The sequence below is a fragment of the uncultured Bradyrhizobium sp. genome, assembly GCF_936943645.1.
Classification (GTDB): Bacteria; Pseudomonadota; Alphaproteobacteria; order Rhizobiales; family Xanthobacteraceae; genus Bradyrhizobium.
In genome coordinates this window covers 1-57,358 of the sequence record NZ_CAKZJO010000046.1, presented here as the reverse complement: position 1 = coordinate 57,358, position 57,358 = coordinate 1, and the positions used below count along the sequence as shown (strand labels likewise).

The following is a 57,358-nucleotide window of genomic DNA, read 5'->3' as shown; positions in this document are numbered from 1 at the left end:
TGGCGGCATTGTTGACGAGCACCGCGGCGTCGCCGAGCTTTCGCTGCACGTCTGCCATGGCGGCGCGCAGGGCGTCGATATCCAGGAGATCGCAGGGCACGAACAGCGGCGCCGTATTGGATGCGGCGACGACTTCCGCGGCCAGCGCGGCGCCGGCCGCCTGGTCGATATCGAGGAACGCGACGCGGGCGCGCTGGGCGGCGAAGGCGCGCACGAAGGCGGCACCGATGCCGCTGGCGCCGCCGGTGATCAGCACCACGCGGTCTGCGAGGCTCGAATAGGTCGTCGTGGTCATGCGATCAGTCGCTCCGTTTCGGGGTCGAACAGGCAAACGCGGCGGGTGTCGAGCGCGAAGGAGGCGGATGTGCCCGGCGCGGGACGGATATCGGGCGAGATCCGCGCCATTGCGGGTTCGCCCCCGAGGCGCAGCGACACCATGGTCTCGGCACCGGTCGGCTCGACCATGTCCACCGGCGCTTCGACGAGGACAGGCGCTTCTCCTGAAAACGCGCGGCTGCCCTCGGCAATGCATTCCGGCCGGATGCCGACCACGACGTCGCGTCCGACAAAGGGCGCCGCGCCGTCATAGTCTCTCAGGCGCAGGCGGATTTCGTCCGGCCGGCCTGCGCCGATCACGGCCACCAGCCCGTCCTTGTCGCTCTCGAGCCGGGCCCGCATCGTGTTCATCGGCGGCGAGCCCATGAAGCGGGCGACGAACAGATTGGCGGGATAACGGTACACGGTGTCGGGATCGGCGAATTGCTGCACGCGGCCCTGATGCATTACGGCGATTCGCGTCGCCATCGTCATGGCCTCGATCTGGTCGTGGGTGACATAGACGATGGTGGCGCCGATGCGCTGGTGCAGCCGCTTGATCTCCATCCGCATCTCGACGCGCAGCTTGGCGTCGAGATTGGAGAGCGGCTCGTCGAACAGGAAGAGCAGGGGATCGCGGACCAGCGCGCGCCCCATCGCGACACGCTGGCGTTGGCCGCCGGAGAGCTGCGACGGCTTGCGGGCGAGCAGGGGCTCGATCTGAAGCAGCTTTGCGACGTTTGCAACCGCGGCGTCCTGCTCCGCCTTGGGCACGTGCCGGCATTCCATGCCGAAAGTGATGTTCTGCCGCACCGTCATGGACGGATAGAGCGCGTAGGACTGGAACACCATGGCAATGTCGCGGTCCTTCGGCGCGACATTGTTGACGACGCGCCCGCCGATCTCGATCGTCCCGGCGCTCGGACGGTCGAGCCCGGCGACGATGTTGAGCAGGGTGGACTTGCCGCAGCCGGACGGTCCGACCAGCACGGTGAATTCGCCGCTCTCGATGTCGAGCGCGATGTCCTTCAGCACCTCCAGATTGGCGTAGCGCTTGGACAGGGCGCGGATGCTCAGGGCTGCCATGAGGTCTCCATCATTTCACGGCCCCGGCAGTCAGGCCGCGGACGAAGTATTTGCCGCCGAGGAGATAGATCAGCAGCGTGGGCAGCGCGGCGATGATCACCGCCGCGCTCTGCACGCCATGCTGCGGGATATCGGCGACGGCGGCGGAAAGGGCGATGAGAGCGGCCGTGACCGGTTGCTGCTGGCCGTTGGTGAACGTCACACCATAGAGGAACTCGTTCCAGATATGGGTGAACTGCCAGATCACGGTGACGATCAGGATCGGCCCGGACAGTGGCAGGATGATGCGCCAGAAGATGCGGAAGAATCCGGCGCCGTCGATCCGCGCGGCCCGGATCAATTCATGGGGAATGGCAACGTAGTAGTTCCGGCAGAACAGGGTCGTGAAGGACAGCCCCTGGATGGTGTGGATCAAGACGAGGCCCGCCAGCGTGTTGATGAGGCCGATGTCCCTGAGCACGATGGTCCAGGGCAAGAGGCGCATCTGCTGCGGCAGGAAAAGGCCGAGCGTAACGATGCCGTAGATCCAGGTGTCGCCGCGAAAGCGCCAGAGCGACACGGCGTATCCGGCGATCGCACCGAGCAGGGTCGAGAAGATGGTCGCGGGGATCGTGACCAGCGCGGAATTCAGCATGTAGGGCCGGATGCCGGCGCAGGTCTCGGCGACGCAGAAGCCGCTCCAGGCTGCGGCGTAATTGGCCCAGGCCAGATGCTGCGGCCAGCCGATCATCGACCCCTGTGCGATCTCCTCGTTGGTCCGCAGCGAGTTCAGAACGACGACGATCAGCGGCGCGAGCCAGGCTGCGGCGATCAGTGAGACGACGAGATAGATCCAGATCCGGCTCGGGGCGAAGGTACGGTCACGCATGAGCGGCCCGCCGTCGCTGGATATACCGCCAGGCCGCATACGGGAGCAGCACCGCGAGAAGAATGAGCAGCATCAGCACCGCCGCCGCGGCGCCCCGGCCGAGCAGGCTGCGCTGGAACATCAAGTCGTAGACGACAAGAGCCGGCAGCTGGGTCGCGATTCCCGGACCTCCATTGGTGAGCGCGCGGACGAGGTCAAAGGTCGAAATCGCGAACTGCAGCTGGATCACGACCACCGTGATGGTGATCGGCCACAGCGACGGCAGAATGATGCGTCGGTAGATTCGGACCGGCCCGGCGCCGTCGATCTGTGCGGCCTTGATGATGTCGGCGTCGACGGAGCGAAGGCCGGCGAGGAAAAGCGCCATGGCAAAGCCCGAGGATTGCCAGATCGCAGCGATGACGATGGTCCAGATCGCCATGTCTCGGTCGATCAGCCAGTCGAACCTGAACGTGGTCCAGCCGAGATCGTGGACCAGCTTCTGGATGCCGAGGCCGGGATTGAGCAGCCAGCTCCAGACCGTGCCGGTGACCACGAACGACACTGCGAGGGGATAGAGGAAGATCGATCGCAGCACGTTCTCGCCGCGGATGCGCTGATCGAGCAGGATCGCGAGGATGAGGCCGGTCGCCGCGCTCAACACCACGAAGGCGCAGCCGAACAGCAGCAGATTGTCGAAGGCGATCTGCCAGTTCCGCGACGCCGCGACCGCCGAATAGTTGCGCAAGCCCACCCAGCCCGTCACAGGAACCAGCGTCGACGGCGTGAACGAAATCCAGATCGTCCACAGCGAGAACGATACGAGGTGCGCGGCTGACAGCAGCAGCGGCACCCAGATCATCAGATATTCGGGCAGCCGGCGCACCCATTCAGGGAGCGACGGCGGGCCCGGTCTTAACGCGGCGGCTTTGCTCAACGTGCGCCCTCGATGGCCTCGGCAAGACGAGTGGCCGCTTGCTCCGGCTTGATCGATTTGTTCTTCACGTATTCCGTGATCACATCGATCATCGCGGCCGTCATGCCGTTTTCCTGCGCCATGTTGTGCGCCATGCTGAGCACGGCCTGGTTGCTGGCGATGGCGTCCTTCAGGGCTTTTGCGGTGGTGCGTTGACCCTCCGACCAGCCTTCGCCGGACAGGTCGACGTCGGTGCGCACGGGGATCGATCCCGTGATCTGCGAATACATGGTCTGGATCGCCGGATCCATGACGAGCTGGGCCATCAGCGTCTGGCCGGCCTGCAGGTCCGCCTCCTTGCGCTGCCAGAAGATGAAGGCGTCGGCATTGAGCAGGAACACCGGCTTGCCGTTGTCGCTCGGGCCCGGCGCAATGGTGAAGTCCTCGAACTTGAAGCCGGCATTGCGCAACACGCCCTGCGCCCAGCCGCCCATGATCATCATGCCCATGTCGCCGTCGACGAAGCGCTTCAGATTGGTCGAGAAGTGCTGGGCGCCGACATTGGGGTCCATCCAGTCGGCGATCTTGCGTACCTGCGCGAACGCGGCCTTGATCTCCGGACCCTCCAGCGCCTTCTTCTCGAGATTCATGATGGCGGCGCGATAGGCGAGCGGGCTGATGCTGGCGAGAGCAGCTTCGAATTTTTGCCCGTCGTCGGGGCGGGTGCCGCCGTTGGCGACGGGGAAGGGGACGCCGCCCGATTTCATCTTTTCTGCGAGGTCGTTGAAGTCAGCCCATGTGACCGGGATCTTGTCGGCCTTGGCCTTGTCCATCGCGCGTTTGGACAGGAACAGCATGTTGGTGCTGTAGATCTGCAGCGGCAGCGCGATCCATTTGCCGCCCGGCTTGTGCAGTTTCGCAAGGTCTGGCGCCACGACCTTCTCGTAGCCGGCGGCGGCGACGAGCGCATCGAGATCGACGGTCGGGGCAATCTTCGACCAGGCTGCAATCTCGGGACCCTTGAGCTGCGAGCAGGCCGGTGGATCGCCTGCCATGATCTGGGCGCGCAGCTTGTTCATCATCTCGGTGGTGAAACCGGGGACGGGCGAGTGCTGCCACACGCCGCCCTTCTCCTCGAACTTCTTGCCGAGTGCGGTGATGGCTGCGCCATCGCTGCCCGCGGACCATTGCGAGATGGCGGTGAGGCGCGGCTTGACGGCGCCTTGCGCGCGGGCAAAGGCCGGCAATGCGAGCGTGGCAACGGATCCAGCGAGCAGACGACGCCTTGTTGTTGTGATCGGCATGGCAGTTCCTCCCGGTGTGAAGTCTTTCGCGCATGTGAACGTTCGGGTTCAGCGCATGTCAGGCGGCCTCCGTCGAGGTGGCGGGCATGCCGCCACGGCTGGCGAGACAGAAGGCGGCGAAGGCGAGGGCTGCCTGCGGATCGTTGCCGGTCGACGGCGGCACGAAGGCGAGGGACACCTGCGCCAATTTGCGTCCGCCCAGCAGGCACGCGTCGATGCCCTCGATCACGGCGTTGCGATCGTCGTCGGCGAGCAGCGACGGCCAGCCACTGATCGCAACGCCGCTACACGGCTTCACGTTCAGTGTATTGCCGACCGCAAGGCCAAGGCGGAACAGGCGCCGGCGCAGCTCCTGGCGCACGCGCGAGGTGAGCGGGATCGTGTTCACCCAGTCGCTGCCGAGCCGGAGCAATTCGGTCTCGGCAACGCCGAGGAGCCCGGCCACGGCGGGAAGCGACGTGTAGGCCTCGACGCAGCCGTGGTGGCCGCAGCGGCAACGTGGCCCGTCGGGGCCGAACACCATGTGGCCGAGCTCGACCGGCTGGAGCGCGTCGGCCTCGGTTGGATCGTCCATCCAGGTGCCCGCAACGCCCTGGCTGACCAGGACGAACAGATGGGCGTCGTTGAACGGATAGTTTTCCGTGCGGGAGCGATGGAACGTGGCGTGCGCGACGACCGAATTGGTGAATTCGAGCGGCACGTCGGCGAACATCTCGACGAACATGCCATTGATGCGTCCGACGTCGCAAGGGATGATCGGATTGGCCGAGATGCTGAGACGGCCGAGGCCGGGAATGGAGACGCCGATCTGGGACAGCGTGATCCGGCGGCGCCGCGTCCAGTCGCGCAGCAATGTCATGGCTTCGCGAAACGCACGGCCGACGGTCTCGACGGTCTGTGTCTTCGGCAGCGGCACGCGCTCGGTGTAGCGCAGCTCCCCCGACAGGCTGCCGACGCCGACGCTGAGATGCTGTGCGGTCAGCTCAAACGCCGCGAGCGCAACCGAGCCATCGAGCGACACGAGGCCGGTCGGGCCGCCGACGTAAGGGGCAGGGCGCCGCACCTCCTCGATCAGGCCCTCGGATTTGAGGTCAAACAGGATGCGCGACAGGCTCGCTTCCGACAGCCGCACGGCCTTGGCCAGAGGCGGGCGAAACGAGCCGCCCGACTGAAGCAGATGAGTCAAAATGGCAGCGCGCGTCTGCCGCCGACTTCTCGGCTGCTCCGGCATTTCCATCCCTGTCGTCATTCTTACTTAGTGTAAGAATGCGCGCGGAGCGTTTCTGCTGTCAAGCGTTCGCCGGCGCAAAGCATGGACTTGTTGTTGTGCGCGGCAGCAACGTGGAACAGCACTGCCCAACAAAAACGGCGCCATCTTGCGATGGCGCCGTTCCGAAAGCCGTATCGGCTGAGATCTTACTTGCGATCCTTCATCTGCACGTAGTCGCGCTTGGTGACGCCGGTGTAGAGCTGGCGCGGACGGCCGATCTTCTGCTGCGGATCCTCGATCATCTCGCTCCACTGGCTGATCCAGCCGACGGTGCGGGCGACCGCGAACAGCACGGTGAACATCGAGACCGGGAAGCCCATCGCCTTCAGCGTGATGCCCGAATAGAAGTCGACGTTCGGGTACAGCTTGCGGTCGATGAAGTACTGGTCGCTGAGCGCGATCTTCTCGAGCTCGAGCGCCACCTTCAGCATCGGATCGTCGCCATGGCCGGTCTCCTTGAGCACGGCGTGACACATCTTCTGCATGATCTTGGCGCGCGGATCGTAGTTCTTGTAGACGCGATGACCGAAGCCCATGAGGCGGACTTCGGAGTTCTTGTCCTTCACCTTGGCGATGAACTCGGGGATCTTGTCCACGGTGCCGATCTCGGCGAGCATCGCGAGCGCGGCTTCGTTGGCGCCGCCATGCGCCGGGCCCCAGAGGCAGGCGATGCCGGCGGCGATGCAGGCGAACGGGTTGGCACCCGAGGAGCCGGCGATACGCACCGTCGAGGTCGAGGCGTTCTGCTCGTGGTCGGCGTGCAGGATGAAGATCTTGTCCAGCGCGTCAGCGAGCACCGGGTTGATCTTGTAGTCCTCGCACGGCACGGCGAAGCACATGTTGAGGAAGTTCTCGGCGAAGGAGAGCGAGTTCTTCGGATACACGAAGGGCTGGCCGACCGTGTACTTGTAGGCCATCGCCGCCAGCGTCGGGATCTTCGCGATCATGCGCATGGAAGCGATCATGCGCTGCTTGGGATCGTTGATGTCGGTCGAGTCGTGGTAGAACGCAGCGAGCGCGCCGACCGAAGCGACCATCACGGCCATCGGATGGGCGTCGCGGCGGAAGCCCTGGAAGAAGCGGGCCATCTGCTCGTGCACCATCGTGTGACGGGTCACGCGGTCGTCGAAATCCTTCTTCTGGGCGGCGGTCGGCAGGTTCCCGTAGAGCAGGAGATAGCAGGTCTCCAGGAAGTCACCGTTCTCGGCGAGCTGCTCGATCGGATAGCCGCGGTATTCCAGCACGCCCGCGTCACCGTCGATATAGGTGATCTTGGACTGGCAGCTCGCGGTCGAGGTGAAGCCGGGATCGTAGGTGAACAGGCCGGACTGGCCGTACAGCTTGCCGATATCGATGACATCAGGTCCGACGCTGCCGCTGTAGATCGGAAGATCGTAATTCTTGTTTCCGACCGTCAGCGTTGCGGTCTTGTTGCTTTGTTTTGCGTCCATCGTAGGTCCCCGATGTGTGGTGAAACGGGCCAGAGCCGGAGGCCCCTGGGAAGTTCATTGGGGGCAGGCCGGAAGTTCCAGAATGTACGGGGGAGATGGGTATATTATTGCTGTGTGCGCTGCAAGATCGCCGCACGCATGATCGACTTACGTCGTAGACTGATCCTTAAGCCGGCCAAGGCTTTCCTGGCGTCCCAGGACGTCCAAAACCTCAAATATACCAGGCGACGTGGTCCGCCCGGTCAGCGCCGCCCGCAAGGGCTGGGCGACCGCGCCGAGCTTGAGACTATTTTCCTCGGCAAACGCGCGCAGCGCAGCTTCCGTGGTGGCGCCGCTCCACGTCTCGACTTTCTCCAGCGCGGAATGAAGCTGGCCGATCAGCTTGCGGTTCTCTTCCGTCAGCAGTGCTTGCGCCTTGGCGTCGAGCTGCAGCGGCCGGTCCGCGAAGATAAAATAGGCGCCGTCGATCAGCTCGAGCAGCGTCTTGGCGCGCTCTTTCAGCGCCGGCATGGCTTTGACGAGCTGTGCCCGGGTGGTGTCGTTTAACTTGGCCTTAATCTCGTCGCGGGCGGGCACGACATGGTCGAGCACGTCCTCGAACATCTTCACGAGCGATTGATCGTCGGCGTGGCGGATGTAGTGGCCGTTGAGGTTTTCCAGCTTGGCGAAATCGAAGCGGGCGGCGGCGCGGCCGACGCTGGCGAGGTCGAAGGCTGCGATCATCTCCTCGGTCGAGAAGATCTCCTGGTCGCCATGGCTCCAGCCGAGCCGGACGAGGTAGTTACGGAGCGCGGCGGGGAGGGATCCCATGGCGCGGTAGGCATCGACGCCGAGCGCGCCGTGGCGCTTCGACAGCTTGGAGCCGTCCGGGCCGTGGATCAGCGGGATGTGGGACATGCTCGGCAGGGTCCAGCCCATCGCATCGTAGATCTGCTTCTGGCGGGCCGCGTTGATCAGATGGTCGTCACCGCGGATGACATGGGTGACGCCCATATCGTGGTCGTCGACCACCACAGCGAGCATGTAGGTCGGGTTGCCATCGCCGCGCAGCAGCACGAGGTCGTCGAGGTTCTCGTTCTGCCAGACCACGCGGCCCTGCACCTGGTCCTCGATCACGGTTTCGCCGGTCTGCGGTGCGCGCAGGCGGATGGTGGGCTTGACGTCGCCCGGCGCCGTTGCCGGATCGCGGTCGCGCCACATGCCGTCATAGAGGCGGGTACGCCCTTCGGCGCGCGCCTTCTCGCGCATCGCGGTGAGCTCCTCGGCGGTGGCGTAGCAGCGATAGGCCTTGCCGTCGGCGAGCAGTTGCTCGGCGACCTCGCGGTGGCGCGCGGCGCGGCTGAACTGGTAGATGACGTCGCCATCCCAGCCGAGCTCCAGCCATTTCAGCCCGTCGAGGATGGCGCCGATCGCAGCCTCGGTGGAGCGCTCCCGGTCGGTGTCCTCGATCCGGAGCAGCATCTTGCCGCCATGCTTCTTCGCATAGAGCCAGTTGAACAGCGCCGTGCGGGCGCCTCCGATATGGAGGAAGCCGGTCGGCGAGGGGGCGAAGCGGGTGACGACGGGGGAGGTCATTCTTGGCAGGGCCTATGCATTGGAAGCGGTGGTATATAACAGGACCGGAGCATAACTAAAGCCCGGCAGCGGTCCCTCAAGCACGTGCTTAAGCCCTTGGCTCAGCCACGCGAATTTGGCACACAGCTACTTGAGAACGCTCCAAAACTTCGAGCGTTGGTCGACGGCGGAACTAGGACCTAAATATGGAAGAAGCGGCAAACGTGGTCGGCACACGAGATATCAGTAGGGTCGTCTCTGACTATACGATTGGCTTCGTGAGGCTTGATAACAATCTAGATGTCAGAGCGCTAGGCTCTGGATCGCTTGTTACAATTGGCCCGATACATGGTGTTCTTACCGCAGCACACGTAGCGGATGCGCTTCCCGAAGGCGGTAATTTCAAGATATTCATTGCGAACGAAAGCCAGGCAGATTTTAGAAAGCGCCTGATAGAGATCGAGCACGCTGATCTCGTAAAGATTCGCGGCAAGTCGTATGGACCTCTTGGTCCGGACTTGGCATTTATTCGCCTTTCCGAGAATAGTGTGGCGAAACTATCTGCTACAAACTCATTCTTTAATTTGCTCAAGCGTCAGAATGACGTTTTGGCTGAGAAAATTCCGACCGAAAGATACGTGGATGCGTTGGTCGGAATCGTAGATGAATTCACCAAGGATTTTTCGACTCCAGCGAAGCCACTCCAGAAGGAGTTTGGTGGGATCTTCTACGGCGGTGAAGCAGATTTCATTGCGAAAAGCGATCGAGGGTTCGATTTAATCGAATTCAAGGTTGCTAAGGATGCCGATGTGCCGCGTCCGTCTAGCTTCGGGGGCGTCAGCGGAGGAGGTCTTTGGCGTTTCTATTTTGATGAGAAGAATAGTGTAGTCGAACGAAGGCTCATCGGAGTTCCATTCTTTGAGAAGCTAGTGGGCGCCAGTCAGGTCGTTGTGTGCGATGGGCCAAACAGCATTTACAAAGCCCTAATTGATTCGGTTCTGGCAAAGTGGCCCGAGAAGCGGCCCGACAAGGACGATGAGGTTGGGCGCGATTTCATTCGTGACATCATTCAGGCCGACCTCGACCAGGGCAAATACAGGGAGATCGTGACCCGGTTCCCGCCGGAGCCGAACGGCTACCTGCATATCGGCCATGCCAAGTCGATCGCGCTCAATTTCGGCATCGCCCAGGAGTTTCCGGGCCGCTGCCATCTGCGCTTCGACGACACCAATCCGGTCAAGGAAGAGCAGGAATACATCGATTCCATCCAGGCCGACGTGCGCTGGCTCGGCTTCGACTGGGGCAAGAACCTGTTCTTCGCCTCGGACTATTTCGACCGCCTGTATGAATGGGCCGAGAAGCTGATCGGCGACGGGCTCGCCTATGTCGACGACCAGACCCAGGAGGAGATCCGCCTCTCGCGCGGCACCTTGACCGAGCCCGGCAAGAACTCGCCGTTCCGCGACCGCAGCGTGGCCGAAAACCTCGACCTGTTCCGGCGCATGAAATCAGGCGAATTCCCGAACGGCGCGCGCGTGCTGCGCGCCAAGATCGACATGGCGGCCGGCAACATCAATTTGCGCGACCCCGTGCTGTACCGCATCCTGCATGCGCACCATCCGCGCACCGGCACCAAGTGGCACATCTATCCGAGCTACGATTACGCCCACGGCCAGTCGGACGCGATCGAAGGCATCACGCATTCGATCTGCACGCTGGAGTTCGAGGACCACCGGCCGCTCTACGACTGGTTCATCGAGAAGCTGCCGGTGCCGTCGCAGCCGCATCAGTATGAATTCGCGCGGCTGAACCTCACCTACACGCTGCTGTCCAAGCGCGTGCTGACCCAGCTCGTCCGCGACGGCCATGTCGCCGGCTGGGACGATCCGCGCATGCCGACCATGGCGGGTATGCGCCGCCGCGGCGTACCGCCGGCGGCTTTGCGCGAATTCGTCAAGCGCATCGGCGTCGCGAAAGCCAACAGCGTGGTCGATGTCGGCATGCTGGAGTTCTGCATCCGCGAGGAGCTGAACCGCACCTCGCAGAGGCGCATGGGTGTGCTGCGGCCGCTCAAGGTCGTGATCGAGAACTATCCGGAAGGACAGACCGAGGAGCTCGAGGCGATCAACCACCCGGATGATCCCTCCGCGGGCACGCGCAAGATCACGTTCGGCCGCGAGCTCTATATCGAGCAGGACGACTTCATGGAGAACCCTCCGAAGAAGTTCTTCCGCCTGTCGCCGGGCAACGAGGTGCGGCTGCGCTACGCCTATTTCGTCAAGTGCACCGGCGTGATCAAGAACGACAAGGGCGAGGTCGTGGAGCTGCGCTGCACCTACGATCCCGCGACCAAGGGCGGCAACGCGCCCGACGGCCGCAAGGTCAAGGCGACGATGCACTGGCTGCCGGCGGCGACGTCGGTGCCCGCGGAGATCCGCATCTACAACCAGCTGTTCTCCAATCCGAGCCCGGACGCGTCGAACTTCGCGGCCGATCTCAATCCGAATTCGCTGGAGGTCCTGCCCGACGCGCGGATCGAGGCATCGGTGGCCGAGAGCAATGCGACCGAGCCGATGCAGTTCGAGCGCCAGGGCTATTTCGTCCGCGACAAGGACTCGACGCCCGGCAAGCCGGTGTTCTCACGCACCATTGGCCTGCGCGACACCTTCGCGAAGGAAGTCGCAAAGGGGTGATGCGCACATGAGCAACGAAGCCGACGCCATCGTTTCCGCCATCATCGCGAAATGGTGCGCCGGCTTCGCGACGCTCGACGCGGCTGCGCTGTCCGCGCTCTATTCGAAGAATGCGTTCTTCTTCGGCTCCAATCCGAAACTGTATCGGGGCAGGGACGGCGTTGCCGACTATTTCAACGGCCTGCCGCGCTGGCGCAAGCCGAGCGCGACCTTCTCCGAGGTAAATGCTGCACAGGCCGGCCCTGATCTGATCAACATGGCTGCGACCATCTCGTTCGACCTCGCCGGCGAGCGGGACGATCTCGTCGTCAAGATGAGCTGGGTCCTCATCCGCGAGGACGGCGACTGGAAGATCGTCAATCACCACGCTTCGGCGCAGGCATCGCTGATTTAGCCGTCGCGCTACTCCATCCGCTTCGTCATTCCGGGGCGCGCCACTTGGCGCGAGCCCGGAATCCATACTCACGATGGTGGTTATGGATTCCGGGCCTGGCCCTGCGGGCCATCCCGGAAATGACGAAGCAACGAACGCGCTCCCGACGCGTTGACGTGGATTCCAATCAAGGATCCCACCATGCAGAACATCGCAGAGCATATGGAAGTCATCGGCGCCGACGGCGTCCATGTCGGAACCGTCGACAAGGTCGAAGGCAATCGCATCAAGCTGACCAAGAAGGACAGCGGCGAGGGCAGCCACAAGGGCCATCATCACTTCATCGACAAGGGACTCGTCGCCGGTGTCGAGGGGAACAAGGTGCGGCTGTCCGCCAAGGCGGATGTGGCCGTGACCATGGAAGAGGAAAAGTAGGGGCGCCTGTTCGCGTTCCCGATCTGTACCGCTATTCGCATGGTCGCACGTTCCGGTAGCCTCGGCGCTCGTCACGTCGCGTAGGGTGCAGGGATATGGCGGAGCCGGGCCGGCCGGTACGGTCCCAGGGAGTTGCCGGGACGTGGCCGGTCGGCCGTGCTGCGCCCGCCGGCGGCTTCGTCCCGTCGAGCTTCGGCATCTGGCCCGCGATCGTCGAAACGTTACGCGCATGGGTCCGCGCCGAAGCCGGCCCAGGGCGTCTGCTGCCGTGGGTGCCGGTGGCCTTCGGCGGCGGCATCGCGCTTTATTTTGCCGCCGACCATGAGCCGGTGCTGTGGGTTGTCGCGGCGACGGCCGTTGCACTCCTGCTCGGCGCGATCCTGTTGCGGCGGAGCCGGCTGTTTGCGCCAGCGCTCATGATCGCGGCGGTCGCGGCGGGCTTTGCCGTGGCGACCTGGAAGACGGCGCGGATCGCGCACACGGTGCTCGCAAAACCGCTCTATTCGGTGTCGCTGTCGGGCTTCGTCGAAACGCGCGACATTCGCGAGCGTACTGATCGTTTCGTGCTGCGCGTCACCGCCATGGAAGCCCAGCGCACCGACGTCAAGCTCGAACGCGTCCGCCTCTCCGTGCGCAAGGGCACTGCGCCCGAAGTCGGCAGCTTCGTGCAATTGAAGGCGCGGCTGATGCCGCCGCTCTCGCCGGTGCGCCCGGGCAGTTATGACTTCTCGCGCGACATGTTTTTCCAGGGCATCGGCGCCTCCGGCTTCGTGATGGGTGCGATCACGGCGTCGGTGCCGCCGGACGCCGGCGGCCTGCGGCTGCGCTACGCGGCGTTCATGCAGGTCCTGCGCGATGCGATCGACGCGCGCATTCGCGCAACGCTGGAAGGCGACAACCGCGCGATTGCAACGGCGCTGCTCACCGGGCGGCGCGATGCGATCTCCGCGCCCGTCAACGATGCCATGTTCATCTCGGGGCTCGGACACGTGCTCTCGATCTCCGGCTATCACATGGCGGTGGTCGCGGGTGTCGTGTTCTTCGCGGTGCGGGCGCTGCTGGCGCTGATTCCGGGCCTTGCCGTCGGCTTCGCCATCAAGAAATGGTCGGCGGCCGCCGCATTGGTTGCGGCCGCGTTCTATTTGTTGCTCTCGGGCGCGGAGGTGGCAACGCAGCGATCGTTCTTCATGACCGCGGTGGTGCTGATCGCGGTGATGGTCGATCGCCGCGCCATCACCTTCCGCACGCTGGCCGTGGCGGCGCTGATCGTGCTTGCGGTGGCGCCGGAGGCGCTGGTGCATCCGAGCTTCCAGATGTCGTTCGCGGCAACGCTGGGTCTCGTCGCGCTGGTGCAGATCGGCATGCCGAACCTGTTTGCCTCGCCCGATCATTCCGCGACGGCGCGCATCGCGCTGTGGGGAGGCCGTGAGATCGCCATGCTGTTTCTGGCCTCGCTGATCGCGGGGCTCGCGACCACGCCCTACGCCGCCTTCCACTTCCATCGCGTCACGCCCTACGGCGTGCTCGCCAATCTCGGTGCGATGCCGGTGGTCTCGGCGCTGGTGATGCCGGCCGGGCTGCTCGGTCTGCTGGCCGCGCCCTTCGGGCTCGACGGCGTGTTCTGGTGGCTGATGGGGATCGGTATCGACTGGATGGTCGCGGTGTCGCGCTGGGTGGCGGCGCTGCCGGGCGCGGTCGGCCGCATCCCGGCGCTCGGCATCGCGCCGCTGATCGCGGCGAGCCTCGGCATCATCCTGATGGGCCTGTTGCGCACGCCCTTGCGCTGGTGCGGTGCCGTGGTGCTGCTGGCCTCCATCGCAGGGGGATTGTCGGTGCGGCAGCCCGACATCCTGATTGCCGGAGATGGCGCGAGTGTCGCCGTGCGCGGCGGGGACGGGCGCCTGCACCTGATCAGGACGGGCAAGGACAATTTTGTGCTGAAGGAGTGGCTCGCGGCCGACGCCGATCCGCGCGATGCCGCGAATGCCTCGCTCGCCGACGGCGTATCGTGTGATGAGTCCGGCTGTGTCACGCCGCTCGCCGATGGACGGCTGGTGGCGCTGGCCTCGCGCATCGACGCGTTGGCGGACGACTGCAGCCGTGCCGCGCTGGTGGTGACGTCGCGGCCCGCGCCGCCCGATTGTGCGGCGATGGTGGTGGATAGGCCGCGGCTGGTTCGTCAGGGCGCGTTGGCTCTGACGCGGCGCGGCGACGGCTTTTCGGTCGAGGCGGTGAGGGCGAGAGGCACGAACCGGCCCTGGTCGCCGGCGGCGGCCGGCGAGGGAGATTTCGAAACAGCCCTCATGCCGAGGGCGGCAGCTCCGCGCAGCAAGGATGCGACCCCGTCGGATGCCGATCTTCAGGCGGATGACTGAAGTCTCTGTCAGCCGATCGGCAGCGGCGTGATCGGCGACGCACTGACCGCAGTGATCTCAGGCTTGTGCTCGCGTTCGCCGAGCGGCTGGGTCACCGGCAGCTGCAGCACGGTTGCGCGCTGGCCTTCGACGAGCTGCGTCACCAGCACGTACTTGCCGTCAGGGAATTCGATCGCGTCATGATGGCGATCGGGAATGTGCGGATCGATCTTGCCGAACTTGCCGACGCGGGAATTGACCGTGCGCGTCCAGATCCAGCGGTTGTCGTAACGAACGTTGTCGGCGAAGGCGAGCTCCGTTCCCGGCAGCAGGCAGACCGCAACGGACAGGTCGGCTTCGGAGGCGAAGCCGCGCGTCGAGGTGCCGCGGAACGTTGTCGTGACGATCGTCTCGCCGACTTCCGCGGGACGCGTCGCGACGGCATGCAGGCTGTAGTCACACATCGGGTTGCTCCTCATGCGAAGATGACGACCCGCGCCTCTCTTGGAGGCACAGGCCTCGGAGTGGAAGCACGCAACGCTCTGCTTGGTTGTGGGCAAATCTACGGCTGTAATCCGCGCGCTGCGATCACATTATCTTTCCCGACTCGCATAGGAACAATCCCGGTTTCCGTGCATTCGGCAGGCATGCCTCGCGAAGGTGTCCTGATATCGCCAGCGCGATTGCGGGCTGCGATAGCGATGCGCATTTGCCCGCTCGCTGCCACCTCACGGCGAACGGTTCGACCAGCGAACGGCTTGCGACGCCGATGCTGCGATCAGCGCCGGCGCGCTACCTTCAAGACGCGATCTGGCGCATAGCGGTCGCCTCGATCCGGAGCGGCCGCAACGCGACATCGCTTCGCGCGGCCTGCCGCGGAGGTCGCCGTAGAAGAGGGGCCGGATAGTCTGTGCAAAACCAGAAGGACCATCCAGCCGGAGCGGACACATCATCCGCTCCAATCTCTGATCGGCATTGCCGACCGAAGGCGCGTAACCGGCGCCAAGGACTTCCGTTTCGAGTTCTTTCGGACTCAGTACTTGCGGTAAAGACCGATCAGCTTGCCCTGAATCTTCACGCGGTTCGGCGGCAGGATGCGCACCTCGTAAGCTGCGTTGGCGGGCTCGAGCGCGATCGAGGCGCCGCGGCGGCGGAAGCGCTTGAGCGTGGCTTCCTCATCGTCGATCAGCGCCACCACGATGTCGCCGGTATCGGCGCTCTCGTTGCGCTGGATCAGCGCCATGTCGCCGTCGAGGATACCGGCCTCGACCATGGAATCACCGCGCACTTCAAGCGCGTAGTGCTCGCCGGAGCCGAGCATGTCGGGCGGCACGCTGATGGTGTGGCTGCGGGTCTGCAACGCCTCGATCGGGGTGCCGGCCGCGATGCGGCCCATCACGGGCACCGCCACGGGCCGTTCGCCCTCGTCCGCGGGCAGGCTGGAGCTCGCGCGGACCTTGCCGAGATTGCCCTCGATGACGCTCGGCGTGAAGCCGCGCCGGTTGCTGGCGGCAGCCTGCAGCTCCGGCAGCTTGATCACTTCGATGGCGCGGGCGCGGTTGGGCAGGCGGCGGATGAAGCCGCGCTCTTCGAGTGCGGTGATCAGGCGGTGGATGCCTGACTTCGAGCGCAGGTCGAGCGCATCCTTCATCTCGTCGAAAGAGGGCGGCACGCCGCTTTCCTTCAGACGTTCGCTGATGAACCGCAGAAGCTCGTATTGTTTGCGCGTTAACATCTCGACCAAAGTCCCCCGGTTGATGTCGTTCGATTCCGAGACGATGAATTCAGCGATAAGCCGCTACATCCTCGAAACAAATCATGAACGGACACTATATGTTCGATACATGTTCCGCAACTGCTTAATTTACCGTGAACGAAGCGAAACTCGCGGAATGCGTGTGTCACGCAGTTCAGGCGGGGAGCCGCAGCACCTCGCAGGGGCTGCCGGCTTCGGCCTTCGGCGCAAACGGTGGGCGCACGAGAAGTACCTGTGCTGCAGCAAGATTCGCAAGCAGAGAGGAGTCCTGGTGGTTGACCGGAATGGCGATCTGCGTGCCGTCCTCGCGCAGCTCCAGGCGCGCGCGCAGATAATCCTCGCGCTGGTCGTTGGCGCCGAGATCTTTGCCGAGCACGGCGCGCTCGCGACGATGATGGATCACTGAACGCCCCGATAGCGCGCGAATCAGCGGCACCATGAACAGGAAGGCGCACACATAGGACGACACCGGATTGCCGGGCAGGCCGATCACGCGCATGGCGCCGAGCCGTCCGTGCATCATCGGCTTGCCGGGCCGAATCGCGATCTTCCAGAACGACATCGCGATGCCTTCGTCCCGAAGCGCCTGCTGAACCAGATCGTGATCGCCGACCGACGCGCCGCCGGTGGTGATCAGGATGTCGGTACCGCTCTCGCGGGCGCGCCGGATGCCGGCGGAGGTGGCTGCCAGCGTATCGGCGGCGACGCCGAGGTCGATGGTCTCGGCGCCCTCGCTGCTGGCGAGCGCATGCAGGGCATAGCCGTTCGAATAGACGATCTGGCCGTGCCCGGGCGTTGTGCCTGGCCTCACCAGCTCGTCGCCGGTGCCGAGGATCGCGACCTTCGGACGGCGGCCGACGGCAAGGAGCGGGTGATTCATCGCCGCGGCCAGCGCAAGATCGCGCTCTGTCAGGCGGGTTCCCTTGCGCAGGAGGACGTCTCCCTCGCGGAAATCGACGCCGGCCGGGCGGATGTGCCGTCCGGTGATCGCGGCCTCCTTGATCGTGACGCTGTTGCCTTCCGCAACGGTGTCCTCCTGGATCACGACCGCGTCCGCCCCGTCGGGGACGACGCCGCCGGTGAAGATCCGCACGGCTTCGCCGGCGCAGACCGATCCCGCGAACGGACGTCCCGCTGCGACCTCGCCGATCACCGTCAGCCTGGAATCGATCTTCGCGGCATCGGCCGCGCGTAACGCATAGCCGTCCATCGCCGACATGGCTTGCGGGGGCTGCGTGCGCCGCGCCGCGACGTCCTGGGCGAGCACGCGGTGATAGGCTTCGTCGAGCGAAACCATCTGCTCGGGCAGCGGCTCGGCACCCGCCAGCACCGCAGCAAGGGCGTCGGAAACGGGCATCAAGGCCACGGCAAAACTCCTGCTGAGCACGTCGGTGATGGGCGGCGAGAGTTCTAGCCGAGTGCAGGCGCAAGGCAAAGCAGCACGCAGGATGATTTATCCTGCGTGATCTCCGTGGAGGAGGAGCTCAACTCCGCCGGGGCATGATCCAAAAGGCGAGACGGATCGGGAGGAGGGCGGCCATGGCCAGGACGAGAATGCCGAGCGCCATGGTCGGCATGGGTCAACCTTCCGACGGTCCATCCGGTCCGACGTTCAGCGCGACGTCGGGCGCCTTGGGATCCTTGTCGGGGAGCGGATCGGCCTGCGACTTCAGGTCGGCGGCCTTGCTGATCAGCTTGGCGGAAAGGTCAGAATCCGAGGTGGTTCTTGCGAATTCAAGCAGGAGAGAGGCTTGCTTGGTGAGATAGGTTTTGCCCAGCACGTCATTCAGTCCGGTGTAGAAGTCCCAACAGACTCATGAGTCCGAAGGGTGGCATTCCGTTCCCGGAACTTTGTACAAAAATGCACAAAGGGTTTGGGTTCCACCGTTCCGCAAATTTTGTTCGGGGATCGCTCGCGGCTATCGCTGGGCAGGGCAGACTAACCACAGATGCCCAATGCCTTCAAGGTATTCCCCACATCGCGCGGCGTCGTCACGTGCACTGCCATCAATCCACGCGCCCGCGCTCCCTCGATGTTCTCGGCGAGATCGTCGAAGAACACGATGCGCTCCGCAGGCACGCCGATCTCGGCCACGACATGGTCGAAAGCCTCCGCGTCCGGCTTGCGCAGGCCGATGCTGGACGACAGGTACAGCTTTCGGAAATGACCGAGCAGATCGGCATATTCCCGAGAGAAATAGTCGACATGCGGCCGGTTGGTGTTGGAGAAGGCGTAAAGCGGCATCTGCCTTGCCGCACGCGGCAACAGTTCGGCGATGTCAGGCATCTCGCCGGCGAAGATCGCGTTCCAGCCCTCCAGGAACTGCGCGTCCGAAATGCCGATCCCGAGCGAGCTGCGGAGCGAGGCGAAATATTCCTCGTCGCTGAGCTTGCCGACCTCGTGCAGCCGGTAGGCCTCGTCGCGCACATAGCGCGCGACGATCGACTGAGGCTCGCAACCGGCATGTCCCGCCCAGCAGGCGATCGCCTTGGAGAAATCGATATCGAGCACCACGCGCCCGAGATCGAACAGAAGCGCATCCGCGCTGCCGGGGGAGAGCGATGTCACCTGCGTCCTTTCACTTCAGATCTGCCAATCAGTACCGGTAAGGATCGTGGTCGAACAGCGGGAACGCGCTGAACACGCTCGGCGCGTTGGTTGCGGTCGCCGGGTGCAGGCAGGTCTTGTCGACTTCGGCAAACGACGTGGCACCGAGCAGGCCGAGGCAGCGCAGCACCTCGTCCTCCAGCAGCTCCAGCATCCGCGTGATGCCGGCTTCGCCGGCCGCCGCCAGCGCCCAGCATTGCAGCCGGCCGATGCCGACGAGGTCCGCACCTGCCGCGATCGCCTTGACGATGTCGGTGCCGCGACAGATGCCGCCGTCGACCATGATCTTGGCGCGGCCCTTCACGGCATCGACGATCTCCGGCAGCACGTGCATCGCACCGCGGCTATGGTCGAGCTGGCGGCCGCCATGGTTGGAGACATAGATCCACTCGACACCGTGATCGACCGCGATCAGGGCGTCCTCGGCTGTGGCGATGCCCTTGAGGATCAGTGGGATCTTGAACTTGTCCTTGATCATCTTCACGGTCCGCCACTCCAGGCCCTTCTGGTAGTCGCCGCCGGTGGCGCGCAGGCGGCTTTCGCGAACGTAGCGCTTGGCGATGTCACGTTCGCGACGGCTGTAATGGGCGGTGTCGACGGTCAGGCAGAAGCCGGCATAGCCGTTCTTCTCGGAGCGGCTGACGACATCCGCAACGAAGGCGTCGTCGCCGCGGACATAGAGCTGATAGAGCCGGAGCGCATCAGGGGCGGCTTCGGCGGTCTTCTCCAGGCCCGGCTCGGACACCGAGCTCAGCATGTGCGCCGCACCGAAAGCGCCGGCCCCCCGCGCCACGCTTGCCGCGCCGTCCGGATCGAAGATCTCGAGCGCGCCGACGGGGGCGATGACCACGGGCAGACGCATGTTGCGGCCGAACTGCTGGACCGAGCCGTCCACCTTGCGGACGTCGCGCAGCACGCGCGGGCGAAAGGCGATCTCGTCCAGCGCCATGCGGTTGCGGCGCATCGTGGTTTCGGTCTCGGCGGCGCCGACGATATAGTCCCAGGCGTTCTGGTTGAGGTTGGCCCGCGCTTTCCGGATGAATTCGTGCAGATTCTGGAACGGCTCGTTGCTGGCGCCGAGTTCGACGTTCCGGTCCGGCCGGATGCGGGGTGCTTCGTTCATTGTTATCCTCCCGAGAATTTGAAGCCTTATGTCATCGCCTAACCCGTCCAGCCCTCCAAAACCATCCTAAAATCGCATAGCTGCGAGGCATGGACCGGCCCACCGATTCCCCTTGCGGGCGGACCAGTCCGGCAACGTTGCCAAAAGTTTAGGTCCGAACGAAGCGATTTCTGCGGAGGACACGCCGGCAGGGCATCCCGGCCTTGAAGAAACCAGAATGGTATTGTGAGAAGCGGACTGGATCGCCAATTGCATGGGCGACTTCCAAGTCCCAAAAAGCAAGTCCCAAAAAGCAAGTCCCGAAAAGCAAGTCTCGAAAGACAAGCGAACCGCCAAGCAAAAAGGCCAGTCCCTCCATGCGGAAATCCCTGCTGTTCCCACTGGGCGCGCTCACCGGAGCGTGTCTGACCCTTCTGGTAGCCAGCCCGCACGGCGGTGTCTGGGCGGCACGGGCGGCGGCGAGCGCGGACGACGCCTATTCCCAGCTCAACCTGTTCGGCACGGTGTTCGAGCGCGTCAAGGCGAGCTATGTCGAAAAGCCCGACAATGCCAAGCTGATCGAAGGCGCGATCACCGGCATGGTGACCTCGCTCGATCCGCACTCGCGCTACATGAACGCGAAGGCCTGGACCGAAATGCAGGAGACCACGTCCGGCGAGTTCGGCGGCCTCGGCATCGAGGTCACGATGGAAGACGGTCTCGTCAAGGTCGTCTCGCCGATCGACGACACGCCCGCCTCGAAGGCCGGCCTGATGTCCGGCGACCTCATCAGCAAGATCGACGGCGAGGCCGTGCAGGGCATGACGCTCGAGCAGGCCGTCAACAAGATGAAGGGTCCGGTCGACACCCAGACCAAGCTCACCATCGTGCGCAAGGGCGCCGACGCCCCGCTCGACGTCGCGCTCAAGCGCGAGATCATTCACGTGCGTCCCGTGCGCTTCCATGTCGAAGGCGGCGACATCGGCTATGTCCGCATCACCTCGTTCAACGAGCAGACCACCGACGGCCTGAAGAAGGCGATCGCCTCGATCACCAAGGACGTCCCGCAGGAGAAGCTCGCCGGCTACGTGGTCGACCTGCGCAACAATCCGGGCGGATTGCTCGACCAGGCGGTGTCGGTGTCGAGCGCCTTCCTGCAACGCGGCGAGGTCGTCTCGACCCGCGGCCGCAATCCGGAAGAGACCCAGCGCTTCACCGCCCATGGCGGCGATCTCACCAAGGGCAAGCCGCTGGTGGTGCTGGTCAATGGCGGCTCGGCCTCGGCCTCGGAAATCGTCGCCGGCGCCCTGCATGACCACAAGCGCGCGACCATCATCGGCACACGCTCTTTCGGCAAGGGCTCGGTGCAGACCATCATTCCGCTTGGATCCGGCAACGGCGCGCTGGCGCTGACCACGGCGCGCTACTACACGCCGTCGGGCCGCTCGATCCAGGCCCAGGGCATCGCGCCTGACATCGAGATCCTGCAGGACGTGCCGCCCGAGCTGAAGGGCCGGATGGACACCATGGCGGAGTCCCAGATGCGCGGGCATCTGTCGGCCGCCGACGGCACCGAGCAGACCGGATCGCAATCCTACGTCCCGCCGAAGCAAGAGGACGACAAGGCCCTCCACGCCGCCTTCGACTTCCTGCACGGCGTCAGCGCCAACGCGGTTGCGGCCAAGCCCGCGCCGAAGGCTGCGGTGCCGAACTAGGTCTTGCTGGTTCGAGACATCGATTGTCGCCCGGAAGTGCATCGCCGCTTCCGGGCGATTTCGTTTGGGGACCTCAGCGGGGATCCGTAGCCGGCACTAACCGGCCTCGCGTCGCCGGCTCTCGCTGCCGCCGCGCTGCGCCAGGCGGCTGCGATGCAGCGCGAACAGCTCCATCACCTTGTCGGCGGGCTTGGCGGCGCTGAACAGATAGCCCTGCATCTCCGAGCAACCGAGCGCGCGCAGCAGGCGCTGCTGCTCCTCGGTCTCGACGCCCTCGGCTGTCGTGGTCATGCGGCGCGCGGCCGCCAGATTGACGACGGCCTGGACGATGCTGGCGGAGCCGTCGGGACCGGCGATGTCGTCGACGAAACAGCGGTCGATCTTGATCTTGTCGAACGGGAAGCGGTGCAGATAGCTCAGCGACGAGTAGCCGGTGCCGAAATCGTCGAGCGCGATGCGAACGCCGATGGCCCGGAGCTGGTGAAGGATCGTAAGCGCAGCATCATCGTCGCGGATCAGCACCGCCTCGGTGATCTCGAGCTCCAGCCGGCTCGCCGGCAGGTTCGACGCGGCGAGCGCAGCCATGATCTTCAGCGCCAGCGTGCCGCTCTTGAACTGCACCGGCGAGACGTTGACGGCGAGGCGAATGTCGTCGGGCCATCCAGCGGCATCGCGGCAGGCGGTCGCCAGCACCCATTCGCCGATCTCGTTGATCAGGCCGGTATCCTCGGCGATCGGGATGAACTCCGCCGGCGAGACCATGCCGCGCACCGGATGACGCCACCGCACCAGCGCCTCACAGCCGGTGATGCGATCATCCTTCAGGCTGAGGCAGGGCTGGTAATAGACCTCGAGGCCGCCTTCGCGACCTCCTTGGGCGATGGCGTGGCGCAGGTCGCTCTCGAGCTGCCGGCGCTCGCGCACCTTGGCATCCATCTCCGGCTCGAAGAAGCGATAGGTGCGGCGTCCGGCCGACTTGGCGGCGTACATCGCCATGTCCGCGTTCTTGAGGATCTGGTCGAGCACCGTGCCGTGTTCGGGTGCGAGCGCGATGCCGATGCTGGCATCGGTGGTGAGATGATGGCCCATGCAGTCGAAGGGGGCACGGATGGCCTCGAACACCCGCGCGACGAGGTCGTCGACCTGGTCGCGCGACGTCACCGCGCTCTGGACGATGGCGAATTCGTCGCCGCCGAGGCGTGCGACGAAATCTGCCGGGCCCGCACAGCGCCGCAGGCTCGCGGCCACCGATTTCAGCAGCTCGTCGCCGACGAGGTGGCCGAGCGCGTCGTTGACGCCCTTGAACTCGTCGATGTCGATGTAATGCACCGCGATCTCTTCGCCCTTGCCGACAGCGGCCAGCTCTGAGCGCAGATGTTCGTGGAACATGGTGCGGTTCGGCAGATCGGTCAGCGCGTCGTAGTGGGCGAGGTGGGTGATGCGTTCCTCGATGCGGCGGCGCTCGGTGATATCCTCATGGGTCGCGACCCAGCCGCCATCCGCGAGCGGCTCGTTGAGAATGTGGATCGAGCGGCCGTCAGAGGTGTCGACCACCATGGAATTGCGGACATGAATGTCCCGCAGCACGAGCCCGACGTAAGCGTCGACGTCGCCCGTGAACGAACCGGTCGCCTTGCGATGGGCGATGATGTCGTGGAAACTGCAGCCGGGCTTCACGACCTCGGCGGACAATCCGTACATCTCGATGTAGCGCTGGTTGCAGACCACCATCCGCCGCTCGGCGTCGAACAGCAACAGGCCCTGCGTCATGTTGTTGACGGCGCGGTCGAGCCGCTGCTTCTCCAGCGTCAGCCGTTCGCGTGACGCGCGGTGCTGCTCCAAGAGCTTGCGCACGACCGCGATCAGCACGCCCGCGATGGCCAGCGCCGAGGCGCCGGCGACCGAGATCAGCATGCCGATCTGTTCGCGCCAGTCGGTCAGGGCCGCCGCACGCGTCGTGGTGGCCATCATCAGGATCGGGAAATGGGGCAGGGCGCGCGAGGAGATCAACCGGTCCTCGCCGTCGACCGGGCTGACGAAGCGGCCGGCGAAATGATCGAGGCCGAAGACCCTCTGCTGCTCGAACGAACCGGTCTTGAAATTCCGCCCCATCAATTCGCTGGAATGGGGGTAGCGGGCGAGCAGCGTGCCGTCGCGATGCAGCATCGAGATCGTCGCGCCTTCGCCGAGCGCGACGGTGGCGAAGAATTTTTCGAAGTTGGCGGGTTCGATCCCGCGTCCGACCACGCCGAGGAATTCGCCGTTCGGGGCGACGAGCTTCCGGGCCACCAGGATGGTCCATGCGCCGGAGATCCGGCTGTGCAGCGGTTCGATCAGGACATCCGGCGCGTTGGGGTCGTATTTGAACGTGCGGAAGTAGGCGCGGTCGGCCATGTTGGTCTTGGGCACCGGCCATGCCGTCGATGAATTGATCAGATTGCCTTCGGCATCGATGATGTTGACGCCGCCGATATAGGGCAGCGCCTCGATCTTCGATCGCAGCATCTGGTGGACGCTCTGATCGGAAAGGCGTTTGCGGAAGTCCTCGACGCTGGTGATGCCGATGGCACGCACGTGATCGACGAAGTCTCGCTGGATGACCGCGAAGTCCTGCAATTGCTGATCGAAGTGATGGGCGAGCATCAGCACGGTGTTCTCCAGCTCGCGGCTGGAGTTGCGCAGCGCTCGTTCGCGGAAATTCTGCGCCATCAGGACGGAGCCGATGGCGATGGCCGCGATCAGCAGCGTGCCGCCCACCACCAGCCAGCGGATCGGTCCGCTGCGCACGAAGGCCTGGTCAAAGAGGCGACTGCCGAATTTCGTCATCATACTGGATCATTGCCTGCGCACGTCAGGGTCAATTCTTGGCCCCGAAAGCATCCGTTGGTTTACGGAAACGGTATGGAGGCGAAGTTAGGAAGCGCGGTTAATGCGATGTGAACGGCCGAGCACAAATGCAATCGATGCGCGCGATTCAAATCGTGCATGAGGAGACATGCAAAATTTGCCGCAAGCGCCGGCGTTGCCGGTCAATTCCTGCCGGTCGTGCCGCGATCAAGGAAGGCTTAACCATCTAAGGTGTTGGCGAGCCTTGCGCGGGCATTGGCACGTGATTTGCGAACACGTTGCCGGGACACCGAGAGGACAAACGATGAAGAAGACTTTGAAGAACTTTCTCGCCGACGAGCGTGGTGCGACGGCGATCGAATACGGCCTGATCGCCGCCGGAATTGCGCTTGCCATCATCACCGTCATCAACGGCCTGGGCACGAGGCTCAACACGAAATTCACATCGATCAGCTCGGCGCTGAAGTAGCGCCGGTCAGACGCGGTAATGGCCGGACTTGCCGCCGAGCTTCTCGACCAGATGAATGCCCTCGATGCGCACGCCGCGCTCGACCGCCTTGATCATGTCGTAGATGGTGAGGCAGGCCACCGACACCGCAGTGAGGGCCTCCATCTCGACGCCGGTAGGTCCCGTCACCTTCACGCTGGCGCGGACGCGGCAGCCCGGCAGCTTTGCATCGGGCTCGATGTCGACAATGACCTTCGACAGCGCGAGCGGATGACAGAGCGGAATCAGCTCCGAGGTCCGCTTCGCCGCCATGATGCCGGCGATGCGGGCCGTGCCGAGCACGTCGCCCTTCTTGGCGTTGCCGGAGACGATGAGGTCGAGCGTTGCCTTGGTCATGACGACGCGGCCTTCCGCGACCGCAAGCCGCTCGGTGGCCGGCTTGTCCGAGACGTCGACCATGCGCGCCTCGCCGGAGGCGCCGATATGGGTGAGGGCGGGGCCGGCCTTCCTGGCCGCCTTCGCCTTGGCAGGCTTGCGTGCCATCAGCGCGTGCCCGTCGCGCGTGCCGCATTCTCGCGCGCGAGCAGCGTCCGCGTGGCGGCGGTAACGTCGGCCTGCCGCATCAGGCTCTCGCCGACCAGGAAGGTCGACATGCCGACGCGCTCGAGCCGGGCGAGATCGGCGGGCGTGAAGATGCCGCTCTCGCCGACCATCAGACGCTCCCGCGGGATCAACGGCGCCAGCGTTTCGCTGGTCGCGAGCGTGGTCTCGAAGGTGCGCAGATTGCGGTTGTTGACCCCGATCATCGGCGAGCGGAGCTTGAGCGCCCGGTCGAGCTCGGCGCGGTCGTGGATCTCGATCAGTACGTCCATGCCGTAGGCGATCGCGGCATCTTCGAGATCCCGGGCGGTAGCATCGTCGAGCGCGGCCATGATGATCAGGATGCAGTCGGCACCGTGCGCGCGGGCTTCCGCCACCTGATAGGTGTCGAACATGAAATCCTTGCGCAGCACCGGAAGCGACGTCGCCGCGCGTGCCGCGACCATGAAATCGAGATGGCCCTGGAACGAGGGCGTGTCGGTCAGCACCGACAGACACGCGGCGCCGCCGGCCTCATAGGCCTTCGCAAGCTGAGGCGGGTCGAAATCGGCGCGGATCAGCCCCTTCGACGGCGAGGCTTTCTTCACCTCGGCGATCAGTGCGTAGTCGCCATCGGCGTGCTTGGCCCTGATCGCCCGCACGAAGCCGCGCGGGGCGGCTTGCGCCCTGGCCCTCGCCTCGATCGCCGACAGCGGCTGCGCGCGCTTGGCGGCGGCGATCTCCTCGCGCTTGTAGGTTTCGATCTTGGTCAGGATATCCGACATGGAGCGCTCAGCCGTTCGAGACCGCGATCAGGTGCTTCAGCCGCGCACTGGCCGCACCGCTGCCGATCGACTTCGTGCCGATCGCGACGCCCTCCTTGAGGTCCTTGGCGCGGCCGGCCACGACCAGCGCGGCGGCGGCGTTCATCAGGGCGACGTCGCGGTAGGGGCTCGGCTTGCCGTCGAGCACGCTTTGCAGCGCGATCGCATTGGCGTCGGCGTCACCGCCCTTGAGGGCGCCGGCTTCGCAGCGGGGCAGGCCGGCGTCCTCCGGCGTGACCTCGAAATTCCGGATATCTCCATTGTGGAGCGCCGAGACGAAGGTCGGGCCGGTGAGGGTGATCTCGTCGAGGCCGTCGGAGCCGTGCACCACCCAGGCGGACTGGGAGCCGAGATTCTTCAGCACCTGCGCCAGCGGCTGCACCCATTGCCGGGAGAACACGCCGACCATCTGCCGCTTCACGCCGGCCGGGTTGGAGAGGGGACCGAGCAGGTTGAAGATCGTGCGCGTGGCAAGCTCGACCCGGGTCGGGCCGACGTTCTTCATGGCGGGATGGTGGGCGGGGGCGAACATGAAGCCGATGCCGCATTCACGGACGCAGCGGCCGACTTGATCGGGCCGGAGGTCGATCTTCACCCCGAGCGATGCCAGCACGTCGGCGGCGCCCGAGCGCGACGACAGCGCGCGGTTGCCGTGCTTGGCCACCGGCACGCCGGCGCCCGAGACGATGAACGAGGCGCAGGTCGAGACATTGACCGAGCCGGAGCCGTCGCCGCCGGTGCCGACGATGTCGACGGCGTCCGCGGGCGCATCGACCGTGAGCATCTTGGAGCGCATCGCCGCAACCGCGCCGGTGATCTCGTCCACGGTCTCGCCGCGCACACGCAGCGCCATCAGCAGGCCGCCCATCTGCGAGGGCGTGGCCTCGCCACTCATCATGGCGTCGAAGGCGGAAGCGGCTTCGTCACGCGACAGGCTGGCGCCGGTCGCCACTTTTCCAATGATCGATTTCAGGTCGTCCATCGCGTGCTTTCAACTCACTGGTTCGCGCCGGTCACCTGCGCGAAGGCGGCCTGATTAATGGTGGTCCCGATGTCGGTTTCAAGCCTGTTGACGTAGGAAGCAACCTGCTCCTCGGTCTGGGCACGGTCGAGGCTCTCCTTCAGCTTCTTGACCGCGTCGGAGGCGGCATCGACCACGGGGTCGACGATGTCGGTGACGCGGAAGACGATCACCTCGGTGCCGCCGGTGACCGGCGTCTGGCCGACACCGTCCTTGGCGGCGCGGAAGGTCGCCGACACGACCGCTGCGGGCACGCTGGCCGGCGTGTCGTCGCGCTTGAAGCCGTTTGCGGTCTCGACCTTGGCGCCGATCGCTGCGGCTTCGTCGGCGAGCTTGCCGCCCGCTTCGAGCTTCTGCACCATCTCGGTGGCCTTGGTCTTGAGCCTGGCCGCGATCTGGTCCTGGCGCCAGCGCGCCTCGACCTGGTCGCGGACCTCGTCGAGATTGCGGTCGCGCGAGGGCGTGATGGCGAGCACGTCGTACCAGACATAGCCGCCCTTGTACGAGATCGAGTCGTTGTCGACGCCGACATCGGTGTTGAAGGCCTGCGACACCACGTCGAGGCCCTGCGGAATGTTGGCGACCGGCTGGCCGTTCGGGGCGCGGCCGGAGCGGTCGACGGCGTCGATGGTCACGGCGGTGAGGCCGAGCTTCTGTGCCGCGTCGATCACGCTGGCGCCGCCGCCGCGCTCGTCTTCCATCTTGTCGCGAAGGTCGTTGACCTTGACGCGCGCACGCTCGGTGGCGAGCTCGCGCTTGATGTCGCCGGCAAGCTTCGCATAGTCGGCCGCGGCGCCCGGCTCGATCTTGTCGACCTTGACGATGGACGTGCCGAGCGCGCCCTGGATCGGCTGGCTGATCTCGCCGGCGGGAAGCGCGAAGGCGGCTTCGCCGACCGCAGCATCCAGCGCGGACTTGGTGACGAGGCCGAGATCGACATCGGAGGCACTAAGCCCACGCTCCTTGCCGAGGTCCTCGAACGACATGCCGCCGACGAGCCGCTCCCGGGCGGCCTGCGCTTCAGCGGCGTTGGGGAAGACGATCTGCTGGATCTGGCGCTTCTCCGGCGTGCCGAGCCGGTCCTTGCGCTGCTCGAACACCTTCCTGGCGTCCTCGTCCGAGACTTCAGTCCATTTTCCGATTTCTTCCGGCGAGACCACCACGAAGGAGATCTTGCGATATTCAGGCGCGCGGAACTGGACCTTGTGATCCTCGAAATAGGCCGCGAGCGCTTCGGGCGAGGGCGCGTCGATCTGCCCTGCCTGGGCGGCATCGAGCCTGACGAATTCAATGGTGCGCTGCTCGTTCTGGAAGCGCGTCAGCACGTCGAGCATGGTTTTCGGCGGCTCGAGGCCGGCGCCGATCGTGCCGGTGATCTGCCGTCGCAGCGACACCTTGCGCTGCTCGGCGACGTAGCGCTGCTCGGTATAGCCGAAATTGCGGATCATGGCCTGGAAGCGGTTCGCATCGAAATTGCCGCCGACGCCCTTGAAGTTGGGGTCGCTCATGATGACCTGGCGGATCTGGTCGTCGGACTGGCCGAGCCCGAGCCGGCGCGCCTCCTCGTCGAGGGCGGCTTCCGCGATGGTCTGCTGCAGCACCTGGCGGTCGAGGCCGAAGGCACGCGCCTGGTCGGGCGTGAGGGGGCGGCCGAACTGGCGGCTGATCTGCTGCAGGCGGTCGGTGTAGATCTGGCGGAACTCGTTCAGCGAAATCTCGGTGCTGCCGATCTTGGCCACCGTGGACTGCCCGAAGCCCTTGAAGATGTCGGCGATTCCCCAAATGCCGAAACTGATGATCAGCACGCCCATCACGATCGCCATAATGGTCTTGCCGACCCAGTTTGATGAGGCCTTGCGCATTCCTCGAAGCATTTGGTCCAACTTGTTTTGGTCAGGAGGGGAACGGGAGCGCGTCCTAATGCAGATTCCGCAAAAGCGCGTCACCAAATTGATCAATCATCATAAAGTGGCGGCTTTCCCCCCGCAACCTCGGGTCAGGCGACCACTGGAAGCTGCGGTTAAAGGCCTCTCCTCTCTGGAACTGCCACGGCAGCTCTGCTAGCGCATGCGCAAACCTCATTTTGCTGGACATTGACATGACCGATGCCATCCGCCCCCTGATCGCCGGCAATTGGAAGATGAACGGGCTGAAGGGCTCGACTGCCGAATTCGACGCCATGCTCAGCGGCGCGGCAGATGTCGCCGCCAAGGCCGATCTGCTGGTCTGCCCGCCGGCGACCCTGATCGCGGCCTTTGCCGACAAGGCGCGCGGCAAGAAGGTCGCGGTGGGCGCCCAGGATTGCCATCCCAAGGCCTCCGGCGCCCATACCGGCGATATCGCCGCGGAAATGCTGGTGGACGCGGGCGCGAGCGCCATCATTGTCGGTCATTCCGAGCGCCGCGCCGACCACGGCGAGGGCGATGCCCTGATCCGCCAGAAGGCCGAAGCCGCCTGGCGTGCCGGGGCGACGGCGATCGTCTGCATCGGCGAGACACAAGCCCAGCGCGACGCCGGCCAGACCCTCGACATCCTGCGTGGGCAGCTTGCCGGCTCGCTGCCTGATGGCTCGACCGCCGCCAACCTGATCGTGGCCTATGAGCCGGTCTGGGCGATCGGCACCGGCCTGACCCCGACCGCCCAGGATGTCGAGCAGATTCATGGGTTTATCCGGGAATTCCTGACCTCCAGGTTCAAGGCCGATGGTGGCCGGATGCGGATCCTCTATGGCGGCTCGGTCAAGCCCTCGAACGCGACCGAGCTGATGGCCGTCAAGAACGTCAACGGTGCCCTGGTCGGCGGCGCCAGCCTGAAAGCGGCCGATTTCCTTGCGATCGCGAAGGGGTGTCCCTAGCTAACCCAAAGCTTTGGTTCGGGGCCGATCGGGGGTGGCAATGCCACCTCCGATCGTGTAACACCGCGCAACTTCAGGAAAACCCGCGAAGCGCGATCGGCCGCCGTCAGGCGCCGTCCGCTTGTGACGGAAGGGCACCATGCAGACCGTTGTCATCGTCATCCACCTCATGATCGTCGCCGTGATGATCGGCGCCGTCCTGCTCCAGAAGTCGGAAGGCGGCGGCCTCGGCATGGGCGGCGGTGCGGGCTTCATGTCCAGCCGCGGCACCGCGAATCTGCTGACGCGGACCACCGCAATCCTGGCTGCGGGCTTCTTCCTCACCAGCATGTTCCTGTCCTGGCACGCCGGCTACAGCCGCGCGCCGTCGTCGATCATCGGCACGCCGGCGTCGCAGGGCCAGCCGGCCGGCGGATCGCCGGTCGCGCCGCCGACCTCGGGCGGCATCCTGGATTCGCTGAAGAAGGCCGACGAGCAGCAGCAGGCGCCGGCCCCGACCGGCCCGCAGGTGCCGCGCTCGCAATAAAGCAGGGGCGCCATGCAGGGCGGCTGCTACCGTCCTGCATCAAGAATCCCCATCAAGGCACTGTCACCACTCTTCGTTTTGGCTCACCCACAGGCCCGCAAAATCTTTGGGGCGGAATACGAATCGCTTTGGCGAATCGAATTCGAGGGATTAGAGGTTAAGTCCCATGGCGCGGTACATATTCATCACCGGCGGCGTGGTTTCTTCGCTCGGCAAGGGTCTGGCTTCAGCGGCACTCGGTGCGCTGTTGCAAGCCCGGGGCTACAAGGTCCGTCTCCGCAAGCTCGACCCCTATCTCAATCTCGATCCCGGAACGATGTCGCCGTATCAGCACGGCGAAGTGTTCGTGACCGATGACGGCGCGGAGACCGATCTCGATCTCGGTCACTACGAGCGCTTCACGGGCCGGCCTGCGACCAAGCAGGACAACATCACAACGGGGCGCATCTACCAGGACATCATCTCCAAGGAGCGCCGCGGCGATTATCTCGGCGCGACCATCCAGGTGGTTCCGCACGTCACGAACGCCATCAAGGAGTTCGTGCTGTCAGGTAATGACGATTACGATTTCGTGCTGGTCGAGATCGGCGGCACCGTCGGCGACATCGAGGGCCTGCCGTTCTTCGAGGCGATCCGTCAGCTCAAGAACGAGCTGCCGCGCGATCACGCCATCTACATCCACCTCACGCTGCTGCCCTACATCCCGAGCGCCGGCGAATTGAAGACGAAGCCGACGCAGCATTCGGTGAAGGAGCTGCGTTCGATCGGCATCCAGCCGGACATCCTGCTCTGCCGCACCGATCGCGAGATCCCGAAGGAAGAGCGGCGCAAGCTCGGCCTGTTCTGTAACGTGCGCGAGAGCGCCGTGATCGAGGCGCGCGACGCCGACAGCATCTATGCCGTGCCCGAGGCGTACCACAATGCGGGCCTCGACGACGAAGTGCTCGCCGCCTTCGGCATCGAATCGCGCATCCCGCCGGTGCTCAAGAGCTGGCACCAGATCAACGAGCGCATCCGCAACCCCGAGGGCAACGTCACCATCGCCATCGTCGGCAAGTACACCGGCATGAAGGATGCGTATAAGTCGCTGATCGAGGCACTCTCGCATGGCGGCATCGCCAACAAGGTGAAGGTCAATCTCGACTGGATCGAGAGCGAGATCTTCGAGAAGGAAGATCCCGCGCCGTTCCTCGAGCACGTCAACGGCATCCTGGTGCCCGGCGGATTCGGCCAGCGCGGTGCGGAGGGCAAGATCAAGGCGGCGCAGTTCGCGCGCGAACGCGACGTGCCGTATTTCGGCATCTGCTTCGGCATGCAGATGGCGGTGATCGAGGCTGCGCGAAACCTCGTCGGCATCGAGGACGCCAACTCCACCGAGTTCGGTCCCACCAAGGAGCCCCTGGTCGGCCTGATGACGGAATGGCTGCGCGGCAACGAGCTCGAGAAGCGCTCGCAGGCCGGCGATCTCGGCGGCACGATGCGCCTCGGCGCATACCCGGCGGCGCTGACGCGCGGAAGCCGCGTCTCGGAGGTCTATGGCGGTGCGACCGAGATTTCGGAGCGTCACCGCCATCGCTACGAGGTCAACACCGCCTACAAGGACCGCCTCGAGCAGCACGGCCTGAAATTCTCCGGCCTGTCGCCCGATGGCGTGCTGCCTGAAATCGTCGAGTACGAGGATCACCCCTGGTTCATCGGCGTCCAGTTCCACCCCGAGCTGAAGTCACGGCCGTTCGAGCCGCATCCGCTGTTTGCTTCGTTCATCGAGGCGGCGGCGAAGCAGAGCCGGTTGGTGTAACCGGCTCAAGGCGCAAGCCTTCTTACATTCTGAGTAGACTTGTTACATTCCAAGTAGACTTGCTCGCGAGTGTCGTTTCGGGGCCTTTCTTCCGCTTATTTTGATTGACTACCGATGATTGTGAGCTAGCCTCATGTTCTTTTAGATTGTGCATGGGGTCGAAGATGAGCACGATCAGAATAGTTGGCGAGGCGATGGTCTGGACAGGCAAGGTGCTGCAGACCGACATTGCGACAGTTGTCGCGGATTATGCGAAAGAGCTACTCAAGAAGCAGGCCGAAGAGACCACGCGGTCTTGGATCGAACGGCTTGTGCGAAGCAAAGAAGCGAGTGGAGCGCGGCAAATAGGTCGAGAATTTGCCGCTGTATATCAGCGGCAGAACTTCAATGCAGTAATGGCATTTCAAGTTCAGCAATTTGACAAGAACGTCTTAGTTCCGCTCGTTGAATGGATCGAAGAATACAAGGCGATTTCCGACGATCGCTTCTACGCGCTTCCTAAATTCATTGTGCGGGATCAATTTGAGAGCATTTTACGAAAGACTCTCAGAAGTGCCGAGGGGCTTCCCCAGGTCTTCGACGATGTATTTGGAAGAGAGCAGGAAGAACCAGAGAAGCATCAGACGGAGGAATTAAGGACGGAGAAAATCTCGAAATTCATCGAGTTTGCGTCGGATGAGGCGGCCACGGCCGCAATCAAGGAATTTGACAGAATTTGTGAGCCGTCCAAACGATTCATGAGGCCACTGAAAATCAAATCAGTGAGGGGCGATGTGTTTTTTTGGGGGCAGAACCCATCCATGGAATGGAAAGAAGGCAAGGTTAGAGGGCACTATTACTTCGACAAGAGGAGGGAGTTTCCTGCAGGTTCGAGCCTTGCAGACGTCAAAAATCTCCAAGTGAAGCTTGAGGCGAGCCTGTTTCAAGCGGGAACTCTCGGCTTAGCATCCGAGTTAGAGAATGCTATTGGTTCAGCTCAAATTCCGTCTTCGGTTCGGAATCACCTAAGCGTAAAAATTTGATAGCTTTGGATTCAGGCATCTCTTCTCTCTCGCGAGCCGCCCACCAATTGATGTATTTGGCGATCATGCTGGGGCGCGGCCATAGAGCTTCGCGGCGGATCCTTTCTCGTACATCTGCAAGTAGATTGTGCTCGGAGCGCGACGTGCGCCCTCTTGCGGGCACGGTAGGATAAGGTGCCGAGCGCTGGCATGACGGGCGATACCGCACCGGACGATCTCCTGGCGGTTGCAGGAATGAAGACGCGGTTCGTTGGATCGGCTCCGCGCTTCCCGATTCAACCGAGAAGGTTTTTGCATCGCGGACCGTGGTCGCCTTCTGCAATCTTTATCTCAGGTCCGATCTCCTGCCTTGGCCGAAGCGGTAGATCAAGAAGCCATGCGCGAAACGCCACGGGGGCGGCCGGCGAGCGCTCAAGACAGCGCTTTTGGCAGCCATTATAACCGCCGGACCTGTTTTGGGAGAAAACAACAATGATCTACGAAATGCGCGTTTATCGTTGCGTGCCCGGCCGGCTGCCGGCGCTGTTGAAGCGGTTCGAGACCGCCACGCTGAAGATCTGGGAGAAGCACGGCATCAAGCAGGCCGGGTTCTTCACCACGATGATCGGTGAATCCAACCAGGAGCTGACCTATTTCCTGGCCTGGGATTCGCTCGCCGATCGCGAGAAGAAGTGGGGCGCGTTCATGACCGATCCGGACTGGATGAAGGCGCGCGCCGAGAGCGAAGCCGACGGCCAGATCGTCGGCAATATCGTCAGCCAGCTGCTGACGCCGACCGCGTTCTCCGCGGTCAAGTAACCACCGTCCTGCAAGTGCAAGGGGCGCGCCGGGAACCCCGGCGCAACCCTGATATTCTGACAACCCGGGCCGAATAGGGTTGATCCGACCCTCGTGGCGGCTATGGTCGCGCCGAAACGAGGGAAATTGTCTTGAGCTCTTCGCATTCAGCGGCGCCGGTCGTCACCATCGGAAAGGTCAAGTTCGGCAACGATCTGCCGATCTCGATCATTGCCGGACCCTGCCAGCTCGAAAGCCGCCAGCATGCGCTGGAGGTCGCCTCCGCGCTGAAGGAGATCGCGGCGCGGCTGAACATCGGGCTCGTCTACAAAACCTCGTTCGACAAGGCCAACCGCACCAGCGCGTCGGCGGCGCGCGGGCTGGGGCTTGCGCAGTCGCTGCCGATCTTCGCCGAGATCCGCGCCTCGCTCGGCCTGCCCGTCCTGACCGACGTGCACGATGCCGCGCAGTGCGCCGAGGTGGCGCAGGCCGTGGACGTCTTGCAGATTCCCGCCTTTCTGTGCCGTCAGACCGATCTGCTGCTGGCGGCGGCTGCGACCGGCAAGGTCGTCAACGTCAAGAAGGGACAATTCCTCGCGCCGTGGGACATGACCAATGTCGTCACGAAGATCACCAGCGCGAACAATCGCAACGTGCTCGTCACCGAGCGCGGCGTGTCGTTCGGCTACAACACGCTGGTCTCCGACATGCGCGCACTGCCGATCATGGCGCGCACCACCGGTGCACCCGTGATCTTCGATGCCACCCATTCGGTGCAGCAGCCGGGCGGGAAGGGGGCCTCGTCGGGTGGCGAGCGCGAATTCGTGCCGGTGCTCGCACGCGCGGCCGTGGCGGTCGGCGTTGCCGGCGTCTTCATCGAGACCCATCCCGATCCCGATCGGGCCCCTTCCGACGGACCCAACATGGTGCCGCTGCGCGAGTTCGAGGGGCTGATCGCCAGGCTGATGGCGTTCGACGTGCTGGCGAAGAACCCGCGCTGATGCCGAACAGCGAGGCGCGGCCGCACGATCACGGCCTGCCGACAGCACTCTACGTCATCTCAGGCGCAAGCTTCGCAGCGGCTTTGTCGGCGCGCGCGCTCGACCCGGTGCTGCCGCACGTCGCCGAGGATTTCGGCGTCAGCATCGCGACTGCCGCCGGCTTTGCCGCGGTGTTCGCCTTCACCTTCTCGATCATCCAGCCGATCGTCGGCGCCGCCGCCGACCTGTTCGGCAAGACGCGGCTGATGATCGGCTGCCTCGCGCTGCTCGGCCTTGCCAACATCCTGGGCGCATTTTCGTCCTCGTTCTCGGTCCTGTTTGCGACCCGCATTCTCGCCGGCATCGGCTCGGGCGGCGTGTTTCCGGTAGCGCTCAGCCTGACCAGCGATCTCGTCGGCCCCGAGAAACGCCAGGTCGCGATCAGCCGCACGCTTGCCGGCGCCATGACGGGCAATCTGCTCGGTGCCTCGGCTTCGGGTCTGATCGGCGACTTCCTCGGCTGGCGCGGCGTGCTCGCGGTGCTCGGCGGGCTCGTGATCGTGGCCTCGATCGCGGTCGCCGCCGGCTTTCACGGCGCCAAGGTCCAGCATCCGCCGAAGACCAGCCTCTCGGCGCTCAAGGCCGGCTACCGCACCATCTTCACCAACCCCAATGCCTATGTCTGCTACTCTGCGGTGTTCATCGAAGGCTGCTGCGTGCTCGGCCTGTTTCCCTACATCGCCTCGTTCCTGTTCGAGCAGGGGCAGACCTCGCTCTCGATCGCCGGCCTCGTCATCGCGGGCTTTGCGGTCGGCGGCCTGTTCTACACGCTGACGGTGTCGCGACTGCTGCCGTGGCTCGGCGTCAAGGGCATGATGATCGCGGGCATGACCCTGGTTGCTTCGCAACTCATTGCCGTTGCGTTCGGTCCACGCTGGGAAGTGCAGGCACTCAACCTCATCGTGATGGGCTGGGGCTTCTACATCGCCCATGGCTGTCTGCAGGTCTTTGCCAGCGAGCTCTCGGTCGAGGCGCGCGCCACCGCGTTGTCGCTGCATTCGTTCTTCTTCTTCATGGGCCAGACGGTGGGACCGCTCGCCTACGGCTTCGGGCTCCAGCATGCCGGCAAGATGCCGACCCTGTTCGCGAGCGCCGGGATCATGGTGGTGCTTGGCTTCGCCTGCGCCCGGTTGCTCAAGCAGCGGGCTCCGGCCGACGCGCGCTGACACACGCGCGAGGAAACTGCACGATCGATCGCTTGATCTCGCCGGCTCTTCAAAAGGCTTCGCCGGGATAGACCCCCCACAGTCTGGACTGCCTGACGTAACCTGAGAATGCCTGAGCGCGCACGTAACACCACGTGCCGGCGCACGTCTTCACCCCCACCAGAACGCGCGGCTCGACGATTGCATTGACCGGCGCATTCGGCCGGGATTGTTTCAGAAGCCGCACCGGCTTGGCCGCCGACCAGGGAGCCGACCAAGGCAGTCCTCCGACCGGACAGCAATGCCGCCAAAATCCAACCTTCTTCGCCGTCGGCGTCGCGAATGCGTCGCCAATTGCCGAACTCGGCGAGGATCTCGACGGGGAGATGGCGTCGAACGAATGTCCATCGCAGCGGGTAGTCGACGCCCGGCCCGGTGCGGACATTGGCAGGCTTGCTCTTGACCGAGACGAAGCGGGGTATCGGAAGGCCGCTCCGATCGCCGAACTCGGCGCCGGACGCCGAGCCGAGCAGAGCTCCGAGCGAGATCGACGCGAGAATTGCTTCGGCTGCCATGAGGTTGCGTCGGGGTCGTTGCCACATGGAGTGTCTTGATCGTGCTGGATCGTTCACGTGCCGGTCCTTGTACCTGTGATGACGCGAGGCTTTCGAGTGTTGAATGGACTCTTGGCGTGACCTCCCGGACGTCGCAACGAGAACGCACCGCCTGCGCGGAAAGACTCGATACACTGCGAGCGGATGAAACGGGATCGAGCTTGGTACGGTAGAGGACAAACGACGCGCCAAATCGAACGAGTCGTGGCTTGTAGTTAACCATCATCGCCGACGCGCCAAGCTTTTGCCGTCGTTCGACATTGGAATCGAGCACTCCCGGCTCCTCACTCTCCAAGCGGATATTCATGCAGCTGATGCGTTGCCCTGGCCTCCTCCGCACCTCGTCCTTGGCGGGAATTGCTCTGCTCGTTGCCGGTTCGGCAGTTGTCGGCACTCCCAAATCGCAAGCCGCTCCTTCCGATGCGATCGGCGAACTTCTGTCGTCGACGGCAACGACGGCGAGTTCCGGGGGCGTTGGCGCAACGTCGCGCGGTCGTCCTGCGACGTCGAAGTCTGCTTCTCGTCCGAAGGCAGATGCGCCGGCTTCTGCAGGTCTCGCCAGCTTGAAGGAGACGATCCGCCTTGCCCGTCAGGGCAGGGTGAAGCTGGCTCTGGAACGCAGCGAGCGAATTGGCGATCGTGCAGGCCGAGACCTGGCGGTGTGGGTCATCCTGCGTTCCAATGACGATGCGATCGGCTTTAAGCGTTATGCCTCATTCGTGCGTACCAATCCGTCCTGGCCTGGCCACGATGTTTTCCGAAGACGGGCGGAGGCCAGGCTCTGGTTCGAGCAACACGACGCCGGAACAGTTCTGGCCTTCTTCTCCCAGCGGGAACCCTTGGGGCCTCTGGGCAAGCTTGCACTTGCGCGAGCGTTGGCGGAGCGGGGCAATCAAGCCGCAGCCCGCAAATACGTCCGATCAGCCTGGCACGAAGGCAGTCTCTCCGCAGCGTCCGAGGCGCAGGTGCTCGCGCGGTTCGGACACTTCCTTGGCGCCGCCGATCACAGGGCCCGTATGGATTCGCGTCTTTACGCCGACGACATCAGCGGGGCTATGCGTGCGGCAAACCGCCTCGCCCCAGCCGACCGCGCGATCGTGAATGCGCGCGCAGCCGTCATCGGCAACGCCAAGTCCAGCGGCGCGCTGCTCGATGCCGCGTCCGCGGCTGCGGGCGCCGACTCCGCCCTGCTGTTCACCAGGATCCAATGGCTTCGCCGCAACGACCGCATTGCCGAAGCTGCACGATTGCTGCTTTCGGCCGACCGTCGCATATCCGTTGCCGATCATGCCGACGCATGGTGGAGTGAGCGCCGCGTTCTGGTGCGCCGACTGCTCGACGCCGGCAGGGCGCAGACCGCCTATCAAATCGCCCGCGATGCCGCTCCTCCTTCCAGGGAGAGTTTCCGCATCGATCATTCGTTTACAGCGGGCTGGATCGCATTGCGCTTCTTGAACGATCCGGATCTGGCCGCACGGCACTTTGCGCGCATTCCGGCGATCACGACGCATCCGACGTCGCTGGCGCGCGCGGCGTATTGGCTCGGACGCGCAGCAGAAGCGGGTGGGCACGGCAAGAAGGCGCGCGACTACTATGCCGCCGCATCGAAGCGGGGTGCCGCATATTATGGTCAGCTGGCCGGCGCCAGATTGGGTCGTCGCGAAGTTTCGCTGTCACAATCGCCGAGTCCTGGTGCGAGAGAACGCGCAAGGTTGTCCAGGAACGATCTCGTTCGCGCGGTTGAATTGCTCTATGCGACCGGTAACAGCGATTTGGTGATTCCGTTCGTCGCGGATGTCGGACGTACTGCCGATGTCGGCTTGCTGACGCTGGTGGCCGAAACCGTCGCCAAAAGGCGGGATGCGCCCGCCACGCTCGCGATCGGCAAGAGCGCGCTGGCGCGTGGCTTCGCGCTCGAGCGCTATGCGTTTCCGGATTTCGGCCTGCCCAGTCATGCTTCCGTCGGTCCGAAGGCAGCTGCAAGTCTCGTTTACGCGGTGGCGCGGGCGGAAAGTGCGTTCGACAGGCGCGCGCGATCTGCGGCAAACGCCTCGGGGTTGATGCAGGTCACGCCTGCGGCGGGCCGCACCATCGCCCGCCGGTTGGGTATTGCGTTCGATCCCGGGCGGCTGCACGCCGATCCCGCCTACAATGTGCAACTTGGTTCGGCCGAGCTCGCCGATCTTCTCAAGACATATGATGGCAACCACGTCCTCGCTTTGGTCGGCTACAATGCCGGGCGCGGGCGCGTCAAACGATGGATCGCGCGCTACGGCGATCCTCGCGATCCCAGTGTCGATGTGGTCGACTGGGTCGAGCGTATTCCTTTCACGGAGACGCGCATCTATGTACAGCGCGTGATGGAGAACCTTCAGGCCTATCGCTCGCGTTTCGGCGAGCGCGCGCCTCCCGGTCTCGAAGTGGACATGCGGGGGACCCGAAGGTGAGCGTGTGAATGGTCAGGCCATTCGCGCGGCGGCGTCTAGCCCCGTCCACGATACGGCGCGACGCCTTGCTCCGGCACCCACAGGCCCTTCGGCACGCGGCCGGTCTGCCAGAACACGTCGATCGGGATGCCGCCGCGCGGATACCAGTAGCCGCCGATGCGCAGCCATTTCGGTTTGATCTCGGATGCGATGCGCTTGCCGATCATGACGGTGCAGTCCTCGTGGAAGGCGCCGTGATTGCGGAAGCTCGCGATGTAGAGTTTCAGCGATTTCGACTCCAGCAGCCACGCACCCGGCGCGTAGTCGATCATCAGATGGGCGAAATCCGGCTGGCCCGTGACCGGGCAGAGCGAGGTGAATTCCGGCACGGTGAAACGCACCAGATAGTCGGTGCCCTTTTGCGGATTGGGCACGCGGTCGAGCTGGGCCTTTTCGGGCGCATCCGGCCATTCCACGGCGTGGCCGAGCTGCAGGGCAGCCGGATCCAGGCTTGAGTTCTTCGATTTGCTGGGTTTTTTCGACATGAGGCCGCCTCCGAGCGGCCCTCTTAGCCAATCATCCGGCGGCCGTCACCCGGCCTTTTCCACTTCGATGCATTGCGGTAGAAGCACCGCCAACTGCCCCCCTTTGTTTCTCGAAATGAGGCTCTCATGACCGCCATCATCGACATCATCGGCCGCGAAATCCTGGATAGCCGGGGCAATCCCACCGTCGAGGTCGATGTCGTGCTGGAAGATGGCGCGCTCGGCCGCGCCGCGGTGCCGTCGGGCGCCTCCACCGGCGCCCACGAGGCGGTGGAACTGCGCGACGGCGACAAGGCCCGCTATCTCGGCAAGGGCGTCTCCAAGGCGGTCGGTGCCGTCAACGGCGAGATCTTCGAAGCCCTCAGCGGCCTCGATGCCGAGCAGCAGGCCCAGATCGACCAGATCATGATCGACCTCGACGGCACGCCGAACAAGAGCCGGCTTGGCGCCAACGCCATCCTCGGCGTCTCGCTCGCCTGCGCCAAGGCGGCCGCGAACTCGCTCGACATGCCGCTCTACCGCTATGTCGGCGGTACCTCGGCCCGCCTGCTGCCGGTGCCGATGATGAACATCATCAATGGCGGCGTGCATGCCGACAACCCGATCGACTTCCAGGAGTTCATGATCCTGCCGGTTGGCGCCTCGTCCTTCGCCGAGGGCCTGCGCTACGGCGCCGAAGTCTTCCACACGCTGAAGTCCGAGTTGAAGAAGGCCGGCCACAACACCAATGTCGGCGACGAGGGCGGCTTTGCCCCGAACCTGCCGTCGGCCGACGCTGCGCTGGAATTCGTCATGAACGCGATCGGCAAGGCCGGCTTCAAGGCGGGCGCCGACATCATGCTCGGCCTCGACTGCGCCTCGACCGAGTTCTTCAAGGACGGCAAATACGTCTATGAAGGCGAGGGCAAGACCCGCTCGATCTCCGAGCAGGCCAAGTACCTCGCGGATCTCGTCGGCCGCTATCCGATCGTGACCATCGAGGACGGCATGTCGGAAGACGACATGGACGGCTGGAAGGAGCTCACCGACCTCATCGGCAAGAAGTGCCAGCTCGTCGGCGACGACCTCTTCGTCACCAACGTCAAGCGCCTCGCCGACGGCATCAAGACCGGCCGCGCCAACTCGATCCTGATCAAGGTCAACCAGATCGGCACGCTGACCGAGACGCTCGCCGCCGTCGAGATGGCGCACAAGGCCGGCTACACCTCGGTGATGTCGCACCGCTCGGGCGAGACCGAGGATTCGACCATCGCCGACCTCGCGGTCGCCACCAATTGCGGTCAGATCAAGACCGGCTCCCTTGCGCGATCCGATCGCACCGCCAAATACAACCAGCTCCTGCGCATCGAGCAGCAGCTCGGCAAGCAGGCGCTGTACGGCGGCAAGGCGGCACTGAAGGCGCTGGCATAAGCCAGCGCCTCGACTCGCGACACAAGACGCACAGGGGAGGATCGACATGAGCGACGGCACATCCGGACTGCAACTGCGTTCGCTGCTGAAGAAGAGCGGCGAGCTGGAATTGTCTCTCGTGAATGTCCCGACGCCGGAGCCGGCCGACGACGAGGTCGTCGTTCGCGTCGAGGCGACGCCGATCAACCCCTCCGATCTCGGCCTCCTGATCGGGCCCGCCGACATGTCGGCCGCCAAGGCTTCCGGCACCAAGGAGATGCCGGTCATCACCGCGACCATGCCGGAGGCGGCAATGCGGATGATGGGAGGGCGGCTCGATCAGTCGCTGCCGGTCGGCAACGAGGGCGCCGGCACGGTGATCCGGACCGGATCGTCGGACGCGGCGAAGGCGCTGATGGGCAAGACCGTGTCGATGATCGGTGGCGCCATGTACGCGCAGTATCGCGTGCTCAAGGTCCGCGACGTCATGGAGCTGCCGGCGGGCACCACGGCCGCGGACGGTGCGTCCTGGTTCGTCAATCCGCTGACCGCGCTTGGCATGACCGAGACGATGCGGCGGGAGGGCCACAAGGCGCTGGTGCACACCGCGGCCGCGTCCAACCTCGGCCAGATGCTCAACAAGATCTGCATCAAGGACGGCATCGGCCTCGTCAACATCGTCAGGAGCAAGGAGCAGGCCGACATCCTGCGCAAGATCGGCGCCAAGCACATCGTGGATTCCAGCGCGCCGAGCTTTACCGACGATCTCACCAATGCGCTGGTCGAGACCGGCGCCACGATCGCCTTCGATGCCATCGGCGGCGGCAAGCTGGCCAGCCAGATCCTGACCGCCATGGAGGTTGCGGCCAACAAGACCGCGAAGGAATACAGCCGCTACGGCTCCAACGTGTACAAGCAGGTCTATATCTACGGCAGCCTGGACAATCGTCCGACCGAATTGAGCCGGTCGTTCGGATTGACCTGGGGTGTCGGTGGTTGGCTGCTGACGCCGTTCCTCCAGAACATCGGCCCGGCCGAGATCGGCCGCCTGCGCCAGCGCGTCGCCTCCGAGCTCAAGACCACCTTCGCCAGCCACTACACCAAGGTGGTGTCGCTGGCCGAGGTGCTCGATCCCGCCAACATCGCGGTGTACGCCAAACGTGCCACCGGCGAAAAATTCCTCATCAACCCAAATAAATAATCGTGATGTGCGAGGGCACGTCGCCGAAGGAAGGTCTTGCCTTCTGAGCCAAGCGGGAGACTATTCCGCCGCCATTTGAATGCGGAAAACCGCAAGGCTCAGAAGGGGACCTCTCCATGACCGATCTCAATCGTCGTCATCTGCTCGCTGGCGCCGCCGCCGTGGGCGCGGCTGCCGTCACCGGCCTTCGCCCGGCCGCCGTCAATGCCGCAGTGCCGCAAGCCGGGACGCAGGCGCCGGGCTTCTATCGCTACAAGGTCGGCAGCTTCGAGTGCACCTCGATCAATGACGGCGCACGCACCTTCCCGATGCCGGACAAGTTCGTCGCCAACAAGCCGAAGGAAGAGGCGCTGGCCGCGGGCGAGGCGGCCTACATGCCGAAGGGCATGGTCACGGTGCCGTTCAACCCGCAACTGATCAACACCGGCTCCAAGCTCGTCCTGATCGACACCGGCAACGGCGTTGCCAATTTCGAGGCGAGCAAGGGCGCGGTCGGCCGCACCCTGCAAAATCTCCAGGCTGCCGGCGTCGACCCGAAGAACATCGACGTCGTGCTGCTGTCGCATCTGCACCCCGATCACACCAATGGCATTCGCCTTGCCGACGGTGGGCTCGCATTCCCCAATGCCGAGATCATGGTGCCGGGCAAGGATTGGGAGTTCTGGACCAGCGAGGCAAACACGGCCAAGGCCGAGTCCAATCCGATGATGAAGAACTATTTCGCCAACGTGAAAAAGACCTTTGCCGGGCTCGAGTCCAAGGTCACCAGGTTCGAGTGGGGCAAGGAGGTCGCGCCGGGCATCACCTCGATCGCAACCCCCGGCCATACGCCGGGCCATACCTCGTTCGCGGTCGCTTCGGGTGATGCCAAGGTGCTGATCCAGTCCGACGTCACCAACATTCCGGAGTTCTTCCTGCGCAACCCCGACTGGCACGTGATGTTCGACAACGATGCTGCGCTGGCGCAGGAGACGCGCCACAAATTCTACGACATGGCGGCGGCGGAGAAGGCGACCGTGATCGGCTTCCACTTCACGTTCCCGTCGGTCGGCCATGTCGAGAAGGACGGCGCCAAATACCGTCTGATCCCTTCGGCGTGGAATCCGACGATCTGAGCTGGGTTAGACATTTGCGCGAAGATCGGGCCGCCGCATGGCGGCCCGATTGTTTGGGCGACCATCTGCTTTCGCGAAACGCTGCGTTTCCAAATCGGACCGGTCCATGCACTTGCATCAAATGGCCGGGATCGCTTAAGTGCCGCCGGCACTTTCCTCAAGGGTTCAAGGACACCTCATGGCCTACAACATCGTCGTCATCGCCGGCAGCCTGCGCAAGGAGAGCTTTTCGCTCAAGATCGCCAATGCGCTCGCCAAGCTCGCGCCTTCTTCGCTCAAGCTCGAGGTGATCACGCCGGCGGGCATCTCGTTCTTCAATCAGGACCTCGAAGGCGCGCCGCCCGCGGACTGGCTGGCCTTCCGCGACAAGCTTCAGAAGTCGGACGGTGTCATCTTCGTCACGCCCGAATACAACCGCGCCATCCCGGGCGTGCTGAAGAACGCCATCGACGTCGCCTCGCGTCCCTACGGCAAGAGCTCGTTCAACGGCAAGCCGGTCGGCATCATCTCGAACTCGCCGGGACCGCTCGGCGGCGTCAGCGCCGCCAAGACGCTGCAGAACGTCCTGCCGGGCATTGCCGGCCCGATCATGCAGCAGCCCGAGACCTATCTGAACGCGGTCGGCGACGCCTTCGATGCGGACGGCAATCTGACCAAGGAATCGCTGAAGCCCGTGCTCCAGGCCTATATCGACGCCTTCGCCGCGCACGTCGCCAAGCACCACGGCTGAGCAGGCGCTCTCTCCGTCATGGCCGGGCAAAAGCGCGAAGCGCGTCTTCGCGCCGGATGTCCCGGCCATCCACGTCTTGGCCCCGAGCGAAGAACGTGAATGCCCGGCACAAGGCCGGGCATGACGTCGGGTCGCGGAGGGGCAATTAGGACTCCCTTAACCAACCTGTCCCATCTTCCCAGGATGGTCTCCCGCGCGCGCCTGAAATCGATCCTGACCGGCCTTGCCCTCTATGCGATGGCGGCCGCCATCGTCGGCTATTTCGGCGTCAACGCCTATACCGGCAAATACGGCCTCAACGCCCGCCAGGAACTCGACCAGGAGATCATTGCGCTGACCAGCGAGCTGGCCCAGCTCAAGCGTGAGCGCGCCAAGAGCGAGCAGCGGGTGTCGCTGCTGCGGTCCGAGCGGATCGACCCCGACATGCTGGACGAGCGGGCGCGCTTCCAGCTCGACTACGTCAATCCGCGCGATCTGGTTCGGATGATCCCGGCCAAGTAACGTTTGCCGCGAAGCTCGAAACCGACACGAAAGCCGTTGCCAAATCCGATCGATGCGGCCCCTCGCTCCTGCGAAGGTCGTAAGTCTGGAACCCGCCGGTTGCCTTGACGGCGGCGCCGCGGCGGGCTCATGCCTTCTGTGAGGCTCTTCCGAAGTTGACGCAGATCAAGCGGGCGGCGCCGGCACGTTCTAGTCTGTCATCCGGAGGAAACTGTGATGAATGGGTCGATGCCCCGGCATCACGCGGCCCGTGTCGAGGCCGCCATTGCGTCAGGCCAGGCGGCTCGGTCCGCGCTCGTGGCCTCGTGGCGCCGTTCCTCCCGACTGCATCATCTCGATCCCGGTGGTCGTACCTCGCCGATGCGGCTGACCGAAGCCGAGTTGCTCCAGGCGCGCGAGCGCATCGCGCCGCTGCTGGCCGCGGCGCAAGGGGCGATGGATCGGCTCTATCAGGCGGTTGGCGCCAGCGGCTGCTGCGTGCTGCTCGCCGACGGGGAGGGGGTGCCGGTCGATCGCCGCGGCACGCCGGCGGACGATGCGACGTTCCAGTCCTGGGGTCTGTGGACCGGTGCGCTCTGGAGCGAGGAGCACGAGGGCACCAACGGCATCGGCACCTGCCTCGTCGAGCAGCGTCCGCTGACGATCGACCGCGACCAGCATTTCTTCACCCGCAACACGCTCCTGAGCTGCACCGCCGTTCCGATCTACGACCATGAGGCCGCGCTCGCGGGCGTGCTCGACGTCTCCTCCTGCCGAGCCGACCGGACCGACGCGTTTTCCAGTCTGATCGCGCTTGCGGCAGGCGAGGCGGCCCGGCGCATCGAGGCCGATCTGTTCCGCAGGGCGTTCGCCCATGCCCGCATCGTGCTGACGCAAGCCGCCGACGGCCAATGCGGAGGCCTCGTGGCGGTCGATGCGGACGACCTCGTGATCGGCGCAACCCGCTCCGCCCGGGCGGCGCTCGGTCTTGCTCCCAGCCGGGCATTGCAGCCGGTGCCCGCGGCCGATCTGCTCGGCGGCGATGCCGCACGCGATCATCTTGCCGGCGGTCAGCGCGCGGTGGTGCAGCGGGCACTGCTCCGTGCCGGCGGCAACGTCTCGGCGGCCGCCAAGGCCCTCGGCGTCAGCCGCGCCACGCTGCACAGGAAGCTGAAGCGGTTCGAGCTGAACCATTAGATCTCCGTCATCGCGAGCGTAGCGAAGCAATCCAGAATCCCTCCGCGGAAGCAGTCTGGATTGCTTCGCTGCGCTCGCAATGACGGTGTGGAAGCCGCTCGCGCCCCAATTGCTCTTTGCTCATAGCGGGCAAGTACGACTGTCGCAGAACTGCGACAGGTCGGCTCCGCCATCGCTTTCCCCCGGGCTGACAGAAAACACCTCCCGGATCATCGTCCGCGCAAGTCGCGAGCCACGCGACGAATTGCGCAAACAGCAAACATCGGGAGTGATCAATGAACAAGGTCGAATTCCTCAGCGTCACCAAAGTTCCCTTTGCCGAACGCTATGACAACTTCATCGGCGGTAAATTCGTCGCACCGAAGTCCGGCAAATATTTCGACAATGCCTCGCCGGTGACCGGCCAGGTCGTCTGCAAGATTGCGCGCTCCGACGCGCAAGACATCGAGGCCGCGCTCGACGCGGCGCATGCGGCCAAGGGCGCCTGGGGACGGACCAGCGTCGTGGAACGCGCGATCATCCTCAACAGGATCGCCGATCGCATGGAAGAGAACCTCGAGCGCCTCGCGATCGCCGAGACCTGGGACAACGGCAAGCCGATCCGCGAGACTCGCGCCGCCGACCTGCCGCTCGCCATTGATCATTTCCGCTACTTCGCCGGCGTCGTGCGCGCCCAGGAAGGCTCGATCGGCGAGATCGACCACGACACCATCGCCTATCATTTCCACGAGCCGCTCGGCGTCGTCGGCCAGATCATCCCCTGGAACTTCCCCCTGCTGATGGCCTGCTGGAAGCTCGCGCCCGCGCTCGCCGCCGGCAATTGCGTGGTGCTGAAGCCCGCCGAGCAGACCCCGGCCTCGATCATGGTCTGGGCCGAGATCATCGCCGACATCCTGCCGCCCGGCGTGCTCAACATCGTCAACGGCTTCGGCATCGAGGCCGGCAAGCCGCTGGCGTCCAGCCCGCGCATCGCCAAGATCGCCTTCACCGGCGAGACCTCGACGGGCCGGCTGATCATGCAGTACGCCAGCCAGAACCTCATTCCGGTCACGCTGGAGCTCGGCGGCAAGTCGCCCAACATCTTCTTCAACGACGTCACCGCCGAAGACGACGATTACTTCGACAAGGCGATCGAAGGCTTCGTCATGTTCGCGCTGAACCAGGGCGAGGTCTGCACCTGTCCGAGCCGGGCGCTGGTCCACGCCGACATCTACGACCGCTTCATGGAGCGGGCGCTGAAGCGAGTCGCCGCGATCAAGCAGGGCGACCCGCGCGATGCCACCACCATGATCGGCGCGCAGGCCTCCGGCGAGCAGCTGGCGAAGATCCTGTCCTACATCGACATCGGCAAGCAGGAGGGCGCCAAGGTGCTCGCGGGCGGCGGACGCGCCGAGCTCGGCGGCGATCTCGCCGGCGGCTTCTACGTCAAGCCGACCGTGTTCGAGGGCCACAACAAGATGCGGATCTTCCAGGAGGAGATCTTCGGGCCCGTGGTTTCGGTCACGACCTTCAAGACCGACGACGAAGCGCTCGAGATCGCCAACGACACGCTCTACGGCCTCGGGGCCGGCGTCTGGAGCCGCGATGCCAACCGCTGCTACCGCTTCGGCCGGGCGATCCAGGCCGGCCGTGTCTGGACCAACTGCTACCACGCCTATCCCGCCCATGCCGCGTTCGGCGGCTACAAGCAGTCGGGCGTCGGTCGCGAGACCCACAAGATGATGCTCGATCATTATCAGCAGACCAAGAATCTCCTGGTCAGCTACAGCCCGAAGAAGCTCGGCTTCTTCTGATCGGGCAGAGCGGGCGGCGCTGTTTTGGCGCCGCTCGTTCCGGCAAATGGGAGCCGGCCCGCGCGGCGTTAGATTTGTTGCCCGATCAGCGCCAAAGATTTTCCAATATTTCGACCACGTTGCACTGCGGCATAATGAAAGTCGTGGCATGCCGTAGTGGTGCTTTCCAACGGTGTTTGACTTGGGTTAGAGAGGGCGAAAGTTTTCTCTGACCCGGAATTCCTATGGCCGCACCCAAGAAAGCCGCCGCAAGCACTCCACAGGACAAGACCGACGGCGGTTCGCCACCGGAATTCACCAGGGAGCAGGAGCTCAAGGCGCTCCGCGACATGCTCCTGATCCGGCGGTTCGAGGAAAAGGCCGGCCAGCTCTACGGCATGGGCGCGATCGGCGGCTTCTGCCATCTCTATATCGGCCAGGAGGCCGTGGTGGTCGGCATGCAGATGGCGCTGAAGCAGGGCGATCAGGTCATCACCGGCTATCGCGATCACGGCCACATGCTCGCCACCGGCATGGACGCCAACGGCGTCATGGCCGAGCTCACGGGCCGCCGCGGCGGCTATTCCAAGGGCAAGGGCGGCTCCATGCACATGTTCAGCAAGGAGAAGCACTTTTACGGCGGCCACGGCATCGTCGGCGCCCAGGTCTCGCTCGGCACCGGCCTCGCCTTCGCCAACCATTATCGCGGCAACGACAATGTCAGCGTCACCTATTTCGGCGATGGCGCGGCCAACCAGGGCCAGGTCTATGAGAGCTTCAACATGGCGGAGCTCTGGAAGCTGCCGGTGATCTACGTCATCGAGAACAACCGCTACGCCATGGGCACCGCGGTCTCGCGCGCCTCGGCGCAGCAGGACTTCTCCAAGCGCGGCGCGTCCTTCAACATCCCCGGCAAGCAGGTCGACGGCATGGACGTCCGCGCCGTCAAGGCCGCCGGCGACGAAGCCGCCGCCTGGTGCCGCGCCGGCAAGGGTCCCTTCATCCTGGAGATGCAGACCTACCGCTACCGCGGCCACTCGATGTCCGATCCTGCAAAATACCGCACGCGCGAGGAGGTCGAGAAGGTCCGCCACGACCAGGACCCGATCGAGCAGGTGCGCAACCGCCTCTTGGCCGCCAAGGTCAGCGAGGCCGATCTGAAGGCGATCGACGCCGAGGTGCGCGACATCGTCAACGCGTCCGCCGATTTCGCCCAGCATGATCCCGAGCCGGATGCCGCCGAGCTCTGGACCGACGTTTACCGCTGAACGCGCGCAAGCTTTCTTTTGGAGTCGATATGCCAATTCAAGTGCTGATGCCCGCGTTGTCGCCCACGATGGAGAAGGGCAACCTCGCCAAATGGCTGAAGAAAGAGGGCGAGACGATCAAGTCGGGTGACGTGATCGCCGAGATCGAGACCGACAAGGCGACCATGGAGGTCGAGGCGACCGACGAGGGCACGCTCGGCAAGATCCTGATCCCCGAGGGCACCGCCGACGTCGCGGTGAACACGCCGATCGCGACCATTCTCGCCGATGGCGAGAGTGCCGCCGATCTTGCCAAGGCGCCCGCGCCGGCTGCGAAGGCTGCGGAGTCCGCGCCGCCGGCTGCTGCAAAGGCCGAGGCACCTGCGCCCAAGGCTGCGCCGGCGCCGCAAGCCGTCGCCGAGCCCGATCCGGAAGTGCCTGCGGGCACCGAGATGATCACGCAGACCATCCGCGAAGCCTTGCGCGACGCGATGGCCGAAGAGATGCGCAGGGATGCCGACGTCTTCGTGATGGGTGAAGAGGTCGCCGAATATCAGGGCGCCTACAAGGTCACGCAGGGCCTGCTGCAGGAGTTCGGCGCCAAGCGCGTCATCGACACGCCGATCACCGAGCACGGCTTTGCCGGCGTCGGCGTCGGCGCGGCCATGACGGGCCTCAAGCCGATCGTCGAGTTCATGACCTTCAACTTCGCCATGCAGGCGATCGACCAGATCATCAACTCCGCGGCCAAGACGCTGTATATGTCCGGCGGCCAGATGGGCTGCTCGATTGTGTTCCGCGGGCCCAACGGTGCGGCTGCCCGCGTTGCCGCCCAGCACAGCCAGGACTATTCGGCCTGGTACTCGAACGTTCCCGGCCTCAAGGTCGTCGCGCCGTTCTCGGCCGCCGACTACAAGGGCCTGCTCAAGGCCGCGATCCGCGATCCCAATCCGGTGATCTTCCTCGAGAACGAGGTGCTCTACGGCCACACCGGCGAAGTGCCCAAGCTCGACGATTTCATCGTCCCGATCGGCAAGGCGCGCATCGTGCGTTCCGGCAGCCACGTCACCATCATCTCCTGGTCGAACGGCATGACCTACGCGCTGAAGGCCGCCGACGAGCTCGCCAAGGACGGCATCGAGGCCGAGGTGATCGACCTGCGCACGCTGCGCCCGATGGACACCGAGACCATCATCAACTCGGTCAAGAAGACCGGCCGTGCCGTGACGGTGGAAGAGGGCTGGGCCCAGAGCGGCGTCGGCGCCGAGATCGCCGCGCGCATCATGGAGAACGCCTTCGATTATCTGGACGCGCCGGTCGCGCGCGTCTCCGGCAAGGACGTGCCGATGCCCTATGCAGCCAACCTGGAGAAGCTCGCGCTGCCCTCGGCGGCTGAAGTCGTCGAGGCCGCCAAAGCCGTCTGCTACAGGTAGACCATGGCGGGCCCGAAGGAGCAGCCACTGCCGCCCGACGTCATGACCCGCGATGACGCGGTCGAGATTCTGCGCGTGTTCGTGCTGGACGGCGGGCTGTCGATGGCGTTCCAGCGGGCTTTCGAGGAGCCCGACATGTGGGGCTTGCTGCTGGTCGATCTCGCCCGCCATGCCGCACGCGCCTATGCGCGCGAGAGCGAATACACCGAAGAGGACGCGCTGAACCGGATCCTGGAGATGTTCCAGGCCGAGATCGAGCGTCCGACCGACACCGGCACCACGACGCCGCGCGGGAAGGGACACTGACCGTGGCCGTCGAAGCGCACCATTACGATCTCATGCTGGAGGCGATCCGCGAGGCGGAGGCCTCGATCGCGCAAGGCGGCCTGCCGATCGGTGCGGTGCTGACGCGCGACAACAAGATCATCGCCCGCGGCCACAACAACCGCGTGCAGGAGAACAACCCGATCCTGCACGGCGAGATGAGCTGCCTGCGCGAAGCCGGCGCAATCTCGTTCCACGACACCGTCATGTACACCACGCTGTCGCCATGCGCGATGTGCGCGGGCGCGCTCTCGCTGTTCAAGGTCAAGCTCGTGGTGATCGGAGAGTCCGTCACCTTCGAGGGCTCCAAGGACATCCTCGACAAGTTCGGCATCCCCTGGATCGATCTTGCCGACGACCGCTCCATCACCATGATGAAGAACTGGCGTTCCATCCCTGCCAATGAGCGCCTCTGGCAAGGCGACATCGGCAACTAAACCTGGTCTGTTCGTCTTCGCTGTCGAAGACGGATTTTTGCAAAGCTTGTCTTGAGGTCAGCATGCCCATCAACATCCTGATGCCCGCTCTCTCGCCGACGATGGAGAAGGGCAACCTCGCCAAGTGGCTGAAGAAGGAAGGCGACAAGGTCAAATCCGGCGACGTCATCGCCGAGATCGAGACCGACAAGGCGACCATGGAGGTCGAGGCCATCGACGAGGGCACGATCGCCAAGATCCTGGTGCCCGAAGGCACGCAGGACGTTCCGGTCAACGACGTGATCGCGGTGCTTGCCGGCGAGGGCGAGGATGTGAAGGCCGCAGGCAGTGCCAAGCCCAGCGCGTCGGCCGCGCCGCCGAAAGCTGCTGACAAGCCTGCCGACAAGCCCGCTGAAGCTCCCGCCGCACCGCCTGCTGCCGCGCCCGCACCGAAGGCTGCTGCGCCCGCCGCGGCACCTGCGCCCCAGGCCGCGGCTCCCGCTGCGCAGAGCAACGGCCATGCCGGCCGCGTGTTCTCCTCGCCGCTGGCGCGGCGTCTCGCCAAGGAAGCCGGCATCGATGTCGGCATGGTCACCGGCACCGGTCCGCACGGCCGCGTCGTCGCGCGCGACGTCGAGCAGGCCAAGTCCGGCAAGGGCCTCAAGGCGCCCGCCGCGGCGCCGTCCGTTGGTGCGCCCTCGATCGCGCCGACCATGTCCGACAAGCAGATCCTGTCGCTGTTCGAGCCCGGCTCCTACGACATCGTCCCGCATGATGGCATGCGCCGCACGATTGCCCAACGTTTGACCGCGTCGATCCAGAACGTCCCGCACTTCTACCTGACCATCGACTGCGACATCGGCAAGCTGCTGGCCGCGCGCGAGGAGATCAACGCCGCCGCGCCGAAGGACAAGGAGAAGAAGCCGCTCTACAAGATCTCGGTCAACGACTTCGTCATCAAGGCGATGGCGGTGGCGCTGCAGAAGATCCCGAACTGCAACGTCAGCTGGACCGAAAGCGGCATGGTCAAGCACCATCATTCCGACGTCGGCGTTGCCGTCGCAATGCCCGGCGGCCTGATCACCCCGATCATCCGGAAAGCGGAGACCAAGACGCTGTCGACCATCTCCAACGAGATGAAGGATTTTGCGGCGAGGGCCCGGTCCCGCAAGTTGAAGCCCGAGGAATACCAGGGCGGCACCACCGCCGTCTCGAACCTCGGCATGTACGGCATCAGCCACTTCACCGCCGTGATCAACCCGCCGCATGCGACGATCCTTGCGGTCGGCACCAGCGAGGAGCGGCCTGTCGTTCGCGGCGGCAAGATCGAGATCGCGCACATGATGAGCGTGACCTTGTCCTGCGATCACCGTGCCATCGACGGCGCGTTAGGGGCCGAGCTGATCGGCGCCTTCAAGCAGCTGATCGAAAATCCCGTGATGATGATGGTCTGACGGGGAGGCGCAGGGTGAATGCGGACGCGCTGGCCCTGGATCTCCCTGTTGCTCTCGACCGCGCTCGTGCTCAATCCGGTCGGGCTCGATGTTCTGCATTCCGCGTTCTTTGCCGGCGAGCAGCTGGCAAGGAGCATCGGCCAGGCGGTCGTGATGATCGCGCTGGCCGGCATGGCCGGCGCGATCCTGCTCGAATGGCTGGTCCGGGGTTTGATTTTCAGGCGCCGCGCCCGCGGCGCGTCCACGTGACTTGAACGGGAGCCGTCATGGCCGACACATCCTTCGACATCATCATCATCGGCTCCGGTCCCGGCGGCTATGTCACCGCGATCCGGGCCGCGCAGCTCGGCTTCAAGGTCGCGATCGTCGAGAAATCCTATCTCGGCGGCATTTGCCTGAACTGGGGCTGCATTCCGACGAAAGCGCTGCTGCGCTCGGCCGAGATCTATCACTACATGCAGCACGCCAAGGATTACGGCCTGTCGGCGGAGAAGGTCTCGTTCGATCCCAAGGCGGTGGTGCAGCGCTCGCGCGGCGTCTCCAAGCGGCTCAACGACGGCGTCGGCTTCCTGATGAAGAAGAACAAGGTGAGCGTGATCTGGGGCGCCGCCTCGATCGACGCGCCCGGCAAGGTCACCGTGAAGAAGTCCGACGTCGAGGCGCCCAAGGGCACGCTGGGCGAGGGGACCTATCAGGCCAAGCACATCATCGTCGCCACCGGTGCGCGGCCGCGCGTGCTGCCCGGGCTCGAGCCCGACAAGAAGCTGGTCTGGACTTATTTCGAGGCAATGGTGCCGGAGCGGATGCCGAAGTCGCTGCTGGTGGTCGGCTCCGGTGCGATCGGCATCGAGTTCGCCTCGTTCTTCCACACCATGGGTTCGGAGGTCACGGTCGTCGAGGTGTTGCCGCAGATCCTGCCCGTCGAGGACGCCGAGATCGCCGGCCTTGCGCGCAAGCGCCTGGAGAAGCAGGGCATCAAGATCATGTCCTCGACCAAGGTGACCAAGCTGGAGAAGAAGGCCGACAGCGTCGTCGCCACCATCGACGATGGCAAGGGCAAGCCCGTCACGACCGAATTCGAGCGCGTGATCTCGGCCGTCGGTGTCGTCGGCAACATCGAGAACCTCGGCCTCGAAAAGCTCGGTGTGAAGACCGACCGCGGCTGCATCGTCATCGACGGCTACGGCAAGACCAATGTCCCCGGCATCTACGCCATCGGTGACGTGGCCGGTCCCCCCATGCTCGCGCACAAGGCCGAACATGAGGGCGTGATCTGCGTCGAGGCCATCAAGGGCTTGCATCCGCACCCCATGGACAAGAACCTGATCCCGGGCTGCACCTATTGCCAGCCGCAGGTTGCCTCCGTCGGCCTCACCGAAGCCAAGGCGAAAGAGGGCGGCCGCGAGATCCGCGTCGGCCGCTTCCCCTTCGTCGGCAACGGCAAGGCGATCGCGCTCGGCGAGGACCAGGGCCTCGTCAAGGTCATCTTCGACAAGAAGACCGGCCAGCTGTTAGGGGCCCACATGGTCGGCGCTGAAGTGACCGAGCTGATCCAGGGCTATGTCGTCGCCATGAACCTGGAGACGACCGAAGAAGAACTGATGCACACGGTATTCCCGCATCCGACCCTGTCGGAGATGATGAAGGAAGCCGTGCTGGATGCGTACGGAAGGGTGCTGAATATTTGAAGCCGGATCCGTCAATCCTGAGGTGCGAGGCCAGCGGTGCAAAGCACCGTTGGCAGAGCCTCGAAGGATGAAACGGCCGAGCTGCCGCAGCCGGGCTCGTCGCCCTTCGAGGCTCTCCATCCGGCGCGTCGCGCTGGATGAAGAGCACCTCAGGGTGACGGGTCTGAGAGTGAAATACGAGAACAAGAAAAGGGAAGAGAACCCATGCACGACAACGACAACCTCACCATCGAACGCCCGACCTTCGTCACCCATCTCGAATGCGCGATGGAGGGCGACCATTACGCCGCCGACCAGGTCCACAACCTCTCCAAGGCCGGCAAGCCGCTGCTGGTGCGCTACGACCTCACGGGGGTGAAGAAGGCGCTGACCAAGGATGCGCTTAAGGAACGTCCCGCCGACATGTGGCGCTACCGCGAGCTGCTGCCGGTGCGTAAATGCCAGGACATCGTCTCGCTCGGCGAGGTCACGACGCCGCTGATCCGGCTGCCGAAGCTGGGCAAGAAGCTCGGCGGCGGCGAGATCATCGTGAAGGACGAAGGCCGCCTGCCGACCGGCTCGTTCAAAGCGCGCGGCCTGGTGATGGCGGTGTCGATGGGCAAGGCGCTCGGCATCAAGCACATGGCGATGCCGACCAACGGCAATGCCGGCGCGGCGCTCGCGGCCTACGCGACCTCCTGCGGCATCAAGACCACGATCTTCTGCCCGGCCGACACGCCGGAAGTGAACGTCAGCGAGATCGAGCTGCAGGGCGCGACCGTCTACCGCGTCAACGGCTATATCGACGATTGCGGCAAGATCGTCGGCGAAGGAAAAGCAAAAGTCGGCTGGTTCGACACCTCGACCCTGAAGGAGCCGTACCGCATCGAAGGCAAGAAGACGATGGGCCTCGAACTCGCCGAGCAGCTCAATTGGGACGTGCCCGACGTGATCTTCTATCCGACCGGCGGCGGCACCGGCCTGATCGGCATGTGGAAGGCGTTCGACGAGCTCGAGAAGATCGGCTTCATCGGCTCCAAACGTCCGCGCATGGTCGCGGTGCAGGCCTCCGGCTGCGCGCCGATGGTCCGCGCCTATGAGGCCGGCACCGAGCACGCCACGCGCTGGGAGGACGCCCACACTATCGCATCCGGCATCCGCGTGCCGCAGGCGATCGGCGACTTCCTCATCCTGCGCGCCGTGCGCGAGAGCAAGGGCTTTGCCATTGCCGTGGACGACGACAAGATCTCTGCGGCGCTCAATGAAGTTGCGCGCGAGGAGGGGCTGCTGCTCTGCCCCGAGGGCGCCGCGACCTACGCCGCCTACAAGGAGAGCCTTGCCGACGGCCGCGTCTCGAAGAGCGACCGCGTCATGCTCTTCAACTGCGCGACCGGCCTGAAGTACCCGCTGCCGCCGGTCACCCGCACGCTCGACCGCCACAGGCCGATCGACTATTCGCAGTTCTAAAGATCTCTCCCTCTCCCCGTTCTTACGGGGAGAGGGTCGGGGCGAGGGGCTGTCTCCGCGAATGAGATATTCGTGAGACCTGTACCCCATCACCCGAATTCGCGCTGCGCACGAATCCGACCTCTCCCCGCAAGCGGGGCGAGGTGAAGACAAAAACAACAATGACATCGCTGGGGAGAAGACAATGACGAAGGCCGTCTGGGCTGCGCTGTTTGCTGTTCTCGCTGTGACCGGCGCCGCGCGCGCCGATGACTATCCCACCCATCCCATCACCATCATTGTGCCGTTCGCGGCCGGCGGCCCGTCGGATGCGATGGCGCGCGTGCTCGCCGAGCGCATGCGCGTCTCGCTCGGCCAGGCCGTTGTGGTCGAGAACGTCACCGGCGCCGGCGGCTCGATCGGCGTTGCCCGTGCCGTGCAATCGCCGCCTGATGGCTACACCATCTCCTTCGGCCATCTCGGCACCCACGTCGCCAACGGCGCCGTCTACAAGCTCAAATACGACCTCGTCACCGATCTCGAGCCGGTGGTGCTGCTGCCGAGCAATCCGATGATCATCGTCAGCAAGAATGCGGTGCCCGCGACGTCGCTGAAGGAGCTGATCGAATGGCTGAAGTCGCGCACCTCGCCGCCGACGGCAGGCACTGCCGGCGCCGGCTCCGGCAGCCACATCGCCGGGGTCTATTTCGAAAGCGTCTCCGGCATCAAGCTGCAATATGTGCCCTATCGCGGCACGGCGCCCGCGCTGAACGACCTGATCGCCGGCCAGATCGACATCATCGTCGACCAGACCTCCAACTCGATCGCGCAAGTTCGCGCCGGCACCATCCGCGCCTACGCCATCACCGACAGCAAGCGCCTCGCCTCGGCGCCCGACATCCCGACCGCGGAGGAGGCGGGCCTGAAGGGCTTCAACATGACGCTGTGGTCGGGCATGTGGGTGCCGAAGGGCACGCCGAAGGAGATCGTGGCCAAGCTCAACGCCGCGGCCGTCGAGGCGCTGAACGATCCCGGCGTGAGAAAGCAGCTCGAAAGCCAGGGCCTGGAGATGACGCCGAAGGACCAGCTCACCCCCGAAGCGCTCGGCGCCCGGCAGAAGGCCGAGATCGCAAAATGGTGGCCGATCATCAAGGCGGCGAACATCAAGGTGGATTGAGGGCGATATCCGTAGGGCGGATTAGTCGTACTGCGTCATGGGTTTCTTCGCGTGCGTGAAGCTGC

The 57,358-nt window shown here is 64.6% G+C and carries 52 protein-coding genes and 1 pseudogene (1 of these 53 cut by a window edge); 30 read left to right on the top strand and 23 right to left on the bottom strand.

What is annotated here, in order from left to right; translation table 11 throughout:
• The 9 genes from Q0743_RS07435 to Q0743_RS07395 all read right to left on the bottom strand — a co-directional run.
• Positions 1-295, bottom strand: the start of a protein-coding gene (locus Q0743_RS07435; protein ID WP_298240916.1) for an SDR family oxidoreductase. The gene continues 473 nt to the left of window position 1, outside the view; 295 of the gene's 768 nt are visible here — the first part of the coding sequence; its start codon is at positions 293-295; its stop codon lies off the left edge, out of view.
• Complete coding sequence (locus Q0743_RS07430) at positions 292-1,401, bottom strand: ABC transporter ATP-binding protein (RefSeq protein WP_298240915.1); 1,110 nt, start codon at positions 1,399-1,401, stop codon at positions 292-294. The genes Q0743_RS07435 and Q0743_RS07430 overlap by 4 nt, the downstream gene beginning before the upstream one ends.
• A 10-nt stretch (positions 1,402-1,411) precedes the next feature.
• A complete protein-coding gene (locus Q0743_RS07425) occupies positions 1,412-2,269 on the bottom strand; it encodes a carbohydrate ABC transporter permease (RefSeq protein WP_298240914.1) in 858 nt (285 codons plus the stop codon).
• A complete protein-coding gene (locus tag Q0743_RS07420) occupies positions 2,262-3,110 on the bottom strand; it encodes a carbohydrate ABC transporter permease (RefSeq protein WP_298240932.1) in 849 nt (282 codons plus the stop codon). Before Q0743_RS07420 ends, Q0743_RS07425 begins: the two co-directional genes overlap by 8 nt.
• 71 nt (positions 3,111-3,181) lie before the next feature.
• Positions 3,182-4,468: an ABC transporter substrate-binding protein gene (locus Q0743_RS07415; RefSeq protein ID WP_298240913.1), complete on the bottom strand. Its 1,287-nt coding sequence runs from the start codon at positions 4,466-4,468 to the stop codon at positions 3,182-3,184.
• A 58-nt stretch (positions 4,469-4,526) separates the two neighbouring features.
• On the bottom strand, positions 4,527-5,705 hold the full coding sequence (locus tag Q0743_RS07410; protein WP_298240931.1) for an ROK family transcriptional regulator: 1,179 nt from the start codon (positions 5,703-5,705) through the stop codon (positions 4,527-4,529).
• A gap of 179 nt (positions 5,706-5,884) precedes the next feature.
• On the bottom strand, positions 5,885-7,189 hold the full coding sequence (gene gltA, locus Q0743_RS07405) for a citrate synthase (RefSeq protein WP_298240912.1): 1,305 nt from the start codon (positions 7,187-7,189) through the stop codon (positions 5,885-5,887).
• 147 nt (positions 7,190-7,336) lie between these two features.
• Positions 7,337-8,764 carry a glutamate--tRNA ligase gene (gene gltX, locus Q0743_RS07400; protein WP_298240911.1) on the bottom strand — a complete coding sequence of 476 codons (1,428 nt, stop codon included), beginning with the start codon at positions 8,762-8,764 and terminating at the stop codon, positions 7,337-7,339.
• Between the two features lie 290 nt (positions 8,765-9,054).
• Positions 9,055-9,210 (bottom strand): hypothetical protein, encoded by a 156-nt coding sequence (locus Q0743_RS07395; RefSeq protein WP_298240910.1) that lies wholly within the window; start codon positions 9,208-9,210, stop codon positions 9,055-9,057.
• A gap of 531 nt (positions 9,211-9,741) precedes the next feature.
• Here Q0743_RS07395 and Q0743_RS07390 point away from each other — a divergent pair.
• From Q0743_RS07390 to Q0743_RS07375, 4 genes are all read left to right on the top strand, one after another.
• Positions 9,742-11,436 carry a glutamine--tRNA ligase/YqeY domain fusion protein gene (locus Q0743_RS07390; RefSeq protein WP_298240930.1) on the top strand — a complete coding sequence of 565 codons (1,695 nt, stop codon included), beginning with the start codon at positions 9,742-9,744 and terminating at the stop codon, positions 11,434-11,436.
• Between the two features lie 7 nt (positions 11,437-11,443).
• Positions 11,444-11,830 carry a nuclear transport factor 2 family protein gene (locus tag Q0743_RS07385; protein WP_298240909.1) on the top strand — a complete coding sequence of 129 codons (387 nt, stop codon included), beginning with the start codon at positions 11,444-11,446 and terminating at the stop codon, positions 11,828-11,830.
• A gap of 180 nt (positions 11,831-12,010) precedes the next feature.
• Positions 12,011-12,244 carry a DUF2171 domain-containing protein gene (locus Q0743_RS07380; RefSeq protein ID WP_015685840.1) on the top strand — a complete coding sequence of 78 codons (234 nt, stop codon included), beginning with the start codon at positions 12,011-12,013 and terminating at the stop codon, positions 12,242-12,244.
• 95 nt (positions 12,245-12,339) lie between these two features.
• Positions 12,340-14,619 (top strand): ComEC/Rec2 family competence protein, encoded by a 2,280-nt coding sequence (locus Q0743_RS07375; RefSeq protein ID WP_298240908.1) that lies wholly within the window; start codon positions 12,340-12,342, stop codon positions 14,617-14,619.
• An 8-nt stretch (positions 14,620-14,627) separates the two neighbouring features.
• On the opposite strand, the gene Q0743_RS07370 is transcribed toward Q0743_RS07375, so the two are convergent.
• The 6 genes from Q0743_RS07370 to Q0743_RS07345 all read right to left on the bottom strand — a co-directional run bounded on the left by Q0743_RS07370 (position 14,628) and on the right by Q0743_RS07345 (position 20,085).
• A complete protein-coding gene (locus tag Q0743_RS07370) occupies positions 14,628-15,062 on the bottom strand; it encodes a hypothetical protein (RefSeq protein WP_298240907.1) in 435 nt (144 codons plus the stop codon).
• A gap of 569 nt (positions 15,063-15,631) precedes the next feature.
• Positions 15,632-16,333: a transcriptional repressor LexA gene (lexA, locus tag Q0743_RS07365; RefSeq protein ID WP_100181444.1), complete on the bottom strand. Its 702-nt coding sequence runs from the start codon at positions 16,331-16,333 to the stop codon at positions 15,632-15,634.
• Between the two features lie 175 nt (positions 16,334-16,508).
• Complete coding sequence (gene glp / locus Q0743_RS07360; protein ID WP_298240906.1) at positions 16,509-17,720, bottom strand: gephyrin-like molybdotransferase Glp; 1,212 nt, start codon at positions 17,718-17,720, stop codon at positions 16,509-16,511.
• Positions 17,721-17,934: 214 nt separating this feature from the next.
• Positions 17,935-18,135, bottom strand: coding sequence for a hypothetical protein (locus Q0743_RS07355; RefSeq protein WP_298240905.1), 201 nt, complete (start codon positions 18,133-18,135; stop codon positions 17,935-17,937).
• A gap of 158 nt (positions 18,136-18,293) precedes the next feature.
• Positions 18,294-18,923 (bottom strand): HAD family phosphatase, encoded by a 630-nt coding sequence (locus tag Q0743_RS07350; protein ID WP_298240904.1) that lies wholly within the window; start codon positions 18,921-18,923, stop codon positions 18,294-18,296.
• A 28-nt stretch (positions 18,924-18,951) separates the two neighbouring features.
• Positions 18,952-20,085 (bottom strand): alpha-hydroxy acid oxidase, encoded by a 1,134-nt coding sequence (locus Q0743_RS07345; protein WP_298240903.1) that lies wholly within the window; start codon positions 20,083-20,085, stop codon positions 18,952-18,954.
• Positions 20,086-20,441: 356 nt separating this feature from the next.
• On the opposite strand from Q0743_RS07345, the gene Q0743_RS07340 reads away from it, so the two are divergent.
• Positions 20,442-21,779: a S41 family peptidase gene (locus Q0743_RS07340; RefSeq protein ID WP_298240902.1), complete on the top strand. Its 1,338-nt coding sequence runs from the start codon at positions 20,442-20,444 to the stop codon at positions 21,777-21,779.
• 96 nt (positions 21,780-21,875) lie between these two features.
• Here the strand turns inward: Q0743_RS07340 and Q0743_RS07335 are convergent, their stop codons facing one another.
• Complete coding sequence (locus Q0743_RS07335) at positions 21,876-24,608, bottom strand: EAL domain-containing protein (RefSeq protein WP_298240901.1); 2,733 nt, start codon at positions 24,606-24,608, stop codon at positions 21,876-21,878.
• Positions 24,609-24,930: 322 nt separating this feature from the next.
• Here Q0743_RS07335 and Q0743_RS07330 point away from each other — a divergent pair, with 322 nt between their 5' ends.
• Positions 24,931-25,095, top strand: coding sequence for a Flp family type IVb pilin (locus Q0743_RS07330; protein WP_298240900.1), 165 nt, complete (start codon positions 24,931-24,933; stop codon positions 25,093-25,095).
• Positions 25,096-25,101: 6 nt separating this feature from the next.
• Here the strand turns inward: Q0743_RS07330 and moaC are convergent, their stop codons facing one another.
• Genes moaC through Q0743_RS07310 form a run of 4 tightly spaced genes read right to left on the bottom strand, consistent with a single transcriptional unit; the run spans position 25,102 to position 29,372 of the window.
• Entirely contained in the window at positions 25,102-25,617 is a 516-nt protein-coding gene (gene moaC / locus Q0743_RS07325) for a cyclic pyranopterin monophosphate synthase MoaC (RefSeq protein WP_298240899.1), read from the bottom strand.
• Positions 25,617-26,438, bottom strand: coding sequence for an indole-3-glycerol phosphate synthase TrpC (gene trpC, locus Q0743_RS07320; RefSeq protein WP_298240898.1), 822 nt, complete (start codon positions 26,436-26,438; stop codon positions 25,617-25,619). The genes moaC and trpC overlap by 1 nt, the downstream gene beginning before the upstream one ends.
• 7 nt (positions 26,439-26,445) lie before the next feature.
• Positions 26,446-27,459, bottom strand: a complete 1,014-nt coding sequence (gene trpD, locus Q0743_RS07315; RefSeq protein ID WP_298240897.1) for an anthranilate phosphoribosyltransferase — start codon at positions 27,457-27,459, stop codon at positions 26,446-26,448.
• A gap of 14 nt (positions 27,460-27,473) precedes the next feature.
• Entirely contained in the window at positions 27,474-29,372 is a 1,899-nt protein-coding gene (locus tag Q0743_RS07310; RefSeq protein WP_298240896.1) for a peptidylprolyl isomerase, read from the bottom strand.
• A gap of 224 nt (positions 29,373-29,596) precedes the next feature.
• Here Q0743_RS07310 and tpiA point away from each other — a divergent pair, with 224 nt between their 5' ends.
• The 7 genes from tpiA to Q0743_RS07275 all read left to right on the top strand — a co-directional run bounded on the left by tpiA (position 29,597) and on the right by Q0743_RS07275 (position 36,681).
• Positions 29,597-30,352, top strand: coding sequence for a triose-phosphate isomerase (tpiA, locus tag Q0743_RS07305; protein ID WP_298240895.1), 756 nt, complete (start codon positions 29,597-29,599; stop codon positions 30,350-30,352).
• Between the two features lie 139 nt (positions 30,353-30,491).
• Positions 30,492-30,878, top strand: a complete 387-nt coding sequence (gene secG, locus Q0743_RS07300; RefSeq protein WP_100179774.1) for a preprotein translocase subunit SecG — start codon at positions 30,492-30,494, stop codon at positions 30,876-30,878.
• Positions 30,879-31,044: 166 nt separating this feature from the next.
• Positions 31,045-32,676, top strand: coding sequence for a CTP synthase (locus tag Q0743_RS07295; RefSeq protein WP_298240894.1), 1,632 nt, complete (start codon positions 31,045-31,047; stop codon positions 32,674-32,676).
• Between the two features lie 164 nt (positions 32,677-32,840).
• The gene (locus Q0743_RS07290; RefSeq protein ID WP_298240893.1) at positions 32,841-33,698 is read left to right on the top strand and encodes a hypothetical protein; all 858 of its coding nucleotides are present in this window, start codon (positions 32,841-32,843) and stop codon (positions 33,696-33,698) included.
• Positions 33,699-34,169: 471 nt separating this feature from the next.
• Positions 34,170-34,496 carry an NIPSNAP family protein gene (locus tag Q0743_RS07285; protein WP_298240892.1) on the top strand — a complete coding sequence of 109 codons (327 nt, stop codon included), beginning with the start codon at positions 34,170-34,172 and terminating at the stop codon, positions 34,494-34,496.
• Between the two features lie 131 nt (positions 34,497-34,627).
• A complete protein-coding gene (kdsA, locus tag Q0743_RS07280) occupies positions 34,628-35,476 on the top strand; it encodes a 3-deoxy-8-phosphooctulonate synthase (protein ID WP_298240891.1) in 849 nt (282 codons plus the stop codon).
• Positions 35,476-36,681 (top strand): MFS transporter, encoded by a 1,206-nt coding sequence (locus tag Q0743_RS07275; RefSeq protein WP_298240890.1) that lies wholly within the window; start codon positions 35,476-35,478, stop codon positions 36,679-36,681. Before kdsA ends, Q0743_RS07275 begins: the two co-directional genes overlap by 1 nt.
• Before the next feature lie 49 nt (positions 36,682-36,730).
• Here the strand turns inward: Q0743_RS07275 and Q0743_RS07270 are convergent, their stop codons facing one another.
• Positions 36,731-37,105 (bottom strand): SH3 domain-containing protein, encoded by a 375-nt coding sequence (locus tag Q0743_RS07270; protein ID WP_298240889.1) that lies wholly within the window; start codon positions 37,103-37,105, stop codon positions 36,731-36,733.
• Positions 37,011-37,235 (bottom strand): annotated as a pseudogene (locus Q0743_RS07265) (SH3 domain-containing protein); the annotation flags it as partial. The pseudogene Q0743_RS07265 and the gene Q0743_RS07270, both read right to left, overlap by 95 nt.
• Before the next feature lie 344 nt (positions 37,236-37,579).
• Here Q0743_RS07265 and Q0743_RS07260 point away from each other — a divergent pair.
• Entirely contained in the window at positions 37,580-39,721 is a 2,142-nt protein-coding gene (locus Q0743_RS07260) for a lytic transglycosylase domain-containing protein (RefSeq protein WP_298240888.1), read from the top strand.
• 35 nt (positions 39,722-39,756) lie between these two features.
• On the opposite strand, the gene queF is transcribed toward Q0743_RS07260, so the two are convergent.
• Entirely contained in the window at positions 39,757-40,245 is a 489-nt protein-coding gene (gene queF / locus Q0743_RS07255; RefSeq protein WP_298240887.1) for a preQ(1) synthase, read from the bottom strand.
• A 126-nt stretch (positions 40,246-40,371) separates the two neighbouring features.
• On the opposite strand from queF, the gene eno reads away from it, so the two are divergent.
• The 16 genes from eno (at position 40,372) to Q0743_RS07175 (ending at position 57,293) form a co-directional block, all read left to right on the top strand.
• Positions 40,372-41,655, top strand: a complete 1,284-nt coding sequence (gene eno / locus Q0743_RS07250) for a phosphopyruvate hydratase (RefSeq protein WP_298240886.1) — start codon at positions 40,372-40,374, stop codon at positions 41,653-41,655.
• 46 nt (positions 41,656-41,701) lie between these two features.
• The gene (locus tag Q0743_RS07245) at positions 41,702-42,835 is read left to right on the top strand and encodes a zinc-binding dehydrogenase (RefSeq protein ID WP_298240885.1); all 1,134 of its coding nucleotides are present in this window, start codon (positions 41,702-41,704) and stop codon (positions 42,833-42,835) included.
• A 116-nt stretch (positions 42,836-42,951) separates the two neighbouring features.
• Positions 42,952-43,950 carry an MBL fold metallo-hydrolase gene (locus Q0743_RS07240; protein WP_298240884.1) on the top strand — a complete coding sequence of 333 codons (999 nt, stop codon included), beginning with the start codon at positions 42,952-42,954 and terminating at the stop codon, positions 43,948-43,950.
• A 178-nt stretch (positions 43,951-44,128) separates the two neighbouring features.
• Entirely contained in the window at positions 44,129-44,680 is a 552-nt protein-coding gene (locus tag Q0743_RS07235; protein WP_298240883.1) for an NADPH-dependent FMN reductase, read from the top strand.
• A gap of 183 nt (positions 44,681-44,863) precedes the next feature.
• On the top strand, positions 44,864-45,181 hold the full coding sequence (locus Q0743_RS07230) for a septum formation initiator family protein (protein ID WP_298240882.1): 318 nt from the start codon (positions 44,864-44,866) through the stop codon (positions 45,179-45,181).
• Between the two features lie 216 nt (positions 45,182-45,397).
• Positions 45,398-46,357, top strand: coding sequence for a GAF domain-containing protein (locus Q0743_RS07225; protein ID WP_298240881.1), 960 nt, complete (start codon positions 45,398-45,400; stop codon positions 46,355-46,357).
• A gap of 275 nt (positions 46,358-46,632) precedes the next feature.
• The gene (gene adh / locus Q0743_RS07220) at positions 46,633-48,150 is read left to right on the top strand and encodes an aldehyde dehydrogenase (RefSeq protein WP_298240880.1); all 1,518 of its coding nucleotides are present in this window, start codon (positions 46,633-46,635) and stop codon (positions 48,148-48,150) included.
• A gap of 224 nt (positions 48,151-48,374) precedes the next feature.
• On the top strand, positions 48,375-49,397 hold the full coding sequence (gene pdhA, locus Q0743_RS07215) for a pyruvate dehydrogenase (acetyl-transferring) E1 component subunit alpha (protein ID WP_298240879.1): 1,023 nt from the start codon (positions 48,375-48,377) through the stop codon (positions 49,395-49,397).
• A 29-nt stretch (positions 49,398-49,426) separates the two neighbouring features.
• The gene (locus tag Q0743_RS07210) at positions 49,427-50,809 is read left to right on the top strand and encodes a pyruvate dehydrogenase complex E1 component subunit beta (RefSeq protein ID WP_298240878.1); all 1,383 of its coding nucleotides are present in this window, start codon (positions 49,427-49,429) and stop codon (positions 50,807-50,809) included.
• 3 nt (positions 50,810-50,812) lie between these two features.
• Positions 50,813-51,115, top strand: coding sequence for a DUF5076 domain-containing protein (locus Q0743_RS07205; RefSeq protein WP_018320291.1), 303 nt, complete (start codon positions 50,813-50,815; stop codon positions 51,113-51,115).
• A gap of 2 nt (positions 51,116-51,117) precedes the next feature.
• Positions 51,118-51,570, top strand: a complete 453-nt coding sequence (locus tag Q0743_RS07200) for a nucleoside deaminase (RefSeq protein ID WP_298240877.1) — start codon at positions 51,118-51,120, stop codon at positions 51,568-51,570.
• A 62-nt stretch (positions 51,571-51,632) separates the two neighbouring features.
• A complete protein-coding gene (locus Q0743_RS07195) occupies positions 51,633-53,003 on the top strand; it encodes a pyruvate dehydrogenase complex dihydrolipoamide acetyltransferase (RefSeq protein ID WP_298240876.1) in 1,371 nt (456 codons plus the stop codon).
• A gap of 18 nt (positions 53,004-53,021) precedes the next feature.
• A complete protein-coding gene (locus Q0743_RS07190; protein ID WP_298240875.1) occupies positions 53,022-53,252 on the top strand; it encodes a hypothetical protein in 231 nt (76 codons plus the stop codon).
• 17 nt (positions 53,253-53,269) lie between these two features.
• Positions 53,270-54,691, top strand: a complete 1,422-nt coding sequence (gene lpdA / locus Q0743_RS07185; protein WP_298240874.1) for a dihydrolipoyl dehydrogenase — start codon at positions 53,270-53,272, stop codon at positions 54,689-54,691.
• 204 nt (positions 54,692-54,895) lie between these two features.
• Entirely contained in the window at positions 54,896-56,137 is a 1,242-nt protein-coding gene (locus Q0743_RS07180) for a threonine synthase (RefSeq protein ID WP_298240873.1), read from the top strand.
• A gap of 184 nt (positions 56,138-56,321) precedes the next feature.
• Positions 56,322-57,293, top strand: a complete 972-nt coding sequence (locus tag Q0743_RS07175) for a tripartite tricarboxylate transporter substrate binding protein BugD (protein WP_298240872.1) — start codon at positions 56,322-56,324, stop codon at positions 57,291-57,293.
• The last annotated feature ends 65 nt before the right edge of the window (positions 57,294-57,358 follow it).

Excerpts from the sequence above, each read along its gene's own strand:
- Q0743_RS07430 (WP_298240915.1), bottom strand. The coding sequence starts at position 1,401 with ATGGCAGCCCTGAGCATCCGCGCCCTGTCCAAGCGCTACGCCAATCTG.
- Q0743_RS07425 (WP_298240914.1), bottom strand. The coding sequence starts at position 2,269 with ATGCGTGACCGTACCTTCGCCCCGAGCCGGATCTGGATCTATCTCGTC.
- Q0743_RS07420 (WP_298240932.1), bottom strand. The coding sequence starts at position 3,110 with ATGATCTGGGTGCCGCTGCTGCTGTCAGCCGCGCACCTCGTATCGTTC.
- Q0743_RS07415 (WP_298240913.1), bottom strand. The coding sequence starts at position 4,468 with ATGCCGATCACAACAACAAGGCGTCGTCTGCTCGCTGGATCCGTTGCC.
- Q0743_RS07410 (WP_298240931.1), bottom strand. The coding sequence starts at position 5,705 with ATGGAAATGCCGGAGCAGCCGAGAAGTCGGCGGCAGACGCGCGCTGCC.
- gltA (WP_298240912.1), bottom strand. The coding sequence starts at position 7,189 with ATGGACGCAAAACAAAGCAACAAGACCGCAACGCTGACGGTCGGAAAC.
- gltX (WP_298240911.1), bottom strand. The coding sequence starts at position 8,764 with ATGACCTCCCCCGTCGTCACCCGCTTCGCCCCCTCGCCGACCGGCTTC.
- Q0743_RS07385 (WP_298240909.1), top strand. The coding sequence starts at position 11,444 with ATGAGCAACGAAGCCGACGCCATCGTTTCCGCCATCATCGCGAAATGG.
- Q0743_RS07380 (WP_015685840.1), top strand. The coding sequence starts at position 12,011 with ATGCAGAACATCGCAGAGCATATGGAAGTCATCGGCGCCGACGGCGTC.
- Q0743_RS07375 (WP_298240908.1), top strand. The coding sequence starts at position 12,340 with ATGGCGGAGCCGGGCCGGCCGGTACGGTCCCAGGGAGTTGCCGGGACG.
- Q0743_RS07370 (WP_298240907.1), bottom strand. The coding sequence starts at position 15,062 with ATGTGTGACTACAGCCTGCATGCCGTCGCGACGCGTCCCGCGGAAGTC.
- lexA (WP_100181444.1), bottom strand. The coding sequence starts at position 16,333 with ATGTTAACGCGCAAACAATACGAGCTTCTGCGGTTCATCAGCGAACGT.
- Q0743_RS07345 (WP_298240903.1), bottom strand. The coding sequence starts at position 20,085 with ATGAACGAAGCACCCCGCATCCGGCCGGACCGGAACGTCGAACTCGGC.
- Q0743_RS07340 (WP_298240902.1), top strand. The coding sequence starts at position 20,442 with ATGCGGAAATCCCTGCTGTTCCCACTGGGCGCGCTCACCGGAGCGTGT.
- Q0743_RS07335 (WP_298240901.1), bottom strand. The coding sequence starts at position 24,608 with ATGATGACGAAATTCGGCAGTCGCCTCTTTGACCAGGCCTTCGTGCGC.
- Q0743_RS07330 (WP_298240900.1), top strand. The coding sequence starts at position 24,931 with ATGAAGAAGACTTTGAAGAACTTTCTCGCCGACGAGCGTGGTGCGACG.
- moaC (WP_298240899.1), bottom strand. The coding sequence starts at position 25,617 with ATGGCACGCAAGCCTGCCAAGGCGAAGGCGGCCAGGAAGGCCGGCCCC.
- trpC (WP_298240898.1), bottom strand. The coding sequence starts at position 26,438 with ATGTCGGATATCCTGACCAAGATCGAAACCTACAAGCGCGAGGAGATC.
- trpD (WP_298240897.1), bottom strand. The coding sequence starts at position 27,459 with ATGGACGACCTGAAATCGATCATTGGAAAAGTGGCGACCGGCGCCAGC.
- Q0743_RS07310 (WP_298240896.1), bottom strand. The coding sequence starts at position 29,372 with ATGCTTCGAGGAATGCGCAAGGCCTCATCAAACTGGGTCGGCAAGACC.
- tpiA (WP_298240895.1), top strand. The coding sequence starts at position 29,597 with ATGACCGATGCCATCCGCCCCCTGATCGCCGGCAATTGGAAGATGAAC.
- secG (WP_100179774.1), top strand. The coding sequence starts at position 30,492 with ATGCAGACCGTTGTCATCGTCATCCACCTCATGATCGTCGCCGTGATG.
- Q0743_RS07295 (WP_298240894.1), top strand. The coding sequence starts at position 31,045 with ATGGCGCGGTACATATTCATCACCGGCGGCGTGGTTTCTTCGCTCGGC.
- Q0743_RS07290 (WP_298240893.1), top strand. The coding sequence starts at position 32,841 with ATGAGCACGATCAGAATAGTTGGCGAGGCGATGGTCTGGACAGGCAAG.
- Q0743_RS07285 (WP_298240892.1), top strand. The coding sequence starts at position 34,170 with ATGATCTACGAAATGCGCGTTTATCGTTGCGTGCCCGGCCGGCTGCCG.
- Q0743_RS07275 (WP_298240890.1), top strand. The coding sequence starts at position 35,476 with ATGCCGAACAGCGAGGCGCGGCCGCACGATCACGGCCTGCCGACAGCA.
- Q0743_RS07270 (WP_298240889.1), bottom strand. The coding sequence starts at position 37,105 with ATGTCCGCACCGGGCCGGGCGTCGACTACCCGCTGCGATGGACATTCG.
- Q0743_RS07260 (WP_298240888.1), top strand. The coding sequence starts at position 37,580 with ATGCAGCTGATGCGTTGCCCTGGCCTCCTCCGCACCTCGTCCTTGGCG.
- queF (WP_298240887.1), bottom strand. The coding sequence starts at position 40,245 with ATGTCGAAAAAACCCAGCAAATCGAAGAACTCAAGCCTGGATCCGGCT.
- eno (WP_298240886.1), top strand. The coding sequence starts at position 40,372 with ATGACCGCCATCATCGACATCATCGGCCGCGAAATCCTGGATAGCCGG.
- Q0743_RS07245 (WP_298240885.1), top strand. The coding sequence starts at position 41,702 with ATGAGCGACGGCACATCCGGACTGCAACTGCGTTCGCTGCTGAAGAAG.
- Q0743_RS07240 (WP_298240884.1), top strand. The coding sequence starts at position 42,952 with ATGACCGATCTCAATCGTCGTCATCTGCTCGCTGGCGCCGCCGCCGTG.
- Q0743_RS07235 (WP_298240883.1), top strand. The coding sequence starts at position 44,129 with ATGGCCTACAACATCGTCGTCATCGCCGGCAGCCTGCGCAAGGAGAGC.
- Q0743_RS07230 (WP_298240882.1), top strand. The coding sequence starts at position 44,864 with ATGGTCTCCCGCGCGCGCCTGAAATCGATCCTGACCGGCCTTGCCCTC.
- Q0743_RS07225 (WP_298240881.1), top strand. The coding sequence starts at position 45,398 with ATGAATGGGTCGATGCCCCGGCATCACGCGGCCCGTGTCGAGGCCGCC.
- adh (WP_298240880.1), top strand. The coding sequence starts at position 46,633 with ATGAACAAGGTCGAATTCCTCAGCGTCACCAAAGTTCCCTTTGCCGAA.
- pdhA (WP_298240879.1), top strand. The coding sequence starts at position 48,375 with ATGGCCGCACCCAAGAAAGCCGCCGCAAGCACTCCACAGGACAAGACC.
- Q0743_RS07210 (WP_298240878.1), top strand. The coding sequence starts at position 49,427 with ATGCCAATTCAAGTGCTGATGCCCGCGTTGTCGCCCACGATGGAGAAG.
- Q0743_RS07205 (WP_018320291.1), top strand. The coding sequence starts at position 50,813 with ATGGCGGGCCCGAAGGAGCAGCCACTGCCGCCCGACGTCATGACCCGC.
- Q0743_RS07195 (WP_298240876.1), top strand. The coding sequence starts at position 51,633 with ATGCCCATCAACATCCTGATGCCCGCTCTCTCGCCGACGATGGAGAAG.
- Q0743_RS07190 (WP_298240875.1), top strand. The coding sequence starts at position 53,022 with ATGCGGACGCGCTGGCCCTGGATCTCCCTGTTGCTCTCGACCGCGCTC.
- lpdA (WP_298240874.1), top strand. The coding sequence starts at position 53,270 with ATGGCCGACACATCCTTCGACATCATCATCATCGGCTCCGGTCCCGGC.
- Q0743_RS07180 (WP_298240873.1), top strand. The coding sequence starts at position 54,896 with ATGCACGACAACGACAACCTCACCATCGAACGCCCGACCTTCGTCACC.
- Q0743_RS07175 (WP_298240872.1), top strand. The coding sequence starts at position 56,322 with ATGACGAAGGCCGTCTGGGCTGCGCTGTTTGCTGTTCTCGCTGTGACC.